The organism is Nocardia sp. NPDC050799, assembly GCF_040654015.1.
Classification (GTDB): domain Bacteria; phylum Actinomycetota; class Actinomycetes; order Mycobacteriales; family Mycobacteriaceae; genus Nocardia.
In genome coordinates this window covers 112,368-168,171 of sequence record NZ_JBFAHF010000015.1, presented here as the reverse complement: position 1 = coordinate 168,171, position 55,804 = coordinate 112,368, and the positions used below count along the sequence as shown (strand labels likewise).

Here is a 55,804-nt window from a genome sequence, read left to right as displayed (position 1 = left end):
CGCCAACGCGAAGGCATCGCCGCCGCGAAAGCCCGCGGCGCCTACACCGGCCGCGCCCCGGCCCTGACCACCGAACAAGTCGAACAGGTGTGTGCCCGAGCCGAGGCCGGCGAATCGAAATCGGTGCTGGCCACCGAGTTCGGCGTCACCCGTCAGACCATCTACAACCACCTACGCGCCTCGGCAGCGCAGTGATGCCACTCCTTGAAAGCGGATGAAGTTGAATCCGACTCGTCGGCGCTGCTGATATCTGACGCGTACCGGCCGCAGAACGGTTATCTCGTGAACGGCGGGCCAGTCGGTACCACCACGGACGTCTGATCGGGTGGTGCTGCTGGTGGTTCAGGTGCCGATTGTCGATGTGCGGCCTCTGCTGGCCGCAGATACCAATCGCCATCGGTACCCTCTGTTCCCGCAGCCTGATAGAGCATATGGCCGTTCGTCACCCCAACATCACCGCACGAATTTCGTCACAGGTGTAGGCCCGGTTCGGCCGCGGTTGCGAGGCAATGGATCGGTGTGGACCAGCGAGAACTATTACGTCGATCTCAGCTCGCTGGTACGCCTCCCACGGCTTACGCGATCGGCATGTGAAGGTCGACACGCGCACGAGTCGACCTGGCCGTTATCCGGCGACGCGAACAAAGGAGCCGGCCTGGACCGAGCCCTTCTGTCCGGTCGCAAAGCGCGACCCACACCAAGGTGATCCGGCGACTACCCACACAAGGAACAGCCCCGGATCGCAGGGCAAAGTCTGCAGCGCAGACCTTGTTTTACGATAGCAAGTAGCGGTACTCCGGGGACCAGGATGCCTACCAGGTCCCGCTTCCCGATATGTATTGAGCCCGTTCCGACTCGGATTCCGGGTGGTTTCTGGCCTCCGTTGAACCGGCAGTGATCAGGCCATGGCTACCGGAGTCCATCTCGGTGCCGCAGCTGTTGTACATGGTGAGGGCGGCATCGCAACCTCTGGTCGGTCGAGACCTGGAGGCATGGACGCGAGGACAGCCGATGCTGAACAGACAGTCGCCTGAGCCTGCGCGGATCCGGGTGATGCCGACGCCCCTCTCGTGAAGTGGCTGCGCCGGTACCGCAACTCTTTCGACTCGGTCGGATCGGGCGCCGGCCCGCAGTCTTCACCGGAACCGTCTGGATACCTCGTCGATAGCCGCACGCACCGCCTTTTCCAGCGGCGTCCCGGCCGCGGCGGCCGCCCGGAGTGACGACATACCCGCTCCCGCGAAGGCGCCGACCAGGATGGCGGCCTTCATCTCGTCGAGTTCGTCAGGGAACACGGTTTGAAGCCTCGCGGCCATATCGTTCTGAATATCGAAGAGCCTGCTCAGCGAGGTGGCGTACAGCGCAGGCACGGTAACGATCAGTCGGGCGCGATCCTGTTCGAGATTGTCCGGATCGCTTCGGCGTTCGGCGGCAAGCATCGCCTCGAATGCCCGGGCCACCGCATCCGCGGGGCTGTCGCGGGGGTCGCGGCGGCGCAGGGCTTCCAGGCCCGCCTCGGCAATATCGGATCGGTCACCGAAGATCAGGTCTTCTTTCGTGCCGAAGTAGTTGAAAAAGGTTCCCTGCGAGACTTCGGCCACCCGGGCGATCTCGCTGATGGTCGTGGCCTCGTAGCCCTTCTCCTCGAACAGCCGGTACGCGGTCAGCAGGAGGCTGCGCCGCGTGCGCTCCTTCTTGAGTTCTCGCAATCCCGGCCCGGTCCGTTCCATGCGGCAACACTACACCAACCATAAATTTATAGTTGATATATTTTTAAAGTCACTACATACTTTGGTCATGTGTGGAATCACGGGATGGGTGTCCTACCAGCAGGACTTGACGACGGCGCGGCCCATCGTGGAGGAAATGACAGCCACGATGGCCGACCGCGGGCCGGACGGCGGCGGAGTGTGGATCAGCGGTCATGCGGCGCTCGGGCACCGCCGACTGGCAATCATCGATATCGAAGGCGGCGCACAGCCGATGACAGTCGAAACACCGGACGGCCCGGTGGCGCTGGTGTATTCGGGCGAGGCCTACAACTTCGCCGAACTTCGAGAACAACTGCAGGCTCGGGGGCACCGTTTCCGCAGCCGGTCGGATACCGAAGTCGTGCTTCGCGGCTATCTCGAATGGGGTGAGGCCGTCGCGGAACGGCTGACCGGAATGTGGGCCTTCGCGATCTGGGATGCCCGCGTGCAGCGTCTCTCGCTGTTCCGCGACCCCCTCGGCATCAAACCGCTCTACCTGATGCCGACAGTGGACGGCGTGCTGTTCGGTTCGGAACCGAAAGCCATCCTGGCGAATCCCCGGGCGCGTGCCGCGGTCGGCATGGACGGCCTACGCGAGCTGTTCACCATGATCACCGACCCGGCCACCGCGATCTGGGACGGGATGCGGCAGGTCGAGCCGGGCACCGTCCTCACCGTGAACCGCGACGGCCTGCGGGAGCGCCGCTACTGGCAGTTGCGCACCGCCGAACACAGTGACGACCTGGCCACCACCATCTCAACAGTGCGCGAACTCCTGCGCGACAGCGTCCGCCGTCAACTGGTCGCCGATGTACCGCTGGGAGTGCTGCTGTCCGGCGGACTGGACTCCTCGGCGATCACCGTGCTGGCCGCCGAAGAACTACGCCACAGCGGGGAACAAGCCCGCACCTTCACCGTGGAACTGGCCGGGCAGCGTGAGAAATTCGTCGCCGACGAATGGCGCGCAACCCTCGACTCGCCGTTCGCCGACCAGGTCGCGGCCCATATCGGCGCACGGCACACTGCCATCATGCTCGACCCCGCCGAACTCACGGCTCCGCAGACCCGCGAGGCCGTGGTCCGCGCGCGCGACTTCCCGCTGGGGTTCGGCGATTCAGACGCCTCGCTGTATCTGCTGTCGCGGGCCGTGCGCGCCCACTCGACGGTGGCGCTCTCCGGCGAATCCGCCGACGAGATCTTCGGCGGCTACCGCTGGTTCCACCATCCGGTCCTCCGCGACAGCGAAACCTTTCCGTGGATGGCGGCCATGCCACATACCCTCACCCGGCGCGCCGGGCTGCTGCGCCCCGACCTCACGCGGGCCCTCGAACTCGACGACTACGTGCGCGATCGATACCGCGAGGCCGTCGCGCGAGTTGAGCCGCTGCCCGGTGCGAGTCCGCTCGACAACCGGCTGCGGCAACTCTCCCATCTGCACATCACCCGGTTCCTCCGGGCGATGCTCGACCGCAAGGACCGGATGAGCATGGCCGTAGGGCTGGAAGTGCGTGTGCCGTTTTGCGACCACCGGCTCATCGACTACCTGTACAACGTCCCCTGGTCGCTGCAATCCCACGACGGCCGGGAGAAGAGCCTGTTGCGCGCAGCCACCACCGACCTGCTACCGCGTTCGGTGGTCGAGCGGGTCAAATCGCACTACCCGATCGCTCAGGACGCCGCCTACGCCGAAGCGCTGCAACGCCGAGCCGCCGATCTGCTCGCCGACGATCATGCGGTGCTCGAACTCGTCGACGCCGCGGCGGCGCGCAAGGTCGTGGCCCGCGCACCCGGCGACCTCGATCTACCGGACCGCGCGGCTCTGGAGCAATTCCTCGACCTGGCCGTATGGCTCGACCTCTATCGACCGGCACTCCACACCATTTGAGCCGGTGAAACCCAGGGTCGAGACCTGCCGCGCGGCGTGAACCTCGCCGCGGTCGTCCTCGGCTACCTCAGCCGACGACACCGCGTCACGGGCGATGCTCCTCGACCCCTGTTACGGGCAGGCACTCGGCGAGCAGGTCGACGACGTCGCGCCAGGCTCGCTGCGCGTGCCGTGGGTGGTAGCCGACGCCGGGGACCGTGGGGTGGTCGACCGTCGGGTGGTGGAAGGCGTGCAAGGCGCCGCCGTAGACCACAAGGCGCCAGTCGACTCCCGCGGCCTGCATCTCGGCGGTGAATGCGTCCCGTTGCGCGGGCGGCATGATTGGGTCTTCCGACCCCACCCCCGCCCACACCGGGCAGCGAATGCGCGCCGCCTCGCCCGGTCGGCCGGTGGTAGTTGCGTTGATTGTCCCGATCGCGCGCAGGTCGACTCCGTCGCGCCCGAGTTCCAGCGCGATTGCGCCCCCGGTGCCGTATCCGACGGCGGCGATCCGGTCGGGGTCGGTCCGCGGTTCGGCGCGCAACACGTCGAGCGCCGCGTGGCCGATGCCCCGCATCCGGTCGGGGTCGGCGAGTAGCGGCATGCAACGGGCCAGCATCTCCTCGGGGTCGCCCAAATAGCGCCCGCCGTGGATGTCGAAGGCCAACGCTACGTATCCCAGCTCGGCGAGGGAATCGGCCCGGCGGCGTTCGACGTCGCTGAGTCCCGTGCCCTCTGGTCCGACCAGGACCGCGGGCCGGCGGTCGACACCGGCCGGGAGCGCGAGGTGCCCGATCATCGTCAGGTCGTCGGCCGGGTACTCAACCGTGCGCGTTGTAACCGTCGTCATGAGACTGGACCGTAGTGGTCATCGAGCCCGGCCGGGCCGGTGTTCGCTGCTGGGAGAACAGCGCGGGCCTGCCTCTGAAATGTGGTGATGAATTACAAGATCTGCCAAAAACCCGCTGCGCCACTATCTGCGGTAACTCCTTAGCGTGACTTTTCTCGTAGATGTTCCCGGACTCCCGTGTTCGCCGGATGTTTGTTTGCCCTCGACATAGATGTTTGTCAATATCGATTCATGTCTAAGCCGCAGTTGCCGGTGATACCGGTCGAGGCCTGCAACCCCGCCCCGCGCGTGCGTGAACCGCTGGCGCCGGAGGCCGCGGTGGAATTGGCGACGGTGTTCAAGGCTCTGTCGGATCCGGTGCGGCTGCGGTTGTTGAGTTCGATCGCGTCGCGGTCCGGGATGGAAGCGTGTGTGTGTGATCTGTCCGAGGGCATCGACCTCACTCAGCCGACCATCTCCCACCATTTGAAGGTGCTGCGCTCGGCCGGGCTGTTGACCAGCGAACGCCGTGCTTCGTGGGTGTACTACCGGGTGGTCCGGCAGGCGCTGCAGCGGGTGTCGGATGCGCTGCTGCTGGAAAGCGGCGAGACCGTGGCGGTGACTGCGTGAGCGCCACCGATACCACCGCTGCCGGCGCCCCGGAGCAGGGTGTGGTGGGCAAGCTGTCGACACTGGACCGGTTCCTGCCAGTCTGGATCGGTGTGGCTATGGCCGCCGGGCTCCTGCTGGGCCGGCTGATCCCCGGCCTGGGGGACGCGCTGGCGGCGGTGGAGATCGACGGGATTTCACTGCCGATCGCGATCGGGCTGCTGATCATGATGTATCCGGTGCTGGCCAAGGTCCGCTACGACCGTTTCGGCACCGTCACCGGCGACCGCCGACTCCTCGTCGGGTCACTGGTGTTGAACTGGGTGCTCGGCCCGGCACTGATGTTCGCCCTGGCCTGGCTGCTGCTTCCCAACCTGCCCGAGTACCGGACCGGGTTGATCATCGTGGGGTTGGCGCGCTGTATCGCGATGGTGATCATCTGGAACGATCTGGCCTGCGGGGATCGGGAAGCCGCGGCGGTGCTGGTGGCGTTGAACTCGATCTTCCAGGTGATCATGTTCGCGGTTCTGGGCTGGTTCTATCTCTCGGTCCTGCCCGGCTGGCTGGGGTTGGCGCAGACCACGATCGATACTTCGCCGTGGCAGATCGCGAAATCGGTGCTGATCTTCCTCGGGATCCCGCTGCTCGCCGGGTATCTGACCCGCCGGTTCGGGGAACGGGCGAAGGGCCGCGACTGGTACGAGACCACGTTGATTCCGCGGATCGGGCCGTGGGCGCTCTACGGGTTGCTGTTCACCATCGTGGTCCTGTTCGCTCTGCAAGGTGACCGCATCACCTCCCAACCTCTCGACGTGGTGCGAATCGCGGTGCCGCTGCTGGCGTATTTCGCGATCATGTGGGGCGGCGGCTACCTGCTGGGTGCGGTGATGGGCCTGGGGTACGAGCGCACCACGACGCTGGCGTTCACGGCGGCGGGCAACAACTTCGAGCTCGCCATCGCGGTCGCGATCGCCACCTACGGTGCTACGTCGGGTCAGGCATTGGCTGGTGTGGTGGGTCCGTTGATCGAGGTCCCGGTGCTGGTGGCGCTGGTGTATGTGTCGCTGGCCCTGCGTAACCGGTTCCATGCGCCGGCCACGGCCGAGGTCGGGTCCCGGTGAGCACCGCGCCGACCGTGCTGTTCGTGTGCGTGCGCAACAGCGGCAAATCGCAGATGGCGGCCGGTCTGATGCATCAGGCCGCTGCCGGCCGGGTCGTCGCGCTGTCGGCGGGCACCGACCCGGGTACGAAGCTCAATGCGTTGTCGGTGGCCGCCCTCGCCGAGGTCGGGGTCGATATCGGCGGCGAGCACCCGAAAGCGGTGGATCCGCTGCTGTTGCACACCGTGGACCTGGTGGTCGTCCTCGGCCGTGAAGCCGACCTCGACGCCCCGGCCGGTGTGCAGCTGCGGCGGTGGGAGACCGATGAACCGTCGCAGCGCGGGATCGAAGGGATGGAGCGGATGCGGTTGGTCCGCGACGATATCGCCGCCCGCGTGCAGGCTCTCGCGGCCGAACTGAGCTCACCTGTCCAATCCTGAACCCTTCCTTCTCGAGTATCGGACAACGGATATGACCGAATCACCCATCCCGGCGACCGCGTTGCGCGCGGATCTGTCCATCGACCAGCATGTGGCGTAGAAAACGGCGGCGACGCGGTTGCAGCGGGAGTTCGACGGCACCTTCGGTGTGGAGACCATCGAACGGTTCCTGCATTCCTCCTACGAACAGTTCGCCGGTCGCGCTACCATCGTCAACTTCCTCCCGTTGTTGGCCGAACGGTTCGCCCGCCAACGCTTGCACGCGCTGGCCAAGGTCGAAGGACTCACCCACACCGGCACCCCGACGGTGCTGTTCCTGTGCACCCACAACGCCGGCCGCTCCCAAATGGCGCTGGGCCTGTTCACCCACCTCGCCGGCAACCACGCCATCGCCTGGTCCGGAGGCAGCGAACCCGGAGACCAGATCAACCCCGCCGCGATCGAGGCCATGGCCGAGATCGGGATCGACATCACCGGCGAGTACCCCAAGCCGTGGACCGAGGAGATCCTCAAAGCCGCCGACGTCATCATCACCATGGGCTGCGGTGACACCTGCCCGGTGTTCCCCGGGATCAGGTACCGCGACTGGGACCTGGAAGACCCCGCCGGCAAAGGCGTGGACGCGGTCCGCCCGATTCGCGACGAAATCCGCGCCCGGGTGGAGGCGCTCATCGCCGAGCTTCTGCCCGCCCACGCCTGAACCTCATCGGTTCAGTCGGTCCAGGAGACGCCGGTGACCGGTAATCACTTCGCCAGCGGTATCGCGCGGAGGTGCTCGGTAGCGCGGTGGTGATGCCGGCACCGGTGATCGGCTGGTGGACCGCGTATTCAGTTCTGCCCGAGCCCGGTGCGGGCCGCGCGCTGCTCACCGCGGTCGTGACGATCACGGTCTTGGCGATCGGCACAGCCGCGTTCCGGAGCCGAAGAGCACGGTGGAATCCACTGCTGCTGGCCGCCGATGCGTTGCTCGAACGCCGCCGCGCTCTCACCGGCGGCCAGCGCGCCGGCCACCTCCTCACGCAGCTCGCCGCAGCGATGGTCGTGGTCGGCGGGGTGGCCGCGGTGAGCGCTCTGGCCGGGATCACCGCGCCGGCGGTACCCGCCCCTAACGGCGTGCACGCCGTGCTCGAGATGACCGCCGCCGCCGCGGTCATCTTCTTTCTCGCGCGTCGATCACCGCGGTGATGTCGGCGACCTCGTGCGCGATATCCGGGCCCGAGCGCGGAGCCCCGGAGGTGCCGTGACCGTGGCAGTTCACGGCGACCACCGTGTAGTGCTCGGCGAGGTGGCCGGCCAGCCCCAGCATGCTCACCGCACTGCCCAGACCACCGTGCACCGCCGAAAGCACCGGCCCGGCACCCCGAACCAGGAAGGTGATCGGGGTGCCGTCAGCCGACACCACGCCCCCGCCGCGGACCAGCCCCTGCGCGACCGTGTCCACCGAGGCGGTGGTCATCGCGCGTGCTCCCGCTGCTGTGCCGTCGCTGGCCGTAGCCGCCGCACCAGGTAGGCCGCGTCCCGGCCGACCCCGCGTAGCGAGTTCGACGACGGGGTGCGCTGCCACTCCAACCCCAGGAACCCCAGCCCAGGATGCGTGGTCGACAGGCCCTGGCGCTGCCGCGGAATCCCGGCCTCGGTCAGCGCACCAGTCCCGGCGAGATAAGGCAGGTGCGGGCGGTACCCGGTCGCGAACACGACCGCATCCACGCCGGTGCGAGTACCGTCCGGCCACACCACACCCTCCGGTGTGAACGCAGTGAACATCTCCCGCCGCTGCGGTCGCCCGCCGGCCAGGGCGGCGCGGTAGCGGCCCTCGTCGAGCACCGGCTGCGTCGGCGCCTCCGTCACCAACCGGCCCAGCGGGGCGGCATCGAATCCAGTGATGGTGAACCAGAAATGCACATCTCGGCCCAACGGCCGCTGCGGCACGAACTTCACCGGCGCCCGGCTCGCCAGCACCACCTCGCCATGCTGGGCGAGCTCGGCGGCGATCTGCACCGCGGAGTTCCCCGCCCCCACCACGACCACCCGCCGACCAGCGAACTCCGCCGGGTTGCGGTACCGGCTGGCATGCAAAATCCGGCCCCCGAACTCCTCCTGACCAGGCACAGCGGGCAGGAACGGGGAACCGAACGACCCGGTCGCCGCGACCACCCGCGGCGTGGTGAACACCGCCCCGGATCCGGTCGTGACCGTGAATCCGTTACTGCCGGTGGAGGTGGCGGTCTCGACGGGGGTGTCGGTGTGGATATCGGCGTCCAGGCCCGCGGCGTAGGAGCGCAGGTAGTCGACCACCTCATCGCGGTGGGGATACCGGTCCGGATCTCCGGGAAACGGCCGTGCGGGCAGGCTGCTGTAGTGGGCCGGGGAGAACAGGGTCAGGCTGTCGTAATACCGCGGCCAGGACCCGGTCGCCTCTTCCGCGGCTTCCAAGACCGCGGTGTTCAACCCCTGCCCGGTGAGGTGGTGGGCGGCAGCGAGGCCGGATTGGCCGCCGCCGATGACCACCGCGTCATAGTCGTATTCGCTTGTCACAACATCTCTTTCTTCGACCCAGAAATTCCGGTGAGAGGCGCGATCACCGCGGCGAGGGCGGCAACGGCGCCGAGGACGAGGTAGGCGTTCGCGTAGCTGCCTGTCCATGCCGAGAGCACCGTGCCCGCCCAGGGGGCCAGCGCGGACACGATCACCACCGGGGCGGACAGCAGACCGTTCAACCGGCCGTAGTGGGTGGCGCCCCACCGGTCGGTGATCGTGGTGGCCTGGATCAGCGTGAAGATCCCGCGCACCAGCCCGGCGCCGATCGCCACAGCGATCAACACGATCACCGCCGACACCAGCCCGAGCAGGGCGGTCGAGGCGGCGAGGGCGGCCAGGACCAGCACGGTGCGGGCGGTGACGCCGGTGTAGCGGGCCAGCGGTAGGTACCCGATCCGGCCCAGCACCTGGCCGGCGCCGCCGAGCCCGAGCGCGGTTGCGGCCAACCCGGGGCTGAAGCCCTGTTCCTGGAGCAGGGCGACGAGGTTGAAGATGCCGGCGAAGCTGGCGAACGCCGCTAGGCACATGGTCACCACCAGCGCAGCGAAGCGCGGGCTGCGCGCGATACCGGAGTGATCGGCGTGCGCGGCGACGGCGGGCGCCGGTGGGTCCGGCCATGTGTCCTGTAACCCGAACCAGTGCACCGGCACCGTCCCCACCGCCAGCACGACCGCGAGGACGAGATAGGTAGCGCGCCAGTCGGTGTGCGCATCGAGTGCGGCGGTGAGCGGCGCGAACACTGTGGACGCCAGGCCACCGGCGAGGGTGAGGATTATCAGCGCGGTCACACTCTGCGGCCCCCACCAGCGGGTCAACGCCGCGAACGCCGGCGGATACAACACCGCCCCCATCGCCACCCCCGCCACCAGCCAGCCGAGATAGAACACGCCCAGGTTCGGTGCGGCCGCGATCGCCACCAAGGCGACGACCCCGAGGATCGAACCGGCGGTCATCACTTTCCGCGGGCCGGTCCGGTCGATGATCGCGCCGACCGGGATGCCGGTGAGCGCGGTCGCGAGCTGGCCTAGTGAGAACGCCGCGGTGATCACCGGCGCCGACCACCCCGTCTCGGCGGTGATCGACACCGACAACACCGGAAACGCGTAATACAGAATCCCCCAACCAGTTATCTGGGTAAGGCACAGCACCGCCAACACCCGGCGGCGCCCCGCCCGCGGCAACCCACCCAGTACCGCGGGCGCGGTCTCCACATCGGCCACTCCGAGATCCGGGCTCTACCGGGCGGCAGCGGCCGGCGCGCAGCACGCCACCTTCGACTCCGACTCGGCCTCGGGTGCTGCGGCCTCGTCACTATCGGCGGTGCCGCAGCACGCCTGCACCGCCTCCTCGTCGCCCTTCCCGGCGAACCGCGGTTCGGTGCCGAAATGCTCGGTATCGGCCAGCACGGTGTAGACCTCCCACCGCTCTTTGTTCGGGCCGGTCACCCAGACTTTGTCCTGGGTGGCGAAGCAACAGGTCGTCGCGATCTGCTCCTCGGTGAACAGACCGGCGTCCGACAAGCGTGCGATCTCGGCGTGCACCTTCTGCGAGGACTCCACCTCCACCCCGAGGTGGTTCACGCTGCCGCCCTGGCCGGGGTTTTCGATGAGGACCAGCTTCAGCGGCGGCTCGGCGACCGCGAAGTTCGCGTAGCCGGGCTTGCGCTTGGCGGGCCGGACTCCGAACAGGGTCGAGTAGAACTCGACGGCCTGCTCCAGATCGTCGACATTGAGTGCGAGCTGAACACGTGACATCATGACCACCACCTGTGTGACATATATCGAAGTATTGACGGCGCCCAGTGTGCCACCTTTTCGACATATGTCAACGTCATCGGTAGGATGGATTTCATGCCCAAAGCGCTGCCCGTGATCGACATGACCACCCCGCTCTGCTGCCCACCCGTGGCCGCCGGGCCGGTCGACGACGAAGCAGCCCTGCACGTCGCACTGCGGCTGAAAGCGCTAGCGGATCCGGTCCGGGTCAAACTCATGTCCCTGCTGCTGGCCAACCCGGAAACCGGCTGCAACGGCGGCGAACTCGCCGACGCGGTCGAGCTCTCCGAATCCACGGTCAGTCACCACCTCGGCCAGCTCCGCAAAGCCGGCCTGGTCAACTCCGAACGCCACGGCATGAACGTCATCCACCGCGTCCACCGCGACGCCCTCGCCGCGCTCTGCGTCGTCCTCGACCCCAACTGCTGCCGATAGCCACACACACCTGCTGCAACTCGATCGCCCCGCGGCGCGACAGCACCCGATCTCCATAAAAGGCATCTTTATGGACATAAGCGGAGGGCGCAGTGGTCGCGCTCGGGCGAAGCAGGTTTCGTGACGCCGACGGCCCGTCCGGGCAGTTGGCGGGCACGGCGCTGGCGCATGCGGAAGTGAACGCGCTCGCCCAGCTCGCGCCAGGCGATCACACCGCGCTGGCGCTGTGGAGTTCGCTGGAACCATGTCCTCTCTGCGCGGCCGCGGCGATGATCAGCAGATGTGGCCGGGTCCGGTTTCTGGCTGCGGATCCCATGTGGGCCGGCGCCGAGCAGCTTCCGACTCTGAACGAGGCGGTCGCGCAGCGCTGGCCGGATTTCGAGGGACCCCATCCGGGGTGGCCGGCGCATTGGCAGACGGTTCTGTCGGTGGCGTTCCAGACCGCGACAGGCCGCGGGACCAGCGAGGCGGTCATGGCCCGCGCCGGGATCGCGCCGCGTGCGGCAGCTATCGGGCAGAGGATCGGGCAGGATCCAGCTCGCCGGGCCGAGTTCTCGGCGCTGCCCTTATCCGACGCGATCGGTCTGATCTTCGACGAGCTCTGACCCCTCGAGGTTCCGAGATCGGGTCGCCGGTGGTGTGGTCGGTGACTCGCATCAGTGGATGGCGGTGTTCTGGTATGGCCGGATGGCGCCTGAGGTTTCGCAGCTAACCTGTGGAAATGACGGATCAAGAGGGGAAGCTTCTGCTCTTCCTCGATGTCGATGGACCACTGATCCCGTTCGGTCGGGTACCCGTAAGCGCTTCAGGCCCGTCGTTCGCCCCCGAACGGCACGACGAGGGAAACCCGCTCGCGGCACGAATCGATCCCGCACTGGGGCCGCTGCTCACAGCGCTGCCCTGTGAGCTGTTATGGGCAACGACTTGGACTGATGAGGCCAACCGGTCCATCAGCCCGGTCCTGGGTTTGCCGAGGTTGGCCGTGCTGGATTGGCCGGACGCGAAGGACGATCACATCGACCAATGGTTCGGGCTGCACTGGAAGACCCGTGCCTTGGTCGAGCGGGCTGCGGGCCGACCGTTCATCTGGATCGACGACGAGATCGGCAACAGAGATAGGGAATGGGTGTCGGAACATCATCCCGGTCGAGCTCTTCTGTACCGCGTCGACCCACGAGTAGGGCTACGGCCGACCGATCTCGACGCTGTCACCGAATGGCTCGTGTCCACTGCAACACGGTGAGGGCAGTCGATGCGATCGGATACTCCGCTGCTCGGGGACCGGTTGCGAGGTGTTCACCAATGGAAATTTTTTGGACGAGATCGCCGGGGAAAACGTCGCTGAACAGCGATGATACCGAAGGTGAGTGTCCAAGAATGCATTGGTTTTCGATCAGTAAATGTCCTGCCCCTGGAGAAGACCGTGGCCGCCGCGTACGCGGCATACAACCGGGCGGGAGAACCGGGCGCGCGGGCGTTCGCGGCGCAGGCGGTGGTCGCGGCGGAGGGTTTCGCCCGGCCCAGCAACGCACCCGCCGCAACGGCCGTTCTGGACCGGGATTTCATCCGCCGGGTCGAGCGGAACTGGGATTCCGGTCGCGCGTTGCGCGCCGCGATCTCACCCGGCGAATGGAATACCGTGGGGCGCGATACCCGATGGTCGATCGGCAGCCGACTGTCGGCGGAACATCTCGCGGTGGCGCAGGTCTACTACGACGATCCGACGGAGGTCAACCGCGCTCGGCTGCTGCGTTCGGCCATGCGGGTCGCCAACCTGGATCACATCGTTCCCGCGGAAGGGCTCGATCCGTGGCATTCCTGGCCACACCCCTTGGTCGCAGGCGGTCCCGATCTCGGGAAACTTCGACAGGAAGGCCCGCCCGGCCCCTCACGCCGTGCCGGGCGGACCTCCGCGCCCCGATCAGGAGGCGATGACGCCGCTGATCTCGTTGGGGGTCTCCGCAAGGGTCACCGACGCGGTCACCGTGCCGGAGGCCAGATCGATCCGGTGGATCTGCTTGGTCGCCGTATCGCTGACATAGGCGATACCGTCCCGGACGAACAGCGCCGGACGCGGCTGCTGCCAGTCGATGGGTTCCTGCCACGGGTCGAGGACATCGATCGTCCGGACGACCTTGCCCGTCTCCGGGTCGATCACCCGCAGCCCGCCATCGGTGCCGAGGACCAGCGCCTCGCCCGCGGGCCCGCGGGCCAGCGACCGGAAGGTGTAGCTGGTGCCGATATCGACCAGGCGGATGGTGCCGGCTTCGGTATCGATCAGCGAGATCTGTTCGGGACGTTCCAGTTCCGCGTGCTCGTCCTTCTTGTAGTCACCGAGCACGATCGGCGACTCGTCACTACCGGCCTGGTTGCCGATTCGCCCGTAGGAGTCCGGGCTGGTGATCTTGGTGAGTGTGCCGTCGCGGTAGACCAAAACCCCGTTCTGGCAGCCGACGACCAGCGTATCGCCGGCCGCGGTGGCCTCGCCGTGCACTCCCGGGCACTGCTCGCTGCGGGTGGTCTCCTTGCGATCGGCGTCCAGGATCGCCAGCCCGACCCGCTCCTCCGCGGTACCGAGCGTGACGGCCAGTTCGCCGCTCTCCAGTTCCACCGCCACCCCGTGATGCGCCTGCGCGGCACGGTATTCGCTGGTCTGCGGTGCCCCCTCGGCGAGGTCGGCCGGGTCGAACGAGGTCACGGTGCCGGTGCCGTCGGTGAACAGGACCGTTCGACCGGCGTGCCGCACGACGTGCCCCGGTTTCGGCCCGGGGAACTCGATATCGGTGAACTGCCCGCCGACGGCGTCGAACACCCGGAAGCCCGCGGAAGTCGACACGATGATGTGCCGGTCGTCGCCGGCCGGATTGACCCGGTTGAATCCCGCGAGTTCGACTCCGCCGCCGCGCACCAGAGTGTTGCCGTCCAGGAGATGGATACCACCGTCATAGGTCACGGCCAGCGGATCGGCGATCGCCGTCTCCTCGGTGGTGGCGGTACCGCAGCCGCTCGCGGCGACGACCGCGGTGAGCAGGCCGGTCAGGGCCGCGGCCCGGATCGGGCCGGTCCGAATGTGCATAACGCTCCCTCATTCTTTTCTGCTGGCTGCGGCAGCGGGATATCGCAGCGTTCCCGGTTACGCGGAAGCCAGACCCTCGACCATCGCGGTCGTGTTGGCGCGCATCATTTCCAGGTAGGTGGCCGCGCCGGCACCGGGCGCGGTCAGTGATTCCGAGTGCAGACCGACGATGCGCACCTGCACACCCGCTTGTTCGGCGAGGGCGCGGGCCAGCCGGTCCGGCCGCGCGGAATCCACGAAGATCGCCGGTACGCCGGTGGTGCGCACGGCCGCGGCAAGCTCCGCGAGATCGGCGGCGCTCGGCGAGGCGAGGGTGGTCCCGCCGGGGATGACGGCGCCCACCACCTCGAAGTCGAACCGGGCGGCGAGATAACCGAACACGTGGTGATTGGTGACCAGTTTGCGGCGCTCGGGCGCGATACCGGCGAACCGGTCCGACATCCACTGCTGCAACCGGTCGAGTTCGGTGAGGTAGCGGTCCGCGTTGGCGCGTACGGTCTCTGCGTCGATCCCGGGGACCGTATCGATCACCCGGTCGCGGATCACCTCGACCGCGCGGTGCACCCGCTGCGGGTCGGTCCAGAAATGCGGGTCGGGTTGCCCCGCGGCGTCCCCGCCGCGATAGGGGAGGGGATCGATCTCGGCGCCCACCGGCAGGGTCGCGACTCCGGCGTCCGCGGCCGTCGCCACATGACGGGCCAATCCTTCTTCCAGGCCCAGGCCGTTCTCGACGATGAGGTCGGCGTCGTCGAGGACGGCGGCCTCCTGCGCCGAGAGTGCGAAGGAGTGCGGGTCGGAATCGGGCGGCATCAGGACGGTGATCGCTGCCGCGTCACCGACCACCCTCCGGGTGATGTCGCCGAGAATATCGGTGGTGACGACGATTCCGCCGCCACCGGAGTCGGTGACGCCGCATCCGGTGACGGGCAGTATCGCGACGAGCAGTGCTACACAGATTCGGAGTGCGGTGTTCATCGTCCGGTCTCCACCATCAGGTCGGGGGTGATGTCGAGATCGAAGGTGCGGGCGATCCGCAGTCCGTCGGCGTAGTCGATCTCGTGGATTCGCCGGCCGGCCGGATCGTTGACGTAGGCGCGTTCCGCGTCGACCAGCAGGACCGGTGGTGTCGCGGGGTCCACGGGCCCCGATGGGAGCGCGCGATGCCCGGTCTCGGCCCCGGTCTCCGGGTCGTAGGAGTGCAGGACCCCACCGGCGTCCAGGGTCAGCACATCGGTGCCCGCACCCGCCGTGGTCGCCGCGACGATGGGTCCGGGGCCGATCGGCCGCCAGGCGCGGTGGGCGATATCGAGGACCAGGGCCCGCGAATCCCGCACGGCCACCAGCACATCGCTGCCCCGGCGGTGGAAGAACTGCGCCGCACTGCCGGTCGTTCCCGGCGGGTACGGCAGCTTCTCCGCGGTGAACCGGTCGTCGCGTTCGGTGACCACCAGCGCACCGTCGGCGCAGGAGAACACGGCGCCGCGACGGGTCACCGTCTGCCCGCCCGGCTGTTCGCAGCGCGTTGTCAGGGTCTGGGCGGTCCCGTCCTCCCGGTCGCGCACCTGGATGCGCCCGGCGTCCGGGACGAGGAGGTGACCGCCGTAGGGGAGGGCGGACCCGGCGAGTCCCGGACCGGGCGCGAGAGTGCCTTCGTCGAGTGCCGCACGGTCCACCAGGACGGTCGAACCGTCCTGCCGCACCGCCGCGGCGACGACGGTATCGCTGTGCGCGGACCGGACCGATCCCGGCAGTGCGCCGGTCCGGCGCGGTTGGGCGCGGTAGTAGTGCACGTGATCGCCGTGATCGACCACCCAGCTGCCGCTGTCGAGGATGGTGGTCTCACCGGCCGTTGCCAGGTATGCGTAGCGGCCGTCGTCGGCGAGATGGGTGATGCCCGGCACGGGGTCCTGGCCGAGGACTTCCTCGGTCACCAGGTCGAGGATGCGCACCGCGCCCGTGGACCGGTCGGCGAGCACCAGTCGCGGCTGGGCGCTCGCGCTCTCCTCGGCGCCCGCGATATAGCCGTGCGGCACCGATTCGGCAGGCACCTCGCCGGTTTCGCCACCGCACGCGGCGGCCGGAACGAGCAGCAGTGCCGCGGAAACAACTCCGGCTGTCCGGCCGGCCTGGTTCTTGGTAGTGCTCATCCAGCGGGATGCGCGCCCGGCGCCCGGCCCGCCGGAGGACCTGTCGCGCAGCGCGGCGCGCAGCCGGGCGCCGGTCGCTACCGCGAAGAAGATACCCACCGCCGTCGCGGCGATGGTCGCGCCCGCCGCGGTACCCGCGTGCCAGGAGATGACCAGGCCCGCGACGGTGGCCAGGGCGCCGAAACCGGCTGCCAGCAGCATGATCCGCGGGATGCGGTGGGTGCAATAGGTGGCGGCCGCGGGTGGTGCGACCAGGAGTCCGAAGACCAGCAGGGTCCCCACGACGTGGAACGACGCGGCGATCGCCAGCGTCAGCAGGGCGAGTAGTGCGATCTGCGCCCGGCGGGGATGCAATCCGAGGGTGTGCGCGGTGCGCGGGTCGAAGGCGAGGGCGAGGAAGGCCCGGTGCCCGAGAATCGTGATCACCAGGGCGGCGCCCAGTGCCGTCAGCAGGAAGAGCAGATCACGGGGTCGGGTCGCGAGCACATCGCCGAAGAGGAATCCGGTCAGGTCCACCGCGAAGGATCGGGATCGCGATATCAGGATCACCCCGATCGCGAGCATGCCGACGAACAGCAGTCCGATGCCGGTATCGGTGGACAGCCGCCGGTTCCGGCTCAGGATCGAGACGCCGGCCGCCATGGCGGAGGCGCTCACCACCGCGCCCAGCAGGAGATTACCGCCGAGCAGGGCCGCGACGGCGACTCCCGGCAGCATGCCGTGTGCCATGGCCTCACCGAGAAAAGCCATGCCGCGCACCACAACCCAGGTTCCGGCCAGCGCGCACAGGCAGGAGACCAGCAGCCCGCCCCACAGAGCTCGTTGTACGAAGGTGACTTCGAACGGGGCGATCAGCCAATCCATGGACAAAGACATTAAACTGATAACGATTGTCATTACAAGCAGGTTGGCGGGAGTCACAGAATGCGCACGGCGGAAATCGAGATCACCGGCTTGTCCGCGGGCTACCCGGGAAACCGGGTATTGCACGAGGTCACCGCGGTAATGCCGGGCGGGCGGGTCACCGCGCTGCTGGGCCCCAACGGCTCCGGAAAATCCACCCTGCTCGGCGTGCTCGGCGGTATCGTCGCGCCGACCGCCGGCACGGTCACCGGGATCGGTGGATCCCGTCCGGCGCTGGTGATCCAGCAGCAGGCGGTCCCGGCCACGCTGCCCATCACGGTCGGCGAAACGGTCGCCATGGGGCGCTGGGCGCACCGGGGCCTGTGGCGCCGGATCACCCGGGCCGACCGGGCGATCGTGGCGGACTGCCTGGCCAGGATGGATATCACCGATCTGGCCGGGCGTCGTCTGGATACCCTGTCCGGCGGGCAGCGGCAGCGTGTACTGCTCGCCCGCGCGCTGGCGCAGCAGTCCGAACTGCTGCTGCTGGACGAACCCGGTACCGGGTTGGACACCGCCGCGCGCGCGGCCATCGGCGCGGCGATCCGGGAGGCCGCCGACGCCGGGGTCACGGTGGTGCACGCCACGCACGATCCGGCCGCGGCCCGGGACGCCGATCACTGCGTACTGCTGCGGGACGGACGCGTGGTGGAAGAAGGGGAACCCGTGGCAGTCCTGGCCGCAGCCGCCTGATCCCTGGTGCGACGATGAGAACATCCTCTACTGTTTGTCTCACCGCTCGCCCGTAGCGACGACAAGGAGGTCGGACCGTGGTCGCTCGTCAGCCGTTCGCGCCGCCGCCGGCCCCGTCCCGCCGAGCCGCAACCGACCGAGGGGAGCCGTAGTGCAGAACCGCCCGACGGCAGCCGAGCTGCTGGAATCACTCGCCGAATTGCTGGAGGACACGCTGCTGCCCGCCCTCCCGCCCGACCTGCAGCACCGCGCGCGGGTCGGCGCGAATCTGGCCCGCATCCTCGGCCGCGAGGCCGAACTCGGGCCCGCGGCGGCGGCCCGGGAACAGGAACTGCTCGCGGCGGTCCCGGTCGGCGACGACGACGCGCTGTGGCAGGCGCTCACCGAAGTGGTCCGCGCCGACCTCGCCATAGCCAAACCCGGCTACGACAGCTGGGAGGGCGAATGAGCGCCGATCCGGTCGGGGGCCTGACCGACTACCTGACCGGCGCGCTCGGCGGTCCGGTCACGATCACCGATTTCCGGTTCCTCTCCGCCGGAGCACGCCGCCGCAATATCGCCTTCACCGCCACCGTCGCGCAGACGCCGCGGCGGCTGGTGGCGACCATCGTGCCGCCCGCCGTCGAACTGATGCCGGTCGACGGCGAGGCCGGGGTCCGCGAACTGGCCCGCGCGCACGGCGTACCGGTACCGGCGGTGGTGGCGGTCTGCACCGATACGCGCTACGTCGGCGAACCGTTCGTCGTCTCCGCGCATATCGACGGAGAAACGGTGCCGCGCAGAGTGTTACGCACGCTCGCCGCGTCCGGCAACGCGGCGCGGACCGCCCGCCAGTGGGGCGCGGCCATGGCCCGGTTGCACAGTATCGACCCGGCCGCCGCGCCGGAGTCGGTACCGGCCGCCGGCGCCGACCCGGCTGCCGAACACCTGGCCGAGGTCGAGGCCGCCGCCCGCGCGCTGCTCGCCGACCGTCCCGTCTTCTCCCTGGCCCTGCGCTGGCTCGAGAAGCGATTGCCCGGACCGCCGCCCGCACCCGCGCTCGTCCACACCGATATGCGCAACGGCAACCTGATCATCGACGCCGACGGATTGCGCGCGGTACTGGACTGGGAGGGAACCCAGCGGTTCGGCGACCCCATGCGGGACGTCGCCTGGCCCGCGCTGCGGATGTGGCGTTTCCGGGAGGACGAGTGGGAGTTCGGCGGTTTCGCCGACCGCGACACCTTCGTGGGTGCCTACGAGGAGGCGGGCGGAACCTTCGATCTCGACCGGTACCGCTGGTGGAAGGTCATGGGCACGCTGTACTGGGGGGTGGGGCTGGCCCAGCAGGCGGCCGCCCACCTCGACGGCACCGTCCGCGACATCGTCATGGCCGCCAGCGGGCGCCGCGTATCGGAGATCGAATGGGACCTGCTCATGCAGATCCGTCCCCGCGTGAAAGCATAGGAGAGACCGTGGATTTCGAGTTGCCCGCCGACCTGTCGGCCTATCTCACCGAACTCGACGAGTTCATCGAACGCGAGATCCGGCCGCTCGAACAGGCCGACGACAACATCCGGTTCTTCGATCATCGCCGCGAGGACGCCCGCACCGATTGGGAGCGTGACGGACTGCCCACCGAGGACTGGGAGGCGTTGCTGGCCGAATCCCGCCGCCGCGCCGACGCCGCCGGCCATTACCGCTACGCCTTCCCGAAGGAGTTCGGTGGCCGCGACGGCACCAATCTCGGGATGGCCGTCATCCGGGAACATCTGGCCCGCCGCGGTCTCGGCCTGCACTGCGATCTGCAGAACGAGCACGCGATCGTCGCGAACAATGTCGGCCTGCTGCTGATGCTGGAGTACGGCACCGCAGAGCAGAAGGCGCAGTGGGTGGACGGTCTGGCCGCCGGCACCCGGTTCTTCGCCTTCGGTATCACCGAACCCGAACACGGCTCCGACGCCACCCATATGGAGACGACCGCCGTCCGCGACGGCGACGACTGGGTCATCAACGGCACCAAGACCTGGAACACCGGCGTGCACCTCGCCGACGCCGACCTCATCTTCGCGCGCACCTCCGGCGCCGCGGGCGACGGCCGGGGCATCACGGCGTTCCTGGTGCCCACCGATACCGCGGGATTCCGGGTCGAAGAGTACCTGTGGACCTTCAATATGCCCACCGACCACGCCCGCGTCTCGCTCACCGACGTGCGCGTCCCGGATTCGGCGATCTTCGGGCGGGAGGGCCGCGGGCTGGCCGTGGTCCAGCATTTCTTCAACGAGAACCGTATCCGGCAGGCCGCGTCCAGCCTCGGTGCCGCCCAGTACTGCGTGGATCGCGCGGTGGCCTACGCCAATGAGCGCAAACCGTTCGGCACACCGCTGTCGTCGAATCAGGCCATCCAGTTCCAGTTGGTGGAACTGCACACCCAGTGCGAGATGCTGCGGGCGCTGGTGCACAAGACCGCATGGTCCATGGACACCTACGGGACGTTCGCGGTGTCGGAGCAGGTATCGATGTGCAACTACTGGGCGAACCGGCTGTGCTGTGAGGCCGCCGACCGCGCCATGCAGGTGCACGGCGGACTCGGGTATTCGCGCTACACCCCGTTCGAGCACATCTACCGTCATCATCGCCGGTACCGCATCACCGAGGGCGCGGAGGAGATCCAGATGCGGCGGGTGGCGGGCTACCTGTTCGGGTTCATGGACCGTGCCGTGGTGAAGGGCGTCGAATCCGGGCAGTCCGAAAAGAGATGACGGGCGGGTACCGCATCGCGGACGCGGTGGGGCGGCGCTGTAGCGTCGTCCCCGGCCCGCGTGGGAGCCGGATCACGCAACCTTCAGTTCCCCGACCTCGGCCACATACAACTTCCGATTCGCTCGCACACTGAAACCGTTGCGGGTGAGCCGGATCGTTCGACGGCGGTCCTTCCGAGACCGCAACCGTGGTTTGCCGAGGCCCGGGCCCTTCCGTTTCCCGGACAGGGAGTCGAACCAGTTCAGTACGCGGTACGGGCGTCCTGGCAGGCATGCACCAACACCACCGACGACAACCCGGCCGGCCACGACCGCTGCGCGGTCCGTTCGGCCTCGGTGACCACCCGCCGCTGAACCTCGGTATCCGACAGCTTCACCCCGGCCGCATGCACATGTTCGCGGGCGCGGATCCCGGCCCTGAAGGACCGGGCTTGCACGCTACGTTTCACGGTCACCAGAAGACCGACCGGCTGCTCGACCTCGCCCGGACCCGCCGCTATCCGGTCGTCCTGTTCGGTGTCGACCGGCGGCCGGTCTTTCTGCGGCGGGCGGCAGCGGCCGTCGACTCGTGCCCATGGCGCGGCGCGTCGGTCGCCCCGAGTCCGGCTACCCCGGTGCGGTGTCGACGGCGCCGGTGCGTTCCGGGGCGGAGAGCAACTCGGTGAGCCGCGCGCTCATGGCGCGGCCCGCGGCCAGCAGCGGTTCGGTGGACCGCAGGGTGCGGCTCAGGACGAAAGCCCCTTCGAGTGCGGTGACGATACCGAGGATCAACTCGCGTGCGGTATCCGGCGGCAGTCCGCGCTCGGCGAAATACGCGGTGCCGCCGGTGATCCAGTCACCGATGATCTCGGCGAGGACCTCCCGTAGCGCGGGCTCGGCGTCGGCGATCTCCCCGGCGACCGTCCCCACCGGGCACATATTGATCCACCCGGTCTGCTCGATCTGCTCGGCCGCCGCGGCGAAGGCCGCCGGGAGGGCGTCGCGCAGATCCGGGTAGGGGGTGAGCAACAGTGGGATCAGTTCGCCGTAAGCGGCCCCGGCCGCCCGCAGCGCGGCGGCGGCGAGTTCGGGCTTACCACCGGGGAAATGGTGGTAGAGCGATCCCATCGGTACACCCGCCGACACGGTGATCTGTTTGACGCCGGTGCCGCTGTAGCCGCGGGTGCGCAGCAGTTCGGCGGTCGCGGTGATCAACCGGTCACGAGTGCTGGTTGACATCTTCTCCGTCACCGTTCCAGACTAGAGCAATCACTCTAGAGCGATCGCTCGAAAGGGGTCAGCGGATGCCGACGGTACAGATTCCCGCAGGTCGGGTGCACTACGTGGAGCAGGGGGAGGGGCCGCCGGTGGTGCTCCTGCACGGCCTGCTGATGAACCACACCGTATGGGACCCGGTACTGGACCTGCTCCCGCCCGGTTTCCGGTACATCCGGCCCGACCTACCGCTGGGCGCGCATCCGATCCCGCTCGAACCGGGGACCGACCTGAGCCTGCGCGGGCTGAACCGGCTGGTCGCCGAATTCCTCGCGGCACTGGGCCTCGACGATGTGGTCCTGGTGCACAGCGACTGGGGCGGGGCCCTGTTCCTCACCGCCTACGGGCTGGACGACCGGGTCGGCCGGCTGATCGTGCTGCCCTGCGAAGCGTTCGACAACTTCCCGCCCGGCCTGCCGGGCAAGACGGCGACGGTCGCGACTCGTCTGCCCGGTGGTGTCGTGCTCGCCCTGCGGCAGCTGCGGATCCGCCGGCTGCGCAGCCTGCCGCTGCTCTTCGGCTGGATGGCTCGTGAACCGCTGCCGGACGAACTCGTGCGCGGCTGGACCGAGCCGGGCCTGCGGGACCGTCGCATCCGCCGAGACCTGCTCGCCTATACGCGGTCCGGTTTCCACGCCCGCGAACTGATCGCGAACACCGAGGCACTGCGCCGGTTCACCGGCGACGCCCTGATCCTCTGGTCGTCGGCCGGCAAGGTCATGCCCCGCGAGCACGGCCGCCGCCTCGCGGAACTCATCCCCCGCGCCCGGCTGGTGGAGATATCCGACGCCTATGTGCTGTCCATGCTGGACCGGCCCGCGGCCGTCGCGGCGGCAATGGCCGACTTCCTCACCGCCGACCGGGCGGGCAGCGAGCGGTGACCGGTGCCGGCCGGCACCGCTCAGACCACGATCCGCGGCGCCGAACAGTTCCATCGCCGCCGCGGCCTGTTTCGCGCCGACCAGGAAGACCACCGCGTCGAAACCCCGCGCGGCACGTCCGGCGAGCTCGGTGGCGGTTCGGCCGGGTTCGGATTGGTGCCGACCGGACCGGCGCGCTGTGACGCCGGTCCGGTCGGTATCGGTTCAGACCCGTTCGGGCCGCCAGGTGGCGATGGCCCAGATGATCACGATATCGATGGCGATGATCAGGATCGACCACAGCGGATACCAGGGGATCCACAGGAAGTTGACGATGATGGACAGGGCGGCCAGGCCGATTGCGACGATCCGCGCCCACAGTGCCCCGGTCATCAGCGCCAGGCCGGCCAGGATCAACAGGATGCCGAAGACGATATGGATCCAGCCCCAGCTGGTCAGGTCCAGTTCGTAGACATAGTTGGGTCCGGCGACGAATACGTCGTCGTTGGCGGCCGCCGAGATGCCTTGGAACAGGGTGATGAACCCGGCGACGAGCAGCAGCGCCGCCGCCGCGATGGAGGTGCCGGTCGCGACAGCCTGTTTGGTGGAATTATCGGCGGTCGATGCCGCATGTGCCCCGGTGGTGCCGGGCCTTCCGGACGTCGGTGCTGCGGGGTCGGTGGTCATAACAACTCCCTTCGGATGGGAGGGGCCATACCGGACCTCGAGAACTGATCGCCGGTGACGCCCTCATACGCCACACTTCGATTCCTTTGTCCTGATCGAAAAGTATGCCACCGGCCAGGGCGTTCGAACCGCTTCGACGACGAAACGGAACCGAGTCGCGACTTTCGGGAAAAAATATCCGGCGGGTTGTCGATCCGCCGGACACCCCGTTCGACCTATGGGTGAAAGGGTCCAGGAGGGACCCCGAGACAAGGAGACCGAACCGTGAAATACATGCTGATCATGCGCGCCACCGACGAAGCCTTCGCCGCGATGGGCGATATCGACTTCACCGACATGCTGGAGACGATCGGCAAGTTCAACGACGAACTGATCCGGGCCGGGGTGCTGCTCGCCGCGGAGGGCCTCGAAGACGCTGCCGAGGGGGTCGTCGTCGACTATTCGTCGGCGGATCCGGTGGTGACCGACGGGCCGTACGGGGAGACCAAGGAACTGTTCAACGGGTACTACATCCTGAACGTCGCGTCCAAGGAAGAGGCCGTGGAATGGGCCAAACGGATGCCGATGACGGGCGCGGGTTTCAAGACCGAGATCCGCCGGGTCCCCACCATCGACGAATTCCCCCAGGACAATATCTGGATCCAGAAGGAGCGGGCCTGGCGTGAAGCCACCGGCCAGCTCTGATCGGCGGCCGTGACAGTGCACGAGGGCCGGGCCGCGGTGGCCGCGGTGTGGCGGATCGAATCGGCGCGGATCGTCGGTGCGCTCGCCCGCTACACCGGGGATTTCGGCCTCGCCGAAGATCTCGCCCAGGAAGCCCTGGCCGAGGCCCTGGTGAACTGGCCGCGTGATGGGGTGCCCCGCAATCCCGCGGGCTGGCTTCTCACCGTCGGCCGCCGGCGCGCGGTCGACGGATTCCGGCGGCGCGCCGCCCTCGACGATCGGTACGCCGCTCTCGCCCGGGACCTGGGTGAGGGCGGCGTCGCCGCGGGCAGCGATCCGGCGGACCCGGCGCGGGGCGAGCAGATCCTGTGGGATCCGGATCGCATCGACGACGATGTGCTCGCCCTGATGTTCGTCGCCTGCCATCCGGTGCTCTCCCCGGAGGCGCGGCTGGCGCTCACCCTCCGCGTGATCGGTGGTCTGACCAGCGACGAGATCGCCCGCGCCTTCCTGGTCCCGACGGCCACGGTCCAGGCGCGGATCACCCGGGCCAAGAAAACCCTGGCCGCGGCGCGGGTGCCGTTCGAGATCCCGCCGGCCGCGGACCGCTCGGCCCGCCTGGTCTCGGTGCTGCGGGTGATCTACGTGATCTTCACGGAAGGGTCGTCGGCCAGTTCCGGTACCGATCTCATCCGGTTCGACCTGGCCGCCGAGGCCCAGCGGCTGGCCCGCGTGCTGAGCCGGTTGGTCCCGGACGAGCCGGAGGCGCACAGTCTGCTGGCGCTCCTGGAGCTGACCGCGGCCCGTTTCCCGGCGCGCACCGGACCCGGTGGGGAGCCGGTCCTGCTGGAGGACCAGGATCGCCGGCGCTGGGACCGGTCGGCGATCCGCCGCGGGCGGGCCGCCCTGGCCCGCGCCGAACGGGCCCGGCGCGGGCTGGGCTTCTACGGGTTGCAGGCCGCGATCGCCGAGTGCCACGCGGTCGCGCTGTCGGTCGGGGACACCGATTGGGATCGGATCGTCCTGCTCTACGAAGCACTGGGCCGCCTGGCGCCTTCGCCGGTTGTCGAGGTGAACCGCGCGGTGGCGGTCGCCATGGCGCGTGGGCCGGCGGCTGCCCTCCCGATCGTGGACGAGCTGGAGGCGGCGGGCGAACTCGCGAATACCCACCTGCTGCCCAGCGTGCGCGGTGAACTGCTCATCCGGCTGGGCCGGAACACCGAGGCACGCGCGGAACTGGAGCGGGCGGTGGCGCGCTGCGCCAATGCGGGCGAACGTCTCGTGCTCGAACGCAAGATCGAGTCGCTGGACTCCGGTATGCCAGGGTAGCCGTCCTATCGGGAGCCGGGAGCCGGGAGCCGGGAGCCGACGGTGAGTAGTTTCCCGGTTCCGCTGCCCCGCACTGCGCGACGATGATGGACCCGTACCGGCGCGCGGGACGCGGCGGCAGCGAGTGGCGGGGTGGATATGGAGAAGAGAGCCGGGCGGCCCAGGGGTCTCGGTAAACGGGCGTGGGTGACCACGAAACTGGTCCGGCGGGTCCTGCGGGCACTGGCGTGGTCGAAGTTTGTCCACGTCACCGTGATCGGGCGGGAATTGGTACCCCGCACCGGTCCGGTGATCGTGGCGAGTAACCACATCTCCATGCTGGACGCGGTGTTCCTGTGGGGCGCGCTGCGCCGGCGGGCGGTGGCCATCGCCATGGCCGAACTGTGGTCGTGGCCGGTCGTCGGTTGGCTGGTGCGGAGACTCGGGCAGATCCCGGTGGTGCGCCGCGACAGCGTGTCCGGACAGTCCGCGCTGGCCCAGGGCGAGCAGATCCTGCGCCACGGGGGAGTCCTCCTCATCTACCCGGAGGGTCGGCTGGTGGGGCCGGGCGAGATGGAACCGTACAAGCCGGGAGTGGCGAAACTGGCTCTGGCGACCGGAGTTCCGGTCGTGCCGGTGGGCACCGTCGGTACGAATGAGGTCATGCCGATGCGGCGACTGCGCGGCGACCGTCCGGCCTTCGACCGGCACCGCCGGGTGACCGTCCGTTTCGGAAACCCGCTCGACCCCGCGGGATTCACGGACCCGGAGCAGTTCCTCGAACAGCTGCGGCAGCGGATCGAGGAGTTGCGCGCTACACCGGAGTCGGCGTAGCCCTTGGTTGCCGCGTTGCCGCGTTGCCGCGTTGCCGCGTTGCCGCGAGAGGCGAGGGCAGAACGGTGGCGGTGCCCGGTCGGGCGGACGGTCCGGGATGCGACAGGGCCCGACCGGCCGGGGCACCGGCCCGCGTCAGGCGCGGGCCGCGGGCGACCGGTCGCGGACCTTCTCCGCCAGCTGGGCGGGCATCGGGTCGTGCCGCAGATATTCGCGGGTGAACTGGGCGACACCGTGGGTGAGCGAGCGCAGTTCGGTGGCGTAGCGGACGAGTTCGGATTCCGGTACCTTGGCGCGGATCAGTGTGCGTCCGGGATCGGCCGGCTCGGTGCCCAGTATCCGGGCGCGGCGCACCGACAGATCGGTCAGGGCCGCGCCCAAGTGCTCGTCGGGAACCCGGACCTCCACCAGCGCGATGGGTTCGAGCAGCGCCATCCGGCTGCCCGCCGCCGCGTCGCGCAGGGCCAGGGCTCCGGCGGTCTGGAAGGCGGCGTCGGACGAGTCGACCGAATGCGCTTTACCGTCGAGCAGGGTGACCCGCACATCGACCAGCGGATTATCGCTGCTCACCCCGCGTTCGGCCTGGGCACGCACGCCCTTCTCCACCGAGGTGATGAACTGCCGCGGCACCGCGCCGCCGATCACCTTGTCCACGAACTCGATTCCGGATCCCTCGGTGAGCGGTTCCACCCGGATCTCACAGACCGCGTACTGGCCGTGCCCGCCGGACTGTTTCACATGCCGCCCACGCCCGCCTGCTTTCTCCGCGAATGTTTCGCGCAGCGGGACGCGGGTCTCCTCCACATCGACCTCGACGCCGAATCGGCTGCGCAACCGTTCCAGTGCGACATCGCGTTGTGCTTCCCCCAGCGACCACAGCACCAGCTGATGCGTTCGTTCGTTGTTCTCCACCCGCAGGGCGGGATCTTCGGCGACCAGCCGCGCCAGCCCCTGCGGGAGCTTGTCCTCGTCCGTCTTACCGTGCGCGCGGATGGCCGTGGGCAGGAGTGGTTCCGGCATCGGCCAGGGATCGATGAGCAGCGGGTCGCCGGTAGCGGAGAGAGTGTCGCCGGTCCGGGCGTGGCCGAGTTTGGTCACGTAGGCGATATCACCGGCCACCGCCTCGCTCATCGGCCGCTGTTCCCGGCCGAACGGGGCAGTGAGCCCGCCGATCCGTTCGTCGTCGCCGTGCTCGGCGCCCGCGCCGTGCCCGCAGATGTGGACGGTGTCGTCGGCGCGCAGCGTGCCGGAGAAAACGCGGACCAGCGAGACCCGGCCGACGTACGGGTCCGACGAGGTCCGGACCACCTCGGCGGCCAGATCGGCCGCGGGATCACAGCGCAGGGTGATCGCTGTGGACCCGTCGGCGAGCCGCCGGGCCGGTACCGCGTGCTCGGCCGGGCCGGGAAATCCCGCGGTGATCAGGTCGAGCAGTTCGAGGGTGCCCAGGCCGTGCCGCCGGTCGGCGGCGGCCGGCGCCGCGAACAGAACCGGATGGAAGCTACCCCGTGCCACCGCGCGCTCCAGGTCCGTGACCAGGGTGGCGAGCTCGATCGGCTCCCCGCCCACATAGCGGTCCATGAGGGTCTCGTCCTCGCTCTCGGCGATGATGCCCTCGATGAGCCGCTCCCGGGCCTGGTCGGCAAGGGACCGATCGGCGGGCGCCGGATCGATCCAGGTCCGCTCGCCACCCGAGTAGTCGGCCACCCGCTGTTCGAGAAGTTCCATCAGGCCGGTGGCCGGGCGGTGCCCGTCCGCGCCCGCCGGTCCGTACACGGGCAGATGGAGTGCCAGCACGTTCTCCGCCGACGCGCCGCCGAGCAGCGCCTGGCAGGTGCGGCGCAGCTCCTCGAAGTCCGCGCGCGCGGTGTCCAGATGGGTCAGCACGATCGCCCGCGGCATGCCGACGCTCGCGCATTCCTCCCACAGGGCCCGGGTCGCCCCGCCGACGCCTTCTACGCCGTCGGCCGCCGACACCACGAACAGTGCGGCGTCGGCCGCCCGCAGTCCGGCGCGCAGTTCGCCGACGAAATCCGCGTAGCCCGGCGTGTCGAGGAGGTTGATCTTCACTCCGTGCCACCGGACCGGCACCACAGACAACTGCACGGACCGGTGTTTTCGCTGCTCGATCTCGTCGTAGTCCGACAGCGAGGTCCCGTCCTCGACCCGGCCCGCCCGGTTCACCGCGCCGGTGGCCAGCGCCAGCGCCTCCACCAGAGTGGTCTTACCCGATCCGCTACTTCCGACGAGTACCACGTTCCGGATGTTCTCCGGGCTCGTCACCCCGTTCGCTCTGACACCCATGACTCACCGTCCTCGGCAATCGGCATGCGGTCATCTATGAGCTTCCCACCGGTGCTGCCCGCGGTCCACGGTCTCTTCCGCCGGACCCTCCCGCGTTGCCCGCCGAGGGGTGGACGGCAAGGGCTGCGGGAGCGGGCCCTAGGAGCCGCGGAATGGGATTTTGAGCAGCATAAATAGCTATGTAACATCAATTTGTACGAATGTGATCCACCTCCTAGTGGTGCGCCGGCCGTCCCCCGACCCGAGGAGTTCACATTGCTCGAACCGCCCGGCGAGCATCGGCGCCGCTCCGGAAAATCCCCGGCCCCCGCGTACCGGCAGGACCCAGATGCCGGCCCCTCACCCGCCGGCCGCCGGTCCCGGCGCGGGCGGGCCCGCTGGCCGTGGGCCGCCGCGGGGCTCGTCCTGATGGTCCTCTGTCTGGTCGGAGGGTGTGTCGCGGTGGTGGCGGGGATCGCGAACGAGGGCGGCGAGGACGCCGACCGCGAGGTCGCGGTGAGCTACGAGGTCGAGGGCACGGCCGGCGAGGTCTCGATCACCTACCTCGATCACGACCTCGGCATGGCCCGGGAAACGGCGGCCGGACTGCCGTGGCGGCGGGATGTGCTCATCGAAAGTTTCGGCACGATGGTCTCGCTGATCGCGGTCAACGACGGCGACGGCGGGGAAGTGACCTGCCGGATCCTGATCGGCGGCCGGCTCGTCTCCGAACAGACCTCCACCGGTCCGTACGCGTCGGCGGGGTGTTCGGGGGCCGCGGGCGGGGAGTAGACCGCGGGTCTCCGGTGCCGCACGGCCGGTCATCGCGTTCGGACCGTCAGGACCCGATCTCGGAAGCCTGCGTGACAGTGCTTCTGTCGACGGACGGCGGATCGGCTACAGACCGACCGGGGTCCGCGGCGGTTCGACAGGTCAGCAGCGCGGCTGGAACGGGTAGCAGACCGGCGTCGCCGGCGGTGCGGGGCGCGGCGGCGGTTGCGGGACCCCCGCCGCGGGCTGCGGCGGGGCGGCGGGCACCTCCGCGACGGAGCTGGTCTGTTGCTGATTCCCGGTCTCCCGGGGTGCGGGAGCGTCGCCCCCGCCGCGGGCCCCCAGCCACAACCCGCCACCGAGAACGGCGATCACCGCGAATGCCGCCGCGGTCTGCCAGTGCGCCCGGCGCCGATCGGTGGATTCCGGCTCCGGGAGCGGTTCGGTCGCCGGCCGGGGCTGCGGTTGCGGCTCGAGTGGCGGCAGTGGTGGGGCAGGTGATTCCGGCGGGCGCGCGGGGTCGGCCGGGGCCGCTGCGGACGGGCTGTCTGCCTCGACCGCGGGCGGCGGAACCGCTTCGCGGGCCGGCGCGGACAGCGGCGGTGCGACGGCGCGGGGAGAGGCCGGTACCGGATCCGGTGCGGAAGGCGGCAGCGGTTCGATCGCGGGAAGGGCCGAATCCAGCGGGAAACCCTCCTCGGCCAGTTCGGCGATGGTGGTGCGGTCGCCGTATTCGAGCGCTTCGATCACCGCGTAGGCCTGTTCCGCGGTCCAGACGACGGCGCTGCGGTGATGGGCGCGATGGAACCAGGCGCGCAGCGGATTCTGGGTATTGCACAGCAGCACATCGCAACCCGGCGGCGGTGCCGACTTCTTCTCCAGCCGCATGGTCGATCCGCGCGGCGGGAGCACCACCACGAGACCGGTGACGAACGCGCTCCCGCCCACCTGCCCGGCGGCGGCCTTCAGTTTGAACACCCCGTCGCGAACCTGGTCGTAGGGGGTGGTGTCGTTGTCCCGCACGCTGACCGGGTCGCCCGCGGAGCCCGGAACCCGCCAGCGGCTGTTGGTGGTGCACTGCAGGACGCTGCCGGTGACCTCGGGGTCGATACCTTTGACCTCTCCGACCACGGTCGTGTACGGGGTGATGATGACCAGGTCCACCTCCTGTCCGGAGATGAAGCAGTTCGTGATCGCGACTCCGGGAACCCGGTAGTCCCCCTCCCATTTCCGGAGCCAGCCGACAACCCGTCTCTCCGCGCCCGATCTGAGCTTGTCGGTAATGACGAGCATCCCGAATCCCCCTCCCTGTCGCCGGTGATGTGGACACGATATCGGTAGTCGCACCGCCGGCCGCGAAACCCTTTGCCACAGAGAGTCTTCATCCCCGGCGCGCCCGTACGGCCGGGCCTCCTACCTGCATCATCGGCGCAGGCTATTGCGGAGGCGGCCCGACGTACGGTAATCGACTTCTGGGAGCGCCGACGGGTAGTGGCACCGATTCGGCCGTCCGTCGTCGCGGCGTTCGCCGCGCTGCACCCCAGCCGACACAAGGCCGCACGGAGGACCGTCCGGGCCGGAACCGTCGACGAGCCGGGAGTCCGTGATCTGATCGGGGAGGCCCATATGCTCGAGGTCGTCGGCACCGAACTCCAGCGGCGGCTCGGCGCCGGTATGGCGTCCGGCCGTATCTCCGACCAGTCGGCCGCGATCGGCCGGTTGTTCCGCGGTATCGCCGAATCACGCCGAGCCACCATCGAATACGAGATCGCCACCGCGGGCGGTGCGATCTGGACCGACGAGTTCGGCGATATCGGCGATGTGTTCCTGATGCGGCAGGTGAGCTGTATCGGCGGCGGCACCACCGAGATGGCCCGCAATGTGATCAGCGAACGCGTACTCGGGATGCCTCGCGAGGCGCGGTCGGACCACGATGTCCCGTTCCGGGGCATCCCGCGTGGCGGCCGGCGCACCCGTTCGTGACGGGCCGCCGGCCGGCTTCGTCGCCCGGACCGGAATGACCGAAGGTGTGATCTGCGGGTGGTAGGCGGGCACCTTAGGCTCGACCCATGGGACTCGATGTGTACGCGGTCCGGCCCAGCCAGGACCGGGTGATCGACAACGCGGCCTTCCGCCGGTTACAGGAGATGCCCCCGGCGGAACGCGGCGAGTTCGGCTGGCTTCGCCCGGCGGAACTCGAACCCTTCCGCGAGCTGCCGCGCGAGTTCGCGACCGGTGGACTGTTCTGGCCTTCCGACGGTGACCCGACCGGTTTCCGGGGGCAGGTGTACGACGAGTGGGTGTCCGACGAATTCGGACTCGGCCTGTACGAGCTGTTCGACCCCGAGGAGGTGCGGGGCCTGCTGAAACGGCTCGACGAATGGCTCGTCCGGGCGGAGAGCGGCGTGGTGCCGGTGCCGCTGTTCGGCCACGACGGCGATGACGGGTACGCGCTGACCCGGGTACGGTCGCTGGCCGCGTTCCTGCGGGCGGCCGCGGCGCAGGACCTCTGGCTCTTCCCCGACTACTGATCGGCCACGGCGACCGGTGCGCCGCCGATCTCCGGTAGTAGCGCCAGGCGGCTGGCCGTGCGCTGGATATCGGGCGGCAGGTGATCACCGGTCAGGCATTCGGTGAGTGGCGCGGCGGCGACGAGATGCAGGCGGCGGTCCCGGTCGCACAGCACGTCCACCAGGTTGGCGAAACGGTGCGCGGCGTCGCGGCCGGCGGTGGCCAGCGGGGGCAGACCCGACAGCGTCCAGTCCCGGAACCGGTCGGCCAGGCCGAGGTAGTCGATGGTCGAGTACGGACCGTCGCAGAGATCGGTGAAATCGAACCAGACCGCGTCGCCGCGCACCGCCCGGGCGGTCACCGCGCGCGCACCGATCCGGACGCGCTGCCGTTCGGCCGGGGCCGGCGGCACCAGGCCGGCTCGCGCCAGCTGGGCGTCGGCACCGGGCCAGAGGTAGCCGCCGCGTGCGAACTCGGCGGCGGATGTTCCCGGCCGGCGAGCCCGCCGGTAGTCGCGGGGACCCGCGACCTCGACGATATCCAGTGCACTGTGCAGGGTCGCGGCCAGCGGTTCGATCAGATGATGGAACAGCGGGTTCGGCAGCAGACCGGTGGGCGGATAGTTCGAAGTGGCGACCAGGGTGATCCGCTGGGCGAGCAGCGATCGCACGACTCGGGCCATGATGGTGGCGTCGCCGGGATCATGGACATGGAATTCGTCGAAACAAACCAGCCGGGAGCCGCCGAGTAGTTCGCGGACCGCGCGGTCACCGGCGTGTTTCTCGTGGCGGTGGGCGGCGTAGCGGGTGTGGAATTCGCGGAAGAACTCGTGGAAGTGCATGCGCCGTTTTCCGGTGATGGGCACCGCCGAGTAGAAGGTATCGGTCAGCCAGCTCTTACCGCGCCCCACCGGTCCCCAGACGTATACGCCGTGCGGTGTCGAGCCGAAGAGCCCACGGCGGCGCGACAACTCGTCGCCGAGCTGTACCAGCCGGGCGGCGGCCGCATTCTGCGACGCGTCCAGTTCGAATCCGGCCGTGCGGGCGGCCGCCTCGAACACGTCCGGAATCCAGCCGCGTGGTGTTCCGGCCACCTTCGCCACCTCCTCGGTCCCGGAGGTCAGCCTGGCAGGGCGACGTCACCGAGCCCAGAGATCAGGAGCACATGTGAGGATGATCGCCCGACGGACCGGGCGTCATGCCGCGGGTGTCAGCGTGTAATCCCGTGGGTCGAGTTTGCGCACGCGGCGGCGGTACCGGGTGACCGTACCCGGCCAGTTGTTGGTGATCTTGCCGGCCGCGTTGCGGTACCAGCTCGTGCAGAAGTTCCACGGCGTGCGTTCGAGGCGTTTCTGCAGGGCGTCGTTGAAAGCGCGCTCGGTATCGGCGCGGACCTCGAGGACATGGCCGGGGGTGCCGGCGAGGAGCTCGACCGCCTGCCGGATATAGCGGGACTGCGATTCGATCATGTAGATGATCGACCCGACGCCCAGATTCGTATTGGGTCCGTACACCATGAACAGGTTCGGGAATTCGGGCACCGTGATCCCGTAGTAGGCGTGCGCGCCCGCGGACCACACCTCGGCCAGTTCGCGCCCGTCGCGGCCGGTGATACGCATCGGCCACAGGAACTCGGTGCCCTTGAACCCGGTGCCGTAGATGATCACATCGACTTCGTGCAGGGTGCCGTCGGCGGTCCGCACACCCTGCGGGGTGATCTCGGTGATATCCGAGGTGGTCACTTCCACATTGGGCCGGGTGAGCGCCGGATAGTAGTCGCTGGAGAACAGGACGCGTTTACAGGCGATCGGATAGTCGGGGGTGAGTACGGCCCGCAGCTCGGGATCGTCCACGTTCTCCGTCAGGTTCCGGGCGGCGATCCGTGAGACGAGACGGCTGATGATCGGCAGTTCCACCAGACCCAGCGAGGAGATCTCGGCGGTGAGCCACCAGCCGAGCCGCTCCACCAGCAGCATGCCGGGGATCTTGGCGAAGAGCTTGTGCTGGACCGGGGAGTAGTCGGTATCGAACTTGGGCAGCACCCAGGCGGCGGTGCGCTGGAACAGGGTCAGCTGCTCGACCACGGGCTGGATCTGTGGAACGTACTGGATGGCGCTCGCACCGGTGCCGATACAGGCCACCCGTTTCCCGGTGAGGTCGACCGCGTGATCCCACAGGGCCGAATGGAAGGCCGGGCCTAGGAAACTGCCGACGCCCGGGATGGCCGGCAGTTGCGGGCGCGACAGCTGGCCGACGGCGGAGATCAGCACCTGCGCGGTCCGCCGGCCGCCGTCGGCGGTGTGCACCGTCCAGCTCCCGGCCTGCTCGTCGAACACCGCGTCGGTGACCGCGACGCCGAACTCGATCCGCTCCAGCAGGCCGTGCCGGCGGGTCACACTGCGCAGATAGTCGTGGATGGCGGCCTGACCGGAGTACCGCTGTGGCCAATCGGGCTTCTGCTCGAAGGAGTAGGAGTACAGCGGAGACGGCACATCGCAGGCCGCGCCGGGGTAGGTGTTCTCCCGCCACACGCCGCCGAGGTCCTCGGCCTTTTCGAGGATGGTGATGTCGTCGAATCCGTGCCGGCGCAACTCGATCGCCACGCCGATACCACCGAATCCGGCGCCGATGATCAGGATCGACACCGGGCGTCGCGCACTCAAACCAACTCCTGTCGCCGCTGTGGTCTTCCCACTGTAGGACGGTGCCCGGGGTCCGGATCGGCACTTTCGGCCGAACGTTTCCGGGCCGACACCGTGCCGCCCGTGGCCGCGTGGAGCAGGCGGCGCGCGGCGCCCGGCTCCGCGCGGGCCCGCATCGGTCACCATCGGAAAACCGATTGCCCGCCGGCCGTGTGGTCGATAAATTGTCGCGGTTTGTCCATCCCGACTGTCGAAGGAGATGCAGTGTCATGGAACCCCTGACCGAACGCGAGATCAGAGCGTCGTTCGTCAATTGCTCGAAGGGCGAGGCCAAACGTCTGTCCATACCCACCGACCTGGCCGACCGAGCCTGGGACGACCTGGACTTCCTGGGGTGGCCCGATCCCGGAGCCGCCGGGCGCGCCTATCTCGTGATCCCCGAGGAGCACGGGCCGGCCGGTATCGCACTGCGGTACGAGACCGGCGGACCACGGCGTTCGCAGATGTGCACGATCTGCTCCACCACGCATGCCAACGGTGGTGTGGTGTTGATGACGGCACGGAAGGCGGGCGAGGCCGGTCGGCGCGGCAACTCGACCGGGACATATATGTGTGACGATCTGGCGTGTTCGCTGTACGCCCGCCGGAAGAAAACGCCCGCGATGGGCCGTGCCTATCGCGACGATTTCGATCCCGAATTCCGGATCGCGCAGATCCGGGAGAACATCACCGCGTTCCTGACCCGGGTCCGCGGCTGATCATCGCGGTGATACCGCTCGACGAGAAAGAGGTAGTGGCTGTGCGCCGATACTCGAGACCCGGCCCGGGGAGTGTTCCGGATCCCGCACCACGACGATGGAATCCGGAGCCTCCCGCATCCTCCCCGGCCGAGGCGGCCCGGCCGTGCCGGACCGCGCCGGTCGGGGAGGATGCGACCCGGGACATCAGCCCGGGTCGATGGTTTCGTGCCGGTCGCCGAGGCCACCGAGCACGCTCGAGCCGGCCCGGGGACGGGCACCGGCCGCGGGCGGTGACGGTCTAGCCTGGGCGATATGACCGATCGACGCCGAGGAGTGTTGCGCGTGACCGGACGCTTCCCTCGCGACCTGTGACCGGCCCCGGCGCGGCGGTGCCTTCCCGGCCGATACCGGTCGAGGTCGGGCCTTATCTGGCCGAACTGGTCCGGCGGACCCACGCCATCTACGGCGATCGGCTTCTCAGCGTGTTCGCGGTGGGGTCCCTGGCCCTCGGGGATTACCGGCACGGTCGCAGCGATATCGATATCACGGTGGTCGTGGCGCCCGGCGGGCCCGAGCGGTTGGTCCACGACCTCGCCGACGCACTGGCCCACCCGGCGTTCGATTGCCCAGCCGCCGGACTGGAGCTGGTGGTCTACGACGCGGATTTCGCCGCGTCGGGGTCGCCGGAACCCGGCTATCTGCTGAACCTGAATACCGGCCCGCTGCTGCCCGCCGTCGCGGAATTCGATTCCGCGGGGGCACCGGCGTTCTGGTATGTGATCGATCGCGCGGTCGCCCACCAGAGTGGGCTGCCGCTGTTCGGACGGCCGGTGCACGAGGTTCTCGCCGCACCGCGCCGGCTCGACCTGCTCGCCGCGGTGGCGGCGTCCGTCGGCGAGCACGCGTCCGGTGCCGGGCACCTCGCCGACAATCGGGTGCTCAACGGCTGCCGGGCCGTGTACTTCTGCCGCACCGGCCGCTGGGTGGCCAAACGGGAAGCCGGTCGGGCCATCGCGGCGGCCGGGGACGGGTTCGGTGCGTTGGTGGGCGAGGCGCTGCGCAGTTTCGAGCGGCCGCGGGCGCGGGCGGCAGAGCTGCCCGCGGCACAGGTCGGCGAATTCTCGGCTCGGGTGGGCCGGATGGTGGCCGCGACCCTACGACGCGAGGCCGCCGAGAGGTCCGTGGAACACTGAGTCCAATATGCCTTGACAGGAATATTCCTCTAGGGAAATATTGTCCGGGTGGTACGCGATGTCTTCGAGGTACTGGCCGACCCCACCCGGCGGCGGATTCTCGATCTGCTGCGCGACGGTGAGCGCACCGTCGGTGAGTTGGTGGGTGCGCTCGGCACGGCCCAGCCCAATGTGTCGAAACATCTGCGCATGCTCGATGCGGCGGCACTGGTGCGCGTCCGGGTGGACGGTCCGCGCCGGCACTACGGTCTCGCGCCCGCCCGGCTGCGGGAAATCGATCTGTGGCTGGCGCCGTTCCGCGAGATCTGGGCCGATCGCCTCGACGAATTCGAGCGGTATCTGGACACGGTGCCCGACGACGAAGGACCCCACGAACCCAAGGAGTGACATGACCGACGTGACCCGGCGTCTCGGTGAAGTCCTACGCGACGGCGATCGCGTGGGCACTCGCTACGAACGCATCCTGGCGCATTCACCGGAGAAGGTCTGGCGGGCGCTCACCGAGTCCGAACATCTGCGGCACTGGTTCCCCGCGGACATCATCGGTGAGCGCCGTCCGGGCGCCGAGGTGCGGTTCCGTTTCTGGCCGGAAGCGGTGGAGCGGGCGAGCGAAGAACTGACCGAAGTGGGAGTCGCACCGGAGGACCCGGTACTGCCGGGTCGCATCTTGACCTGGGAGCCGCCGCGTCTCTTCGAATTCCGCTGGGATGACGAGCATCTGCTGTTCGAGATCGTGCCCGACGGTGCCGGTTCCCGGCTGTTGTGCACGGTCTGGTTCGGTACCCCGGGGCCGCACGGGATTTCGGGGACTGCCGCCGGATACCACGTCTGCCTGGACGCGCTGGTGGATTCGCTCGATGCCGGCTCGGGTGGCGAGCCGGACCGGGCGCTGATCCTCGCGCTCGAACGCCGATACGCCGAGATCATCGGCTGAAACGGGAACGGTCGCGGAGTATTCGGCGGCGGGACGTCAGACCCGCAGCATGGTGCGGCCGCGCGCGGAACGGTTCTCGATGGCGGCGTGGGCCGCCGCGGCGTCGGCGAGCGGGAAGGTCTGTCCGATGACGACCTCGAGCTGCTCGGTGGCGAGCAGTTCCAGGATCCGGGTGGCGTAGCGGGCCCGGCTGTCGTTGCCGATGTTCAGGTCGTACAGGCTCAGCACCTCCACCCCTCGCTCGCGGGCGCTGTCGCTTCCCGCCGCGGCGAATTCACCGGCCGCGGCTCCGTATCCGATGAAGAGACCGCCACCGGCCACGATCCGCAGCGCGGCATCGCCCGGGCCGCCGCCCGCGCCGTCGAACACCACATCGGGTCCCCGGCCGCCGATCGCGGCCAGGGCTCGGTCCGTCCAGCCGATCTCGGAGTAATCGATCGCGGTCTCGGCCCCCAGTCGCCGGGTGAGCGCGAGTTTCGTTTCCCCGCGGGCGGCGGCGATCACCTGGGCTCCCGCCCGGTGGGCCAGCTGGGTGAGCAGGGTGCCGAGACCACCGGCCGCGGCCGTGATCAGCACCCGCTGCCCGGGCCGGATAGCGGCGCGTTCGAAGGCCGCGAGCGCGGTATGGCCGTCGTGGACCACCGCCGTCGCCCGGTCGATGCCCACACCGTCCGGTATCCGGTTCAGTTGCTCGGCACCGGCGAGCGCGTACTCGGCGTAGCCGCCGATGGGCAACCCGCCGCCGACGCCGCTGGCCACGGTCCGTGCGGTCACCCGGGTGCCGAGCAGCGCGGGGTCGACGCCCGATCCCACGGCCGTGACGACCCCGCCGACAGCGCCGCCGGGTACGTACGGTGGCTGTACGGCGAAGTAGTCGGTGCCCCATCCCGACCGCAACCGGGTATCGAGGAACATCACATCCGCCGCGGCGACGCGTATCAGGACCTGGCCGGCTTCCGGTTCCGGGACCGGAACCTCCCGTAGCTCGAGGACACCGGGTCCGCCGAATTCCTTTGCCTGTACTACCTGCACGATGTCACTCCTCGGGTTCGACAACCGGTGAACTCGACCAGTCTGGAACCTTCACATAGGTTCAGGTCAAGGCGGAGTCGCGGATCGGCGGAGCCGGGTGCGCGCGGCCGGGAACGACGAAACCGTGACATCCGCGTCGGGCTGCGCGGTCGGGCGCCCTCGGAGAGGCAGGATCGGGGTATGCGAGTACTGCTGACCGGCGCGGCCGGATTCATCGGTTCCCATATCCACGCCGCGTTGCGGGCCCGCGGCCACGACGTGGTGGCGGTCGATCTGATGCTGCCCGCGGCGCACGGCCCCGGGGCGCAGCCACCGGAGGGGGTGCGGCGGGTGGATGTCCGCGATGCCGCCGGGCTCGACGGTCTGCTACCCGGCGTCGACGTGGTGTGTCACCAGGCCGCCGTGGTGGGTGCCGGTGTCGATGCCCAGGACGCGCCCACCTATGCCGGGCACAACGATTACGGCACCGCGGTACTGCTGGCCGCGATGGACCGTGCCGGGTGCGGCCGGCTCGTTTTGGCTTCCTCGATGGTGGTGTACGGCGAGGGGCTCTACCGGGGGCCGGACGGAATCGTGGAAGTGGCGGCGCGCCGGCCCGAAGACCTCGCGGCCGGCCGGTTCGAACACCGGCGGCACGGTGCAGTACTCACCTGGGCTCCGGTTCCCGAGGACACACCGGCGCGGCCGAGGAGTTTGTACGCGGCGAGCAAGGTGGCGCAGGAGCACTACGCGACCGCCTGGGCCGCGGCCACCGGCGGTACGGTCACCGCACTGCGCTACCACAATGCCTACGGCCCCGGAATGCCCAGGGATACACCGTATTCCGGCGTCGCAGCCCTCTTCCGGTCGGCCCTGGCGGCGGGGCGTGCGCCGCAGGTGTTCGAGGACGGCCGGCAGCTGCGGGATTTCGTGCACGTCACCGATATCGCCGCGGCGAATGTGGCCGCCATCGAGGCCACGCTGCCCGGAGTCGAGCCGTTGAACATCTGTTCGGGACATCCGATCACCATCGGTGACGTCGCGCGGACCCTGGCCGCCGCCCACGGCGGGCCGGAACCCGTGATCACCGGTGCGGTGCGCTCGGGAGATGTGCGCCATATCGTCGCCGATCCCGCGCGCGCCCGGCAGGTACTCGGGTTCACCGCGCGTATCGACCCGGCCGCCGGGCTGGCGGAATTCGCCTCCGCCCCACTGCGGCCGGCCGCGGCGGGCGTCACCATCGGTTGACAACCTTGCCCGCGCCCGGGCGCAGCTGGATCAGCACCTGAGCGACCATCGCGAAGCGCTGACCCCCGATGAGTTCCCGAGGGCCGAGCTCGCCGAGAGCGCGGGACGCGAACCCGGACTTCGCCCAGCTGCTACCGGGGTTCTCGGCGGCCGCCGACCGGATCCGGGACGCGGCCGAACCGGTCATCTTGCCTGCCTGCTGCGACCTTGGGGACCGGCTGGGTGTGGGGTGAGTTGTCCCGACCCCGTCGCCGCGAATCACCAGGCCGAAACCGGACGCAAACGGACAAAAACGGACTGTGAATCGTTTGCCGAAGCGCCGTCGCCGGGAGCTTACTCGATATGTAGCGGTTGTTGGGAGAAAATCGGCATCCGTTGCACGGCAACTCTTTTCATTCTATTCGACTTGGAGTCGACCATGGCAGCTGTACTCACCTCCCTCACACCCTCTTCCGGCCCTGCGACGACTTTCAGCTCCGTGGTGATCACCGGCTCCGGGTTCAGTAATGTCGGCCGTTGACCGTGCGGTTCGGGACCAAGGCAACCACTTTCACCATCGATTCCGACACCCAGATCACCGCCATCTCCCCGACGGGGACAGGCATAGTGGACGTCACCGTCACCGTGGAGCTGGACGGCACCAGCAATGCACTGCCCTACACCTATGTCTGACGGCCCGATCGCGCTGCGGTCGCGGGTGTGGATTGCGGAGCATGCGGGAGGAAAGTCACGCTGAGTCGACGAGGCGCCAGAGGGTCAGGTCCAGGCCCACAGGTGTTCTTGTGCATGCCGTGCCTTTGCTGGTCCATACCCGCGAGGTCTTCCGGGCGCCGTGATCGGCTCGGCACGGCGTGCGGGGCTCTCCCCGAACAGCGCTGCCACCACAGCAGCACCGCGGTCGACGCGAACGGTAGGGCGACGAAAGCCACCGCGGTGACGGTCAGGTCCGGATCGTGCAACGCCATCCGGGTCCATGTTCCGCTGAAGAACTGGGCCGTCACCTGGAATGCCGTGTGGAGGCCTATACACGGAAACGGCCGAGAGAGTTGCTCGTCCGGGCTGTTGCGGTTCGGGAGGAGTCTACTTTCTGTTGAGCAGGCGTGCGATGAAGGCCTCGGGTTCGACGAATCCGATCATCATGGCGGTCGCGAACACCGGCGGCATATCGGTGAAACCCGGCCGGTCGGTCTCGACGTGGGGAACGGTGTGGCGGGCGGTGACGATCAAGGTCTCGCGATGCGTGAGGCCGACGGGTTGTGGTGTGGTCACAGGATTCCCAATCGCATGACGACAGGCCAGCTGACCTGCCGGGTTGTCGTCGGCTCGCCCCACAGTTCGGTCATATCGGCGGCGAAGGAGCGCAGGACCGCGGTATCGCCGGCGTGTTCGGCGCGAAGAACCGCCGACCAGGTCGAGACGTAACCCAGCATTTCGCTCAGAGTCCAGTTCTTCTCGATCCGCATGGGTGGGGCCGGGTATTCCGCGAACGGGAAGTCGATCTCGGCATACCCGGTGTCGACGAGGGCGCGTTCCGGCGGCCAGTACGGCCCGATCTCGCTGCGGTAGAAGTGGTCGAATCGTGGTGCGAGGTCGGGTTCCAAGCCCATCACGCCGTAGCTGATCAACGCGATCACCGCTTCCGGGGCCGCGATCCGGCGGACCTCGGCGTAGAAGGCAGGCCGGTCGAACCAGTGCGCGGCCTGGGCAGCGGTGATCAGCGACGCGCTCCGGTCCGGGACCGGTAGGCCTTCGGCCGGGGCCTGCAGGTAGCGGACCCGTTCGCGCCGCGGGGCGTTCGCGATCTGATCGGCACTGGGATCGACACCGATCGTGGCCTCGAAATAGGAGGCGAGCTGGATGGTCAGCTGGCCGCTGCCGCAGCCGACATCGACGGCGAGGTCGGTGTCCGGCGCCAGCGAGGCCAGGAACATCGGCAGCCGCGACGGATACTCGGGCCGGAACCGCGCATAGGCCTGACCGCCACGATCGAACCAGTTCACTGCGGCCGCCACGTCGCGTAGCGCGGTTCGCTCGCCGGCGCGACTCCTGGCCGCATGGATCCTGGCCGCGAAATCTTCGCCTTCCAACGCGGTGGCGGTATCGGCGAGGACCCGCCGGATCGGTAATCCAATCTCGCGCTCCAACCCGATCACCGCGGCGAACGTCGCCTCCCAGTGCGGCTTCAACTCCTCGACGAGTCCCCGGCCCGCGGTGGTGAGCCGTATGCCGCTCTTGCGTCCGTCCGGGAGTTGCTCGCGCACGACCAGGCCGTCGGCCACCATCTGCCCGACGGCTTGGCTGACCGCACCCTGGGTGACCTGGGCCAGGGAGGTGATCTCGGTGACGGTCTCGGCGCCCGCGTTCATCGCCCGGAGTACCGGCGTGTACCGCGGCCGGTACGACATCCCCAGCGACTCGTACACCTCCCCGGCACCCCGATCGACCAATTCGCCGACATACCGGAGTAGCTCACCCAGTCCGGGCGCAGGTCGCACAATCACATCCCCAATATACATTAGCTCTAATGTATTTCTGGAACGCCGGTGGGGCGCCCGGAACGGGACAATGATTCAGCGGTGGAGGTGTTGCAGAAGGATCGGTTGATGGCGTCGATCGGTCCACCGGCGAAAGCCTCAGTGGGCGCCGACATGTGTATCAGGAAGACGGTGGCGGGAGGAATCCTTCCGGCCACTGTGTGCTGTCGTCGTAGACAATTCCGGTGAGGTTCGCGCCGGTCAGGTCGGCGCCTTTGAGGTCCGCGCCGGTCAGGTCTGCGTAGCCGAGGTTCGCGCCGGTCAGGTTTGCGTAGCTGAGGCTCGCGCCGTTCAGGTTTGCGTAGGACAAGCTGGCAGTGCCGAGGTCCGCGCTACCAAGGTATGCATTGAAAAGGTTTGTACCGATGAAGCGCGCTGAGCCGAGATCCGCATAGCCGAAAGATGCGCCGACCAGGGTTGCGTCGAGGAAACCGGCGCCATAGAGATCCGCGTATCCGAAGTCCGCGCCGGTGAGGTCGGCGAATTCGAAGGTCGCGTCGCGGAGGTGTGCGCGGGTGAAGTCCGCATGATGAAGCGGCGCTGAGCGGTCACCAGGGAGCGCGAACGTCACGGCCGGAAGGCAGAGGTCGCGGAGGTTCGGCCGCTCGAGAAATTCGTCGTGCCCGGGGTCGCGTCGCGCGATAACGGTGAGTGCAGCCTGAACATCGACCGGTACGGAGTCCGGTGGTTCCGCCAGATCTTTGAAAACGGTCCGATCGATACCGGCCGTCGATGTGCACGCAGTTGCCTCTGCGTGGGTGTGCAGAAATGAGATGAGCAGCTCGAATACGGTGGGGTGGTCGGCAGGGGCATCTTTTGCGAGCCGTTCGAGCAGGTAGATCCCGGAGAGCCGGACATTGATCCGGTCGGCGGCCAGCTGCTCGGCAGCGAGCCGGAAACGGTCCGTTACCGCTGTTTGCTGGGACAGGGCGTGCTGCTCGTTGGTAGCACGCAGTGACTGGCCGGAAAACCAGAGCGCAGCGACCGCGGCAGTGGACGCGCCGATCGTTGCTACCGTCGTCGCCATAGCAGCCAGCCGGGGCCATCCCGGCCAGTGCAGAACCCTGCTCAACCAGGAAGCCGACTCCGGCTCGGGAGGCTGCGGTGATCCCGGTGTTCTCAGTGATCGGCCCGAGCCGGCAACGACACGACGATCACGTGCTGGTGGGACGCCCCCCATGGTCATCTGTTCCCCTTCGAAGTGATTGCAGTCCAACCTATCCCGAACTGCTCACCGGTGATCGCCGGTTTCGGTCGGCGGCCCTACGATCACCGGCGTGAAGGGCAACCCCCCTGCCACCTTCTCGTCGCCGGGTCACTGGCCGACGCGTTCACCGGCCGACACATTCCGGCCGGTCCGGGCGTTCGAACGGATAGCGCGCCCGGAATTCCGCCGCCGCCTCTGTCATCGTGACGAACTCGACGCCGTCGAAGCCCGCCCAGCGGTCCAGCAGGCGTTCCAGTACGAGCAGTACCTGGGGCCGCCCGGATACGTCGGGATGCAGGGTGACCGGGATGACGGCATAGTCCAGTTCCCGGTACACCCAGTCGAACTGGTCGTTCCACATCTGCTCGATTGCGCGCGGCGCGACGAATCCGTGTGAATTGGGATGTGCCTTGATGAACATCATCGGCGGTAGGTCGTCGACGTACCAGTTGCCGCAGAACTCGACCAGGTCGATCTCGTGTCCGTGCACGAGCGGTTTCATCCAGTGCGCGGCGGGACGGGAGGTGTCGATGGGCGTCCAGGTGTCACCGACGCGGGCGTAGAAGGGAACGAAGTCGTTGTAGTTCTGCGAATGGTCGTAGGAGAACCCGCAGTCGGCGAGGATGGACGCGGTGTGTTCGCTCATCTCCCACCACGGCGCGACATAGCCCAGCGGCCGGTGGCCACTGAGTTGTTCGATGAGCTCCACGCATCTGGACATGACATCGCGTTCCTGCTGGGGTGTGAGCGCCCGCGGATTCTCGTGGCTGTACCCGTGGGCCCCGATCTCGTGCCCCGCCTCGACGCACAGGCGCGCCTGCGCGGGAAAGGTTTCGATGGAATGCCCGGGCCAGAACCAGGTGGTGCGGATACCGCGGCGTTCGAACAGCCGCAGCAGGCGCGGCACCCCGACCTCGCCGGCGAACACTCCCCGCTGCATATCGTTGGGCGAATCCTGCCCGCCGTAGGAACCGAGCCAGCCGGCGCAGGAATCGACGTCGATGCCGAGGGCCACCTGAATCTTCCTGTTCACCGGATCAACACCTTCCGGTGGTCGGTGCCACGCTGTCGTACGGTTCCGGCCGCAAACGCCGGATGCGTCCTGGGGCCGGGTCGTCGGCGGTGCCGGGCCGTGGCGCGGCGAGCCGGTTCGCGGGGGAACCGAGTCCGGTGCGCTCGGCGGTGGCGCAGTGGGCGGCGTAGATATCGTCGATGAGTTCATGCAGGTCCCGAGGTTCGAGCTCGAGCCGCGGGGCGCCCGCCGCGGTCTTCGATATCTCGAAGAGATCGTCGACCATCCGGGACAGCCGCCGGGTCTCCCGGCCGATCCGCTCGGCGTACCGGGCGATATCGGCCGGGTCGGCCACCGCGCTGTGGTCGAGGGCCTCGGTCACGGCCCGGATCCCGCCGAGTGGGGTCCGCAGATCGTGGCTCACCCAGGTCAGCAGGGCGCACCGTGACTGTTCGGCGACATGTACTTGTTCGCGAATCCGGTTATCCCGCGCTCTCCTCCGAGACCATTCCCGGCCCACTAGCACGGCGGCCGGTACGGTGACCGCGGCGACCAGGAGCAATACGAGGGCGGTGCGCCCGAACTCGGCGGTGACCCTCGGCCCGCTCGCCCCGGTCATACCGGCCAGCGCGGCCAGGGTCGGGAGGAGTACCAGTATTACTGCGCTCGCGGTGAGCGAACGATCGCGGAGCACGCCCAGCGCCAGGGCGCCCGCTGCCACCACCGGCAGTGCGCAGGCCAAGGTGTAGCCGATGATCTCCGGCAGGTCATCGAGCACGAGTATGCACATGGATGCCTCACCAATTCGTCAGCAGCAGATGGACCAGCAGCAGGGCCCCGGTGGCCTGGACGGCGAGCCAGGAGCGAACGTGTCCGCGCGGCAGGAACGCCGTCGCCGCGAGCAGCCACATATCGAACGGCAGCCAGATCCGTTCGGTCTCCGCCTTGCTCAACCCGCTGAGGTCGGCGGCGGCGACAGCGCAGACGGCGGCGGCGACCAGCAGCGCGGCCGGATCGAGTGTCCGCAGCCGGGACGGTGCCAGTGCCCGCGTGAGCGCCGCCGCCGTCGCGAGCCCGACCGCGCAGACCGTGGCGGCGAAATTGCCCCACCACCAGTACCCGTACGGGCGAGTGGCGGCGATCCCCTGGTAGTAGCGTTCGACCACCAGGTGATAGCCGTCGAGCCACCAGAATCCGGCAGCCGTGAAACCGGCCACCACGACCAGCGCGCCCAGTACGGCGGGCAGCAGCGGCCGCGCCGTGCGGGCCCCGAGCAGCACCGCGACGGCGAGCAGACCCATCAGGATCAGGCCGTAGTTCAGGTAGATCCCGAAGCCGAACAGCACTCCGGCCGCGAACGCGGCCGGTATCGCGGTCCGGCGGGCCATGGGGGGAGCGGGTCCCGGAACGGGCAGCCGGTCGATCCCGGGCGCGCTCCCGGCGAGGTGGGCGGATCGCGCGCCCGCGGCGACGGCGAGCAGCGCCACCGCCCACGCCGTCACCCCGGCGAAGAGGGCGTCGGCGGATACCGCGATCCAGATGGCCGTCGGAGCGAGCACCAGGAACGGCAGTGCCCGGCGGGCACGGTCCTCGGCGTCCAGGGCGCGCAACGCGACCGCCACCGCGATCGGCGCGCTGCAACCCGCCAGGACGCAGACGATCCCCGCCCAGGTGGATCCACCCAGGCCTATCCGGTCGAGCATGACGAAGAACAGCAGCGCGCCGGGCGGATGGCCGGAGACGTGCGTGGTCCAGGAATCCGGTTGGCCGTCGACGATCCGGTCGGCGAACGAGTCCAGCATCGCCGGGATATCGGTCACTCCGGGTACCTCGGCCGGATACTCGTGGCCGTCGGCCAGCCGCGCGGTGAAACCCCGCCGCCACCCGTCCACCAGGGCGAGTGCGAACACCCACCCCACCGCGGTGAGATAACCGACGGTGAGCAGCCGTCGCCAGGGGAGCCGGTCGGCCAGTGCCGGGCCGCGGGCCACCACGGCCGCCGCCAGCGCCAGTGCCGGGAGAGTGCCCCAGCCGATATGCGGCGACCAGTGGCCGAAAATGGGCGCGGCGGCGGCGAACAGACTGCGCCGCCACGATTCGCCGGCCAGTTGCGGAACGGTGAACGCGACCGCCACCAGCAGCGCCGCGCCCACGGCACCGAGCAGCTCGCCCCGGAACCGGGTGCGGGGGTCGGCGATCTCGATCAGCTCCGGCACAGAGGCCACCCTAGGCCGGTCCGGCCCGGTGGCAGCGCATTCACCAGCATATTCGGACACGACGTCATGGTTTTGTCACCGGATTTTCGCCGCTGTGGGCTTAGCGTGGCACCCATGCCGACAGAGCACCGCGAACCGGCCGGTGTCACCGTGGTGATCCCGTGCCGCAACGAAGCCGAGGCGTTGCCGGCGGTGCTGGCCGCGCTTCCGGCCGGATATCAGGCGATCGTCGTCGACAACGGGTCGATCGACGACACCGCCGCCGTCGCGATCGGATACGGCGCCCGGGTGATCACCGAACCGCGCCCCGGTTACGGGGCCGCGGTACAGGCCGGTATCGCGGCGGCCCGCACCGAACTGGTCGCTGTCCTCGACGGCGACGGCTCGATGGACCCGGGGGAGCTACCCCGGCTGGTGGCAGAGATCCGCGCCGGCGCCGATCTCGCCGTGGGTCGCCGCCGGCCGGTGAGCGGCGGGGTCTGGCCGTGGCACACCCGGCTCGGCAACCGTGTCGTCGCCGGTCGGCTGCGCCGCCGCTACGGGCTGCCGGTGCACGATATAGGCGCCATGCGGGTAGCGGGCCGGGCGCGGCTGGAATCGCTGGGCCGATTGCACGATCGCTTCGGATATCCGCTGGAGCTACTCGTCCGCGCTGCCGCGGCGCAGTGGGACGTGCGCGAGGTCGATATCAGCTACCGGGCGCGGGCCGGTGGGCGGTCGAAGATCTCGGGGACGGCGCGGGGATCACTGCGGGCGACCCGTGATTTCCTGGCGGTCCTGCGGTGAACCGGGCGTCCCGGTCGCCCGCTCCGGGACCGGACGGCGACGGCCGCCCCGGTGGCGCGCCGGTGCCGGTGGCAGTGCTGGTGATGGCCAAGGCGCCGGTCGCCGGATACGCCAAGACCCGGCTGACCCCGCCGCTGACGCCGGTGCAGGCCGCCCGGCTGGCGGCCGCCGCACTGCTGGACACCCTCGACGCGGTGCGTGCCTGCCCGGTCACCCACCGGGTGGTCGCGTTCACCGGCGATCTGGACGCCGCGGAGTTCGGCGGCGAGATAGCGCGGAGCCTGGCCGATTTCGAGGTGGTGCCGCAGCGCGGCCCGGGTTTCGCGGTGCGGCTGGCCAACGCTCACGCCGACACTGCGCGGGCGGGGCTGCCGGTATTGCAGATCGGGATGGACACGCCCCAGCTCGGCCCACGAGTGCTCACCCACGCGGCCCGCACCCTGGCCTCCGGGGCCGACGCGTTGCTGGGCCCCGCCACCGACGGCGGCTGGTGGGGGCTGGGGCTGTCCGATCCGCGGGCCGCCCGGCTGCTCGCCGAGGTGCCCATGTCCACAGCGGCCACCGGCGACCGCACTCGCAGTGTCCTGTGCGCCCACGGATACCGGGTCGGGATACTGCCCGCTTTCACCGATGTCGACCACTACGCCGACGCCCTGCGGGTCGCCGCCGGCTGTTCCGGCCGGTTCGCCGCGGAGGTGGCGGCACTCGGCGCCACGCGGGCCGCCCGGTGATCGGCCGATTCGATCCGGCCCTGACCGGCCACGACTGCTGGATCCGCTCCACCGACGGCGATCGCACCCGGCTACCGACCCGCCGCTGGCTCGGTGGTGCCCGGATCACTGCCGCAGACCGGCAGGTGGATTCGGCCCTGGTCGGGTGTTGTGACGGACCGACGGTCGATCTGGGCTGCGGCCCGGGGCGGTTGGTGGAGGCGCTGTGCCGTCGCGGTGTGATCGCGCTCGGCGTCGATATCTCGCCCACCGCGGTCGCGGTCACCCGCCACCGGGGCGCCCCGGCCGTGGCCCGCGATATCTTCGGGCCGCTGCCCGGCGACGGCCGGTGGCACTACGCGCTATTGGCCGACGGGAACATCGGTATCGGCGGCGACCCACATCGTGTCCTGCGTCGTGTCGACGGCTTGCTCTGTCCGGGCGGCCTGGCCGTTGTCGAATTCTCCGGCCCCGGCACCGGTATCGGTGTCCGGCAGATCCGGCTGGAAACCCGCACCGAGGCCGGGGACTGGTTTCCCTGGGCCGAGGCGGGGATCGATCACGCCGCCGGGCTGGCGGGGGAGACCGGGTTCGATCTGCTCACCACGGCCGATATCGCGGGACGTCATATCGCCTGGCTGCGCAGCGGCACGCGCCGCTGAGCCCGGCGGCGGATCACTTCGCACCGTGGGCCCGGCCCGGTGTGCCGACGAATCAGGCTGCCGGTACGGCCGCGGTGGTGGTTCCCGGCGGGGTCGTGCTCGACCGGGGTGCTTCCGAGCTGCTGTGCACCGCGACCTGCGGGGGCGTGGGGCGGGTCGTCGCCACCGGCGGAGTCGTCGCTTCGGGGGTGGCCACGACGGTACCGGTCTGCGTCGCCTCCGGCGTGGTGGCCGGCGGCTCGGTGGTGGTCCCCGTGGCCGGCGGCGCCGTGGTCGTAGGATCGGCCGTGGTCGTGGGGCCGGTGGTGGTCGGGCCGGTGGTGGTCGGAGTCCCGGTCGCCGGTTGCGTGGTGACCGGGGCGGTCGTCGTCGGCGCGGCCGTGGTGCTGGTGGCCGCCGCGCTGGTCGTGGGATCGGTGGTGGTCTCCGCTGCCGCCCGGTAGGCGTCGTCGAGGTCCTCGGCTGTCGGGGCCGACTTCGTGTCCACCGGTTCGCCGGCCTGCGCCTGCTTCGCCAGATGGGTGAGCCAGGCCGCCGCGTATTCGGCGGAGGTCAGCGTTTTGCCGTTCCCCGGGTCGGCGTCACGCCAGTAGTCGAAGTGGTGACCGGTGGCGTTGGGTCCGAGCGTGAGCTGGTAGGGGTCGGACAGGATCACCGGGATCGTGTTCTGGTTCGTGACGATCAGGCCGACGATCTCGTTGAGGACCTTCTGCGGAAGATAGGCCAGCGGGGACATCTGATCGGTCGAGATGGCATCGGCCGGGGTCGCCGGTGCGGTCGGCGTGCCGGGTTCGTAGGCCGGATCCGAGACCCGCAGCAGCACCTCGAGGAAGGTTTCGTCACTGGCCATCCAGTTGGGCTGCGACTGGATATCGGCCAGTGCCAGCAGCGCGACCCGGCTGAGGACCACCGCGACATCCTGCCCGGTGGCGGGCGTGAGGCCCTCGCGTTCGAGGGCGTCGACATTCATCTGCCGCGCCACATTGACCACCAGTTGCAGTAGCGCGATATTGTCCGGCGCCGCGCAGGTGAGGTCGCCGTCCGAGCAGAAGGAGGCGATCTTGCCGTTCAGCGCGCCGAAATCGCCGCTGGTCCCGGCCACCGCGCCCTGCCCGGGAACGGGATTGCCGCCGTTCTGGTAGAGCTGATCGAAATTGTCCGGGTTGCCGTTCGGGTTCTGGGCGCCGGGGAAGGGGCCGTCGCCCGCCGAGCGGCCGGAGTCGGCGAGGATGACCACACCGGTGACCTTGGCGGGGTCGACGATGGCATAGCCGCCGTCCTGTTGCTCCTGGTGCCCGACTTCCATCGCCACCCGCCGCACCACATCGGCGCCCTCGCTGTACCCGACGATCGCGAACTGCGTATCCGGGCAGGCTTGGGCGATCTCCCGCATTACCTGCCGGGTGTTGGCGACACCGGTGGTGACGGCGTCCTCGTAGGTGGCCATGTCCGCGGGGTAGGCGATGTAGACGGCGGCATACGAGCCGGGGTCCACATCATCGGCGGGCGCGTTGACCACCGGGTCGACCCATTCGCTGCTGTGGTCGCCGGACAGCGCCGCGGGCAGCGGGTTGCCGTTGGCGTCCACCAGCAGTTTCGTGGTGCCCTGGGCCGGTGTGTCGCCGCGGCCGGCGACCGAGATGGTGACCATATCGTGGCATTCGGTGACCGACGCCTTCAGCTGCGTCTCGGCCTGCTGGGCCGGTGTGGTCACCGAGTAGCTCGCGGCCACCGCCGCCACCACGCCGAGCGTGGCGGGGGCCGCGATCGCCGCGGCGAGCCGGTGCTGCGTCAGGTAGGTGCGGGCGCGCACCAGGTGATCACTTCGGAAAGCCATGTCCCGAGCTCCATTCGACTACTGGTAAATGGACGGACAGGCCCCCCGACGGGCCATTGCGTCACCGGACAAGTCGCGGCCCGGGGGTGCGGCGTTACGGACTCACTTCGGGTCCAGTGCCCCCTGGTGATAGGACACCGACGGATTCCACAGGAAAAAACTGTCTATACCGGTTCGGTAGGTCGCGTCGATCTGTGCTCTGACCTGGGTATCTCCATAGTCCGCCCCGAGGCTGAAGTCCTGCAGCCACGGGATCACCTTCGCGTTCGTGCCCTTGGTCACGGTCTGGAAATCACGGAGCGCGGCCGCCACGATGTCGTAGGGCTGGTTGTTCGGATCGGCGACACCGTACTCCCCGGTGTTCCAGTGCGAGGGGTAGATCATCGGCGCCACGAAATCCACCTGTTCCGCGATGAGCGGGATGTCCTGGGCGATCTGGTCGGGCCGGGAGGCGGCGATACCGTAGACCGCCGCGCTGAGATGGGCACCGGCGGTGTGCACCGGCTCCCGGGCCTGTTTCAGGAACCCGGCGACGGCGCGGGTCGCCGGTCCGGTGAGCCCGGGGAACCTCATACTGGACAGACTGCCGTCGGGCCGGCGGACATAGTCGTACATGACTCCGTCGAAGCCCAGCTCGGCGGCCTCGACGGCGAGCGCGATGTTGTAGGCCCGTACCTCGGGATGGGCGAAATTGGTGAAGGCGATGGCGCCGTAGTGGCTGGAATAGGGTTGACCGGCCGGGTTCTGCACCACCCAGTCGGGCCGCTGGTTGTGCCAGGCCCAGCCGGCCAGGGTGGGGTCACGGAAGGCGACGATCCGGCCGACCACCTGCACCCCCATATCGTGCAGCTGCCGCAGCGCGTCGCCGGCCCGGTAGATCGGGGTGGCGGCGCCGGTGCTGCGGGCCAGCGGGACCCGCGAGTCGTAGCCGACGACGCCGTCCTCGTCCTTGATATCGAGCTGGACGGTATCGATCCGGCCCTGCCGGGCCATATCCAGCACCGATTCGCGCATCCCGTCGTGCGACCAGGCATGGGCGGTGACGTGCACCGCGCGCATCCGCGGCAGCTCGATTCCCGCGGCCAGCGGCCGGCTCGTCTCGTTACCCGCCGCGTCGACGGCGACCACCGCGGCACCGGAAGGATGATGCGGCAGCTCGGTCTCGAAGCTGCCGTCGGGTCCGGGGGTGACCTGCCGGGTGCCGATCGAGACGCGCACGGCGTCGGGCGCCCGCCCCCGCACCGTGACGGGGTCGCGGTAGGAGCCCACGGCCGGCGGTGGCGCCACGTCCAGCGCCGGGACGGTGGTGTCGACGGTGAAGGTCGCCGACGCGGCGGGTTCGTCGCGCCACCACCCGAGCGCCCCACCGGCCGGGAGTCGCGCGGTGAATGTGTGCTCGCCGTCGGTCAGGCCCTCCGGGTGATAGAGCACCGTATCGCCCTCCACCCGGCCGGTGACCGCTCCGCCGTCCACGGCGAGTTCCACCGCCCGCGGGTCGTGCCCGGTGGCATCCACCCGCAGCACCAGGTCTTTCAGAGTGGCGGCACCGACCGGACCCGGTGGTAGGCCGCTCAGCGGTAGTGCGGGTGCCGGCGACCGGCCGGCTCCGACGCCGACCGCGACCAGCAGGACTGCCAGGACAACACCGAAGGCCGAGACCACCAACCGTTTACGATCGGCGTCCCGGAACCGCATGAGCACAACGCATCAACTCCCACGAACACTGTCCCGTCAATATGGACAGATCGCGCCCCGCTCAATCGCTTTCCCGGAGACGGAACGTAAATTGTTGCCGGCACGTAACATTCGGACGATGGTGCGGTTCCCGGGAGCAGTTGTACGGGCAGTCGTGGCGGCGATGGTGTGCGCGGCGGCCGCGGCCTGCGGGGGAACACCCGCTGCGCAACCGCCGCAGACCACCCCGGCGGTCCCTCCGCCGCCGGCGGTGACCACCCCGCCCCCGCCGGACCCGGCGGCTGTCGGCGCCGACGAACTCGGGATGGTCCCGATCCTGATGTATCACCAGCTCTCGCCACGGCCGGGCGGCGAATACGACCAGACGCCCGCCGAGTTCCGCGCCGAACTCGACCGGCTGTACCGGGAGGGATACCGGCCGATCACCGCCGCGCAGTACGCCGCGGGCGCAGTGGACATCCCGGCGGGAACCCATCCTGTGGTGCTCACCTTCGACGACTCCACCACCAGCCAGCTGCGGTTCACCCCCGACGGCGTGCCCGCTCCGGATTGCGCGGTGGCCGTCCTGGAGGAATTCGCGGCCCGGCACCCGGACTTCCCCGCCCGCGCCACCTTCTACGTCACCGACGATCCCTTCGGCGGTGATCCGCGCGCCCTGCCGTGGCTGGCCCGCCACGGCTACGAGATCGGCGCGCACACCGCGACCCACCCGGACCTCGGCTCCCTGGATGCCGCGGGCGTGCAGCGGGAACTGGCGCAGAACGTACGGACCATCGGGGCCGCCGCCCCGGGTACCGAGGTGCGCACCATGGCCCTGCCGCTGGGCTCGGCCCCGGCCGATCCCGCTCTCGCTCTCGCGGGGAGCTGGGACGGTACCGGGTACCGGTTCGAGGCCGCGATGCTGGTCGGGGCGAACCCCGCCCCCTCACCGTTCGGCGCGGTGGACCCCGCCGCGGTGCCGCGGATCCGGTCCGGTCTCGGGCGGGTGCCGTTCGATTCCGCCTACTGGCTCGACGAACTCGCGGCGAATCCGGAGTCACGCTTCACCTCCGACGGCGACCCGCGGCGGATCTCGTTCCCCCGTGCCGCGGCCGGTGATCTCGCCCCGCGCTGGGCCGAGCGGGCCGCCCCGTACTGACGGGTGGTGAGTGCACCGCACCACGACCGGTTACCCCGGGCGCTCAGGTTCGCGCCGACCTCGGTGGCGATGAACAGCGACTCCGGGTAGGGGTGCAGTGCCTCGCGGATCCCGGCCGGCCCCTCAGTCGGGGAGCCGGCGCATCTCCAGCACGGTGAGCCCGAGATTGTCGATCCGGGCCAGGACGGCGCGAACCCCGGTCGGATCGGCGACCGCGCCCGATAGCACCGTGGTGCCGTGGTCCCGGTCGCCGTCGAGTTCCGGGAAGGCGGCCAGCGCGCGTTCGGAGAGTTCGCCGTCGATGGTGAACTGGTATCGCATCGCCGTCTCCTGACTTCCGGACCGGTTCGACGGCGGTGCCGTCGCAGCGTATTCGAGTGTGCGCCGGTCGCGCGGTGTGACACATCGTCCGCACCGGGTGAACCCGGCCCGCGTCAGAGCAGACCGGTGCGACGCGCCTCTTGCAGGGTTTCCATCCGGGAGCTGGTGCCGAGTTTCGCGTAGATCCCGCGCAGATGGGTTTTCACAGTGTTGATGGATACGCCGAGGTCGTCGGCGATGTGCTGGGTGGTCCGGCCGGAGGGCAGCTGGCGCAGGATCGTCAGCTCCGTCGCGGTGAGCGCGGGATGGTCTGCCCGCCGGCGGGCCTGATGGCCGGCGCGCACCGAATCGGCGAACGCGCTGCGGTGCCCGAAGCAGCCCGCGTAGTAGTCGAGCAGTTCGATGGTGCCCGGAACGTCGAAGAACGGCCGGGTGATCCGGTGGGTGGCGGCGATGCACAGGCCGTTGTCCACGGCTTCGCGGGTTTTGGAATCATTGCCCAGCTGGTGGTGGGCGCGGGCATAGAGCAGCCAGCCGGTCAGCTGGGTGACCGGGTGCAGGTTCGGGGTGGCCGTCAGCAGCGGTTCGACCTGGAGCACGACACCGTGATGGTTACCGGAGGCCGCGGTGAGGGCGGCGCCGGACAGCACGGTATCGGGGGTGCGGCCCAGCACGGTGCGGGCGCGTTCGGTGAGATGCTGCGCGGTGGCGGTTTCCCCCGCCTCCAGCAGTGCCCATACCGCGGCACCGACCAGGCCCCCGCTGAGTGCGGGCGGCGGATCGGCGTCCAGCAGCCGGCCGATGCTGCGGCGCAGCCGTTCCGCGGCGGCGCCCCGGTCGGCCGCGTGCCGGCAGTCCAGCAGACTGCCCACCACATGCGGGAGCCAGCCGGCCACCGGCCCCGGCGTCCCGTCGCGCCGGATGTGCTCGGCGCACAGGATCCGGATGTGCCCGGGCTGCGGTTCGGTGCCCTGCAGATAGGCGCCGTAGGCCTCCAGCGCGGTGGCGTGCACGGTTTCCGGCAGGTCCAGCAGATCGTGATCGCGGGCGATGGCGCAGGCCCGTTCGGCGCGCTGGCGCATGGTCGTGATCGATCCGGCCAGGCCCGCGGTGACCGCGAGCCGGGTCACCGCGATGAGCCGGAGCCGGGGATGGCAGCGGGACCGGGTGCGGCTCAGCGCGATCCGTAGTCGTTCCTCGCCGCGGGCCAGCTCGCCGCGCAATGCCAGCGCCGTCCCGGTGGTCACCGCGAGATAGCCGTCGAGGTCGGGCCGGTCGGCGGGCGGCATCCGGTCGGGGAACACGCCGGTTTCGGTGGCGCTTCCCGTCGCCACCGCCAGTTCCGCGTCCACCGCGGTGGCCAGCGCCTCGAGCCGGTGCGGTCCCGCCAGCGAGAGCGGGTCGTCGTCGGCGAGCAGCCGGGCACTGTCGCGGTAGGCCTGCGCCGAACCGCTGTCCCCATGCAGCAGCGCATCGGTGACCTGTAGCAATCGCAGATACGGGTCGGCCAGGACATCGGGGGCGGTATCGGCCAGCGAATCGAACAGTGCCGCACCGTCGCCGGCGAACACCAGAGCCAGCGCGTGCTCGGCGAGGAAGCCGGCCAGCGGCCGGTGATCGGCCACCGTGAGCAGATGGGGCAGCGCGGCGCGCAGTTCCCCGGCCGACATCAGCTGACGCGCGGCGCGCAGCCGCAGATCCGAGCACAGGTCGGTGCCGAGCCGGTTCGCTTCGGCGAGGAAGTACGCACGCAACATCGGATGGTAGGTGTGCCAGACCTTGCCGCCCCGCGTCAGCGAGGTCATCGGGAAGTTGATCCGGTCCAGCTCGTAGAGCCAGTGCGCCGA

59 protein-coding genes (2 of these 59 only partly in view) are annotated in these 55,804 nt (G+C 69.3%); 31 read left to right on the top strand and 28 right to left on the bottom strand.

Annotation, left to right across the window (positions count from 1 at the left end; translation table 11 throughout):
• On the top strand, nt 1–195 hold the 3' end of the coding sequence (locus AB0H42_RS17960) for a recombinase family protein (RefSeq protein WP_357057016.1). Its footprint begins 360 nt before the window's first position; only the last 195 of its 555 coding nucleotides appear in the window; the start codon falls outside the window, past its left edge; its stop codon occupies nt 193–195.
• 941 nt (nt 196–1,136) lie between these two features.
• Here the strand turns inward: AB0H42_RS17960 and AB0H42_RS17955 are convergent.
• Nucleotides 1,137–1,730, bottom strand: coding sequence for a helix-turn-helix domain-containing protein (locus tag AB0H42_RS17955; RefSeq protein WP_357056976.1), 594 nt, complete (start codon nt 1,728–1,730; stop codon nt 1,137–1,139).
• Nucleotides 1,731–1,797: 67 nt separating this feature from the next.
• Here AB0H42_RS17955 and asnB point away from each other — a divergent pair, with 67 nt between their 5' ends.
• On the top strand, nt 1,798–3,636 hold the full coding sequence (asnB, locus tag AB0H42_RS17950; protein ID WP_357056973.1) for an asparagine synthase (glutamine-hydrolyzing): 1,839 nt from the start codon (nt 1,798–1,800) through the stop codon (nt 3,634–3,636).
• Between the two features lie 85 nt (nt 3,637–3,721).
• On the opposite strand, the gene AB0H42_RS17945 is transcribed toward asnB, so the two are convergent.
• On the bottom strand, nt 3,722–4,465 hold the full coding sequence (locus AB0H42_RS17945; protein WP_357056971.1) for a dienelactone hydrolase family protein: 744 nt from the start codon (nt 4,463–4,465) through the stop codon (nt 3,722–3,724).
• Between the two features lie 231 nt (nt 4,466–4,696).
• Between AB0H42_RS17945 and AB0H42_RS17940 the strand changes: the two genes are divergently transcribed.
• The 5 genes from AB0H42_RS17940 to AB0H42_RS17920 all read left to right on the top strand — a co-directional run bounded on the left by AB0H42_RS17940 (nt 4,697) and on the right by AB0H42_RS17920 (nt 7,778).
• Nucleotides 4,697–5,074, top strand: a complete 378-nt coding sequence (locus AB0H42_RS17940; RefSeq protein WP_357056968.1) for a metalloregulator ArsR/SmtB family transcription factor — start codon at nt 4,697–4,699, stop codon at nt 5,072–5,074.
• A complete protein-coding gene (arsB, locus tag AB0H42_RS17935) occupies nt 5,071–6,174 on the top strand; it encodes an ACR3 family arsenite efflux transporter (protein WP_357056965.1) in 1,104 nt (367 codons plus the stop codon). Before AB0H42_RS17940 ends, arsB begins: the two co-directional genes overlap by 4 nt.
• Nucleotides 6,171–6,593, top strand: coding sequence for a low molecular weight phosphatase family protein (locus AB0H42_RS17930; RefSeq protein WP_357056962.1), 423 nt, complete (start codon nt 6,171–6,173; stop codon nt 6,591–6,593). Before arsB ends, AB0H42_RS17930 begins: the two co-directional genes overlap by 4 nt.
• Before the next feature lie 118 nt (nt 6,594–6,711).
• On the top strand, nt 6,712–7,293 hold the full coding sequence (locus AB0H42_RS17925; RefSeq protein WP_357056959.1) for an arsenate reductase ArsC: 582 nt from the start codon (nt 6,712–6,714) through the stop codon (nt 7,291–7,293).
• A 71-nt stretch (nt 7,294–7,364) separates the two neighbouring features.
• Nucleotides 7,365–7,778, top strand: a complete 414-nt coding sequence (locus AB0H42_RS17920) for a hypothetical protein (RefSeq protein WP_357056957.1) — start codon at nt 7,365–7,367, stop codon at nt 7,776–7,778.
• Here the strand turns inward: AB0H42_RS17920 and AB0H42_RS17915 are convergent.
• The 4 genes from AB0H42_RS17915 to AB0H42_RS17900 are packed head-to-tail and all read right to left on the bottom strand — an operon-like array spanning nt 7,744 to nt 10,885.
• Nucleotides 7,744–8,049, bottom strand: a complete 306-nt coding sequence (locus tag AB0H42_RS17915; RefSeq protein WP_357056955.1) for a hypothetical protein — start codon at nt 8,047–8,049, stop codon at nt 7,744–7,746. The genes AB0H42_RS17920 and AB0H42_RS17915 overlap by 35 nt on opposite strands.
• Nucleotides 8,046–9,128, bottom strand: coding sequence for an NAD(P)/FAD-dependent oxidoreductase (locus AB0H42_RS17910; protein ID WP_357056952.1), 1,083 nt, complete (start codon nt 9,126–9,128; stop codon nt 8,046–8,048). Before AB0H42_RS17910 ends, AB0H42_RS17915 begins: the two co-directional genes overlap by 4 nt.
• Complete coding sequence (locus tag AB0H42_RS17905) at nt 9,125–10,351, bottom strand: MFS transporter (protein WP_357056949.1); 1,227 nt, start codon at nt 10,349–10,351, stop codon at nt 9,125–9,127. Before AB0H42_RS17905 ends, AB0H42_RS17910 begins: the two co-directional genes overlap by 4 nt.
• A gap of 15 nt (nt 10,352–10,366) precedes the next feature.
• Nucleotides 10,367–10,885 carry an ArsI/CadI family heavy metal resistance metalloenzyme gene (locus AB0H42_RS17900; RefSeq protein ID WP_357057013.1) on the bottom strand — a complete coding sequence of 173 codons (519 nt, stop codon included), beginning with the start codon at nt 10,883–10,885 and terminating at the stop codon, nt 10,367–10,369.
• Between the two features lie 96 nt (nt 10,886–10,981).
• On the opposite strand from AB0H42_RS17900, the gene AB0H42_RS17895 reads away from it, so the two are divergent.
• The 3 genes from AB0H42_RS17895 (at nt 10,982) to AB0H42_RS17885 (ending at nt 12,584) form a co-directional block, all read left to right on the top strand.
• Nucleotides 10,982–11,341: an Rv2640c family ArsR-like transcriptional regulator gene (locus AB0H42_RS17895; protein ID WP_357056947.1), complete on the top strand. Its 360-nt coding sequence runs from the start codon at nt 10,982–10,984 to the stop codon at nt 11,339–11,341.
• Between the two features lie 92 nt (nt 11,342–11,433).
• Nucleotides 11,434–11,946 carry a hypothetical protein gene (locus AB0H42_RS17890; RefSeq protein WP_357056944.1) on the top strand — a complete coding sequence of 171 codons (513 nt, stop codon included), beginning with the start codon at nt 11,434–11,436 and terminating at the stop codon, nt 11,944–11,946.
• A 116-nt stretch (nt 11,947–12,062) separates the two neighbouring features.
• Nucleotides 12,063–12,584 carry an HAD domain-containing protein gene (locus AB0H42_RS17885; RefSeq protein WP_357056941.1) on the top strand — a complete coding sequence of 174 codons (522 nt, stop codon included), beginning with the start codon at nt 12,063–12,065 and terminating at the stop codon, nt 12,582–12,584.
• A 678-nt stretch (nt 12,585–13,262) separates the two neighbouring features.
• Here the strand turns inward: AB0H42_RS17885 and aztD are convergent.
• The 3 genes from aztD to aztB are packed head-to-tail and all read right to left on the bottom strand — an operon-like array spanning nt 13,263 to nt 17,428.
• On the bottom strand, nt 13,263–14,417 hold the full coding sequence (gene aztD, locus AB0H42_RS17880; RefSeq protein WP_357056937.1) for a zinc metallochaperone AztD: 1,155 nt from the start codon (nt 14,415–14,417) through the stop codon (nt 13,263–13,265).
• Nucleotides 14,418–14,474: 57 nt separating this feature from the next.
• The gene (gene aztC, locus AB0H42_RS17875; RefSeq protein ID WP_357056934.1) at nt 14,475–15,392 is read right to left on the bottom strand and encodes a zinc ABC transporter substrate-binding protein AztC; all 918 of its coding nucleotides are present in this window, start codon (nt 15,390–15,392) and stop codon (nt 14,475–14,477) included.
• Nucleotides 15,389–17,428 (bottom strand): zinc ABC transporter permease AztB, encoded by a 2,040-nt coding sequence (aztB, locus tag AB0H42_RS17870; protein WP_357056931.1) that lies wholly within the window; start codon nt 17,426–17,428, stop codon nt 15,389–15,391. The genes aztC and aztB overlap by 4 nt, the downstream gene beginning before the upstream one ends.
• A gap of 60 nt (nt 17,429–17,488) precedes the next feature.
• Between aztB and aztA the strand changes: the two genes are divergently transcribed.
• The 4 genes from aztA to AB0H42_RS17850 all read left to right on the top strand — a co-directional run bounded on the left by aztA (nt 17,489) and on the right by AB0H42_RS17850 (nt 20,901).
• Nucleotides 17,489–18,160, top strand: a complete 672-nt coding sequence (gene aztA / locus AB0H42_RS17865) for a zinc ABC transporter ATP-binding protein AztA (RefSeq protein WP_357056928.1) — start codon at nt 17,489–17,491, stop codon at nt 18,158–18,160.
• Between the two features lie 151 nt (nt 18,161–18,311).
• Nucleotides 18,312–18,608: a DUF6285 domain-containing protein gene (locus AB0H42_RS17860; protein WP_063059055.1), complete on the top strand. Its 297-nt coding sequence runs from the start codon at nt 18,312–18,314 to the stop codon at nt 18,606–18,608.
• On the top strand, nt 18,605–19,606 hold the full coding sequence (locus tag AB0H42_RS17855; protein WP_357056925.1) for a phosphotransferase family protein: 1,002 nt from the start codon (nt 18,605–18,607) through the stop codon (nt 19,604–19,606). The genes AB0H42_RS17860 and AB0H42_RS17855 overlap by 4 nt, the downstream gene beginning before the upstream one ends.
• An 8-nt stretch (nt 19,607–19,614) precedes the next feature.
• Nucleotides 19,615–20,901: an acyl-CoA dehydrogenase family protein gene (locus AB0H42_RS17850; RefSeq protein WP_357056922.1), complete on the top strand. Its 1,287-nt coding sequence runs from the start codon at nt 19,615–19,617 to the stop codon at nt 20,899–20,901.
• A gap of 242 nt (nt 20,902–21,143) precedes the next feature.
• Here AB0H42_RS17850 and AB0H42_RS17845 read toward each other — a convergent pair whose 3' ends face one another.
• Together AB0H42_RS17845 and AB0H42_RS17840 are read right to left on the bottom strand one after the other, a co-directional pair.
• Nucleotides 21,144–21,350, bottom strand: a complete 207-nt coding sequence (locus AB0H42_RS17845) for a hypothetical protein (protein ID WP_357056919.1) — start codon at nt 21,348–21,350, stop codon at nt 21,144–21,146.
• 157 nt (nt 21,351–21,507) lie between these two features.
• Entirely contained in the window at nt 21,508–22,119 is a 612-nt protein-coding gene (locus AB0H42_RS17840) for a TetR/AcrR family transcriptional regulator (protein WP_357056916.1), read from the bottom strand.
• Nucleotides 22,120–22,184: 65 nt separating this feature from the next.
• Between AB0H42_RS17840 and AB0H42_RS17835 the strand changes: the two genes are divergently transcribed.
• The gene (locus AB0H42_RS17835) at nt 22,185–23,036 is read left to right on the top strand and encodes an alpha/beta hydrolase (RefSeq protein ID WP_357056913.1); all 852 of its coding nucleotides are present in this window, start codon (nt 22,185–22,187) and stop codon (nt 23,034–23,036) included.
• A gap of 204 nt (nt 23,037–23,240) precedes the next feature.
• On the opposite strand, the gene AB0H42_RS17830 is transcribed toward AB0H42_RS17835, so the two are convergent.
• Nucleotides 23,241–23,702, bottom strand: a complete 462-nt coding sequence (locus tag AB0H42_RS17830) for a hypothetical protein (protein ID WP_357056910.1) — start codon at nt 23,700–23,702, stop codon at nt 23,241–23,243.
• Nucleotides 23,703–23,966: 264 nt separating this feature from the next.
• On the opposite strand from AB0H42_RS17830, the gene AB0H42_RS17825 reads away from it, so the two are divergent.
• From AB0H42_RS17825 to AB0H42_RS17815, 3 genes are all read left to right on the top strand, one after another.
• Nucleotides 23,967–24,386, top strand: a complete 420-nt coding sequence (locus AB0H42_RS17825; RefSeq protein ID WP_030520953.1) for a YciI family protein — start codon at nt 23,967–23,969, stop codon at nt 24,384–24,386.
• A gap of 9 nt (nt 24,387–24,395) precedes the next feature.
• The gene (locus AB0H42_RS17820) at nt 24,396–25,694 is read left to right on the top strand and encodes a DUF6596 domain-containing protein (protein WP_357056908.1); all 1,299 of its coding nucleotides are present in this window, start codon (nt 24,396–24,398) and stop codon (nt 25,692–25,694) included.
• Nucleotides 25,695–25,880: 186 nt separating this feature from the next.
• Nucleotides 25,881–26,507: a lysophospholipid acyltransferase family protein gene (locus AB0H42_RS17815; protein WP_357056905.1), complete on the top strand. Its 627-nt coding sequence runs from the start codon at nt 25,881–25,883 to the stop codon at nt 26,505–26,507.
• Nucleotides 26,508–26,642: 135 nt separating this feature from the next.
• On the opposite strand, the gene AB0H42_RS17810 is transcribed toward AB0H42_RS17815, so the two are convergent.
• Nucleotides 26,643–28,811 (bottom strand): elongation factor G-like protein EF-G2, encoded by a 2,169-nt coding sequence (locus AB0H42_RS17810; RefSeq protein WP_357056902.1) that lies wholly within the window; start codon nt 28,809–28,811, stop codon nt 26,643–26,645.
• 255 nt (nt 28,812–29,066) lie between these two features.
• Here AB0H42_RS17810 and AB0H42_RS17805 point away from each other — a divergent pair, with 255 nt between their 5' ends.
• Complete coding sequence (locus AB0H42_RS17805; RefSeq protein ID WP_357056899.1) at nt 29,067–29,582, top strand: MmpS family transport accessory protein; 516 nt, start codon at nt 29,067–29,069, stop codon at nt 29,580–29,582.
• 141 nt (nt 29,583–29,723) lie between these two features.
• Here AB0H42_RS17805 and AB0H42_RS17800 read toward each other — a convergent pair whose 3' ends face one another.
• Entirely contained in the window at nt 29,724–30,854 is a 1,131-nt protein-coding gene (locus AB0H42_RS17800) for an NERD domain-containing protein (protein WP_357056896.1), read from the bottom strand.
• A 198-nt stretch (nt 30,855–31,052) separates the two neighbouring features.
• On the opposite strand from AB0H42_RS17800, the gene AB0H42_RS17795 reads away from it, so the two are divergent.
• Together AB0H42_RS17795 and AB0H42_RS17790 are read left to right on the top strand one after the other, a co-directional pair.
• Complete coding sequence (locus tag AB0H42_RS17795) at nt 31,053–31,544, top strand: hypothetical protein (RefSeq protein ID WP_357056894.1); 492 nt, start codon at nt 31,053–31,055, stop codon at nt 31,542–31,544.
• 86 nt (nt 31,545–31,630) lie between these two features.
• Nucleotides 31,631–32,092, top strand: coding sequence for a hypothetical protein (locus AB0H42_RS17790; RefSeq protein WP_357056891.1), 462 nt, complete (start codon nt 31,631–31,633; stop codon nt 32,090–32,092).
• Here the strand turns inward: AB0H42_RS17790 and zapE are convergent.
• Nucleotides 32,086–33,165 (bottom strand): cell division protein ZapE, encoded by a 1,080-nt coding sequence (gene zapE / locus AB0H42_RS17785; protein WP_357056889.1) that lies wholly within the window; start codon nt 33,163–33,165, stop codon nt 32,086–32,088. The genes AB0H42_RS17790 and zapE overlap by 7 nt on opposite strands.
• Before the next feature lie 102 nt (nt 33,166–33,267).
• Nucleotides 33,268–34,734: an NAD(P)/FAD-dependent oxidoreductase gene (locus AB0H42_RS17780; protein WP_357056886.1), complete on the bottom strand. Its 1,467-nt coding sequence runs from the start codon at nt 34,732–34,734 to the stop codon at nt 33,268–33,270.
• A gap of 248 nt (nt 34,735–34,982) precedes the next feature.
• Between AB0H42_RS17780 and AB0H42_RS17775 the strand changes: the two genes are divergently transcribed.
• The 4 genes from AB0H42_RS17775 to AB0H42_RS17760 all read left to right on the top strand — a co-directional run bounded on the left by AB0H42_RS17775 (nt 34,983) and on the right by AB0H42_RS17760 (nt 37,580).
• Entirely contained in the window at nt 34,983–35,471 is a 489-nt protein-coding gene (locus AB0H42_RS17775; RefSeq protein ID WP_357056883.1) for an FBP domain-containing protein, read from the top strand.
• A gap of 350 nt (nt 35,472–35,821) precedes the next feature.
• Nucleotides 35,822–36,646: an aminoglycoside adenylyltransferase domain-containing protein gene (locus AB0H42_RS17770; protein ID WP_357056880.1), complete on the top strand. Its 825-nt coding sequence runs from the start codon at nt 35,822–35,824 to the stop codon at nt 36,644–36,646.
• Nucleotides 36,647–36,694: 48 nt separating this feature from the next.
• On the top strand, nt 36,695–37,033 hold the full coding sequence (locus tag AB0H42_RS17765) for a metalloregulator ArsR/SmtB family transcription factor (protein ID WP_357056878.1): 339 nt from the start codon (nt 36,695–36,697) through the stop codon (nt 37,031–37,033).
• A gap of 1 nt (nt 37,034) precedes the next feature.
• Complete coding sequence (locus tag AB0H42_RS17760) at nt 37,035–37,580, top strand: SRPBCC domain-containing protein (RefSeq protein ID WP_357056875.1); 546 nt, start codon at nt 37,035–37,037, stop codon at nt 37,578–37,580.
• A 36-nt stretch (nt 37,581–37,616) separates the two neighbouring features.
• Here AB0H42_RS17760 and AB0H42_RS17755 read toward each other — a convergent pair whose 3' ends face one another.
• Nucleotides 37,617–38,612: a zinc-binding dehydrogenase gene (locus AB0H42_RS17755; protein ID WP_357056872.1), complete on the bottom strand. Its 996-nt coding sequence runs from the start codon at nt 38,610–38,612 to the stop codon at nt 37,617–37,619.
• A 180-nt stretch (nt 38,613–38,792) separates the two neighbouring features.
• Here AB0H42_RS17755 and AB0H42_RS17750 point away from each other — a divergent pair, with 180 nt between their 5' ends.
• Entirely contained in the window at nt 38,793–39,839 is a 1,047-nt protein-coding gene (locus AB0H42_RS17750; RefSeq protein ID WP_357056869.1) for an NAD-dependent epimerase/dehydratase family protein, read from the top strand.
• On the opposite strand, the gene AB0H42_RS17745 is transcribed toward AB0H42_RS17750, so the two are convergent.
• Nucleotides 39,826–40,026: a hypothetical protein gene (locus AB0H42_RS17745; protein WP_357056866.1), complete on the bottom strand. Its 201-nt coding sequence runs from the start codon at nt 40,024–40,026 to the stop codon at nt 39,826–39,828. The genes AB0H42_RS17750 and AB0H42_RS17745 overlap by 14 nt on opposite strands.
• Before the next feature lie 335 nt (nt 40,027–40,361).
• Between AB0H42_RS17745 and AB0H42_RS17740 the strand changes: the two genes are divergently transcribed.
• On the top strand, nt 40,362–40,511 hold the full coding sequence (locus AB0H42_RS17740; RefSeq protein WP_357057010.1) for an IPT/TIG domain-containing protein: 150 nt from the start codon (nt 40,362–40,364) through the stop codon (nt 40,509–40,511).
• A 408-nt stretch (nt 40,512–40,919) separates the two neighbouring features.
• Here AB0H42_RS17740 and AB0H42_RS17735 read toward each other — a convergent pair whose 3' ends face one another.
• The 6 genes from AB0H42_RS17735 to AB0H42_RS17710 all read right to left on the bottom strand — a co-directional run bounded on the left by AB0H42_RS17735 (nt 40,920) and on the right by AB0H42_RS17710 (nt 46,799).
• Nucleotides 40,920–41,108: a hypothetical protein gene (locus AB0H42_RS17735; protein ID WP_357056863.1), complete on the bottom strand. Its 189-nt coding sequence runs from the start codon at nt 41,106–41,108 to the stop codon at nt 40,920–40,922.
• Entirely contained in the window at nt 41,105–42,340 is a 1,236-nt protein-coding gene (locus tag AB0H42_RS17730) for a methyltransferase domain-containing protein (RefSeq protein WP_357056860.1), read from the bottom strand. Before AB0H42_RS17730 ends, AB0H42_RS17735 begins: the two co-directional genes overlap by 4 nt.
• A 154-nt stretch (nt 42,341–42,494) precedes the next feature.
• On the bottom strand, nt 42,495–43,400 hold the full coding sequence (locus AB0H42_RS17725) for a pentapeptide repeat-containing protein (protein WP_357056857.1): 906 nt from the start codon (nt 43,398–43,400) through the stop codon (nt 42,495–42,497).
• Between the two features lie 304 nt (nt 43,401–43,704).
• A complete protein-coding gene (locus AB0H42_RS17720) occupies nt 43,705–44,613 on the bottom strand; it encodes a polysaccharide deacetylase (protein WP_357056854.1) in 909 nt (302 codons plus the stop codon).
• Between the two features lie 4 nt (nt 44,614–44,617).
• A complete protein-coding gene (locus AB0H42_RS17715) occupies nt 44,618–45,370 on the bottom strand; it encodes a histidine kinase dimerization/phospho-acceptor domain-containing protein (RefSeq protein WP_357056851.1) in 753 nt (250 codons plus the stop codon).
• Between the two features lie 19 nt (nt 45,371–45,389).
• Nucleotides 45,390–46,799, bottom strand: coding sequence for a hypothetical protein (locus tag AB0H42_RS17710; protein ID WP_357057007.1), 1,410 nt, complete (start codon nt 46,797–46,799; stop codon nt 45,390–45,392).
• Nucleotides 46,800–46,922: 123 nt separating this feature from the next.
• On the opposite strand from AB0H42_RS17710, the gene AB0H42_RS17705 reads away from it, so the two are divergent.
• The 3 genes from AB0H42_RS17705 to AB0H42_RS17695 all read left to right on the top strand — a co-directional run bounded on the left by AB0H42_RS17705 (nt 46,923) and on the right by AB0H42_RS17695 (nt 48,966).
• Nucleotides 46,923–47,594 carry a glycosyltransferase family 2 protein gene (locus AB0H42_RS17705; protein WP_357056848.1) on the top strand — a complete coding sequence of 224 codons (672 nt, stop codon included), beginning with the start codon at nt 46,923–46,925 and terminating at the stop codon, nt 47,592–47,594.
• A 62-nt stretch (nt 47,595–47,656) separates the two neighbouring features.
• Nucleotides 47,657–48,325, top strand: coding sequence for a DUF2064 domain-containing protein (locus AB0H42_RS17700; protein ID WP_357056845.1), 669 nt, complete (start codon nt 47,657–47,659; stop codon nt 48,323–48,325).
• The gene (locus tag AB0H42_RS17695) at nt 48,322–48,966 is read left to right on the top strand and encodes a methyltransferase domain-containing protein (protein ID WP_357056842.1); all 645 of its coding nucleotides are present in this window, start codon (nt 48,322–48,324) and stop codon (nt 48,964–48,966) included. Before AB0H42_RS17700 ends, AB0H42_RS17695 begins: the two co-directional genes overlap by 4 nt.
• Nucleotides 48,967–49,018: 52 nt before the next feature.
• Here AB0H42_RS17695 and AB0H42_RS17690 read toward each other — a convergent pair whose 3' ends face one another.
• Complete coding sequence (locus AB0H42_RS17690; RefSeq protein ID WP_357056839.1) at nt 49,019–50,803, bottom strand: cutinase family protein; 1,785 nt, start codon at nt 50,801–50,803, stop codon at nt 49,019–49,021.
• Nucleotides 50,804–50,905: 102 nt separating this feature from the next.
• Nucleotides 50,906–52,498: a putative glycoside hydrolase gene (locus AB0H42_RS17685; protein WP_357056836.1), complete on the bottom strand. Its 1,593-nt coding sequence runs from the start codon at nt 52,496–52,498 to the stop codon at nt 50,906–50,908.
• 118 nt (nt 52,499–52,616) lie between these two features.
• Here AB0H42_RS17685 and AB0H42_RS17680 point away from each other — a divergent pair, with 118 nt between their 5' ends.
• The gene (locus AB0H42_RS17680; protein ID WP_357056833.1) at nt 52,617–53,636 is read left to right on the top strand and encodes a polysaccharide deacetylase family protein; all 1,020 of its coding nucleotides are present in this window, start codon (nt 52,617–52,619) and stop codon (nt 53,634–53,636) included.
• Nucleotides 53,637–53,759: 123 nt separating this feature from the next.
• Here the strand turns inward: AB0H42_RS17680 and AB0H42_RS17675 are convergent, their stop codons facing one another.
• Together AB0H42_RS17675 and AB0H42_RS17670 are read right to left on the bottom strand one after the other, a co-directional pair.
• Complete coding sequence (locus AB0H42_RS17675) at nt 53,760–53,957, bottom strand: hypothetical protein (RefSeq protein WP_357056830.1); 198 nt, start codon at nt 53,955–53,957, stop codon at nt 53,760–53,762.
• Nucleotides 53,958–54,070: 113 nt separating this feature from the next.
• Nucleotides 54,071–55,804, bottom strand: partial view of a LuxR C-terminal-related transcriptional regulator gene (locus AB0H42_RS17670; protein WP_357056827.1) — the 3' portion only. It continues 900 nt past the right edge of the window; only the last 1,734 of its 2,634 coding nucleotides appear in the window; its start codon lies beyond the right edge, outside the window; the stop codon is at nt 54,071–54,073.

Excerpts from the sequence above, each read along its gene's own strand:
- AB0H42_RS17790 (WP_357056891.1), top strand. The coding sequence starts at position 31,631 with ATGGGACTCGATGTGTACGCGGTCCGGCCCAGCCAGGACCGGGTGATC.
- AB0H42_RS17955 (WP_357056976.1), bottom strand. The coding sequence starts at position 1,730 with ATGGAACGGACCGGGCCGGGATTGCGAGAACTCAAGAAGGAGCGCACG.
- aztB (WP_357056931.1), bottom strand. The coding sequence starts at position 17,428 with ATGGATTGGCTGATCGCCCCGTTCGAAGTCACCTTCGTACAACGAGCT.
- AB0H42_RS17775 (WP_357056883.1), top strand. The coding sequence starts at position 34,983 with ATGGAACCCCTGACCGAACGCGAGATCAGAGCGTCGTTCGTCAATTGC.
- AB0H42_RS17725 (WP_357056857.1), bottom strand. The coding sequence starts at position 43,400 with ATGGCGACGACGGTAGCAACGATCGGCGCGTCCACTGCCGCGGTCGCT.
- AB0H42_RS17940 (WP_357056968.1), top strand. The coding sequence starts at position 4,697 with ATGTCTAAGCCGCAGTTGCCGGTGATACCGGTCGAGGCCTGCAACCCC.
- AB0H42_RS17705 (WP_357056848.1), top strand. The coding sequence starts at position 46,923 with ATGCCGACAGAGCACCGCGAACCGGCCGGTGTCACCGTGGTGATCCCG.
- AB0H42_RS17840 (WP_357056916.1), bottom strand. The coding sequence starts at position 22,119 with ATGTCAACCAGCACTCGTGACCGGTTGATCACCGCGACCGCCGAACTG.
- AB0H42_RS17800 (WP_357056896.1), bottom strand. The coding sequence starts at position 30,854 with ATGCTCGTCATTACCGACAAGCTCAGATCGGGCGCGGAGAGACGGGTT.
- AB0H42_RS17745 (WP_357056866.1), bottom strand. The coding sequence starts at position 40,026 with ATGACCGGTTCGGCCGCGTCCCGGATCCGGTCGGCGGCCGCCGAGAAC.
- AB0H42_RS17830 (WP_357056910.1), bottom strand. The coding sequence starts at position 23,702 with ATGACCACCGACCCCGCAGCACCGACGTCCGGAAGGCCCGGCACCACC.
- AB0H42_RS17685 (WP_357056836.1), bottom strand. The coding sequence starts at position 52,498 with ATGCGGTTCCGGGACGCCGATCGTAAACGGTTGGTGGTCTCGGCCTTC.
- aztC (WP_357056934.1), bottom strand. The coding sequence starts at position 15,392 with ATGAACACCGCACTCCGAATCTGTGTAGCACTGCTCGTCGCGATACTG.
- AB0H42_RS17945 (WP_357056971.1), bottom strand. The coding sequence starts at position 4,465 with ATGACGACGGTTACAACGCGCACGGTTGAGTACCCGGCCGACGACCTG.
- AB0H42_RS17760 (WP_357056875.1), top strand. The coding sequence starts at position 37,035 with ATGACCGACGTGACCCGGCGTCTCGGTGAAGTCCTACGCGACGGCGAT.
- AB0H42_RS17810 (WP_357056902.1), bottom strand. The coding sequence starts at position 28,811 with ATGGGTGTCAGAGCGAACGGGGTGACGAGCCCGGAGAACATCCGGAAC.
- AB0H42_RS17855 (WP_357056925.1), top strand. The coding sequence starts at position 18,605 with ATGAGCGCCGATCCGGTCGGGGGCCTGACCGACTACCTGACCGGCGCG.
- AB0H42_RS17915 (WP_357056955.1), bottom strand. The coding sequence starts at position 8,049 with ATGACCACCGCCTCGGTGGACACGGTCGCGCAGGGGCTGGTCCGCGGC.
- aztD (WP_357056937.1), bottom strand. The coding sequence starts at position 14,417 with ATGCACATTCGGACCGGCCCGATCCGGGCCGCGGCCCTGACCGGCCTG.
- AB0H42_RS17900 (WP_357057013.1), bottom strand. The coding sequence starts at position 10,885 with ATGTCACGTGTTCAGCTCGCACTCAATGTCGACGATCTGGAGCAGGCC.
- AB0H42_RS17750 (WP_357056869.1), top strand. The coding sequence starts at position 38,793 with ATGCGAGTACTGCTGACCGGCGCGGCCGGATTCATCGGTTCCCATATC.
- AB0H42_RS17690 (WP_357056839.1), bottom strand. The coding sequence starts at position 50,803 with ATGGCTTTCCGAAGTGATCACCTGGTGCGCGCCCGCACCTACCTGACG.
- AB0H42_RS17835 (WP_357056913.1), top strand. The coding sequence starts at position 22,185 with ATGCCGACGGTACAGATTCCCGCAGGTCGGGTGCACTACGTGGAGCAG.
- AB0H42_RS17675 (WP_357056830.1), bottom strand. The coding sequence starts at position 53,957 with ATGCGATACCAGTTCACCATCGACGGCGAACTCTCCGAACGCGCGCTG.
- aztA (WP_357056928.1), top strand. The coding sequence starts at position 17,489 with ATGCGCACGGCGGAAATCGAGATCACCGGCTTGTCCGCGGGCTACCCG.
- AB0H42_RS17885 (WP_357056941.1), top strand. The coding sequence starts at position 12,063 with ATGACGGATCAAGAGGGGAAGCTTCTGCTCTTCCTCGATGTCGATGGA.
- AB0H42_RS17680 (WP_357056833.1), top strand. The coding sequence starts at position 52,617 with ATGGTGCGGTTCCCGGGAGCAGTTGTACGGGCAGTCGTGGCGGCGATG.
- AB0H42_RS17895 (WP_357056947.1), top strand. The coding sequence starts at position 10,982 with ATGCCCAAAGCGCTGCCCGTGATCGACATGACCACCCCGCTCTGCTGC.
- asnB (WP_357056973.1), top strand. The coding sequence starts at position 1,798 with ATGTGTGGAATCACGGGATGGGTGTCCTACCAGCAGGACTTGACGACG.